Genomic DNA, 55,564 nt, shown 5'->3' on the forward strand with positions numbered 1-55,564 from the left:
GAATGCTCCGGTGGACGCGGTCGTGCTGATCGGCTGCAGCACCAGTCTTGCCGCCCAGGTGGCGATCTTCCGGCAGCGGGGGATCGCGCTGGTGGCGATCGAGGCAGAGCCGATGGACGACGTGCTCGCGATCGACCTCGACAATCGGCAGGGGTCCCGGACCCTCGCGCGCCACCTCTCCGATCTCGGTCACCACCGAGTGGCGCTGGTGACGCTGCCGCTCGATGCCGGCCGGTCACGGGGGCCGCTCACCGAGACGGCGATCGGCGCGAGTACCGGATACACCGCGCTCGAACGCATTCGCGGCGTGCGGGAGGTGTTTCCGGGGGCTCCGGGAATGATGGCCGCCGCCAGCAGCATCGACGAGGGTCTCGCGGCCGGGCTCGCGGTGCTCTCCGAGCCGGGTAGCCGACCGACCGCGGTGATAGCGCAGAGCGACCTGCTCGCGGTGGGCGTGATCCGTGCCGCCGAGCAGCTCGGGCTGCGCGTGCCGCAGGACCTCAGTATCGTCGGCTTCGACGGGGTCAAGCTCGATGGCATCGCGCCCTACGACCTGACGACGATGGTGCAGCCCGCGGTGGAGAAGGGACGCGCGGCGGGCCGCGGAGTGATCGCGCTGTTGAACGGGGAGCATCCGCTGCCGGTGTCTTTCGTCTCCCGCTTTCACCCGGGCACGACGACGGCTCCCCCTCCCGCCGAATGATCTGATTTCACAAGATTCACAAAAGCGTGAATCGCGACTAGGGTCAGCGCATGCCCTCCATCATCGAAGCCGCGAGTCTCAGCAAGAATTTCGGGCGGGTGCAGGCCCTCGACGGTCTCGAGCTCGAGGTGACCGAGGGGGAGGTGCACGGCTTCCTCGGTCCGAACGGCGCGGGGAAGTCCACGACCCTTCGCGTGCTGCTCGGACTGATCCGCGCCAGCGGCGGTGTGACCTCCGTCTTCGGCCTCGACCCCTGGCGCGACTCGGTCGCGGTGCATCGGCGCCTCGCCTATGTTCCCGGCGATGTCGACCTCTGGCCCGGACTCACCGGTGGAGAGGCGATCGATCTGCTCACGTCGCTTCGCGGAGGTGCGGATGAGGCACTGCGTGCCGAACTCGTCGACGAGTTCGAGTTCGACCCGCGAATCACGGCGCGCAACTACTCCAAGGGCAACCGACAGAAGGTCGCGCTGATCGCGGCTTTCGCGCGGCCGGCCGAGCTCTATCTCTTCGACGAACCGACCAGCGGCCTCGACCCCGTGATGGAAGCGGTGTTCCGTCGTCGGGTCGAGCGGGTCGTCGCGGGCGGCGCCACCGTGCTGCTCTCGAGTCACATCCTCAGCGAGGTCGAGCAGCTCTGCGACCGGGTCACGATCATCCGGGCAGGACGCACTGTCGAGACGGGCAGTCTCAGCGACCTGCGTCACCTCACCCGCACGACTTTCAGCGCGGTGACGGCGGCTGATGTCGGGGCTGTCGCAGCGCTGCCCGGAGTCCACGACGCGCGCCGCGAAGGCGAGAAGCTGGTCTTCGAGGTGGACACGGATGCCCTCCCGCCGGTGCTCGCGGCACTCGCAGGCTCCGGAGTGAGTGGCCTGACGGTCGCGCCTCCCTCGCTCGAAGACCTGTTCCTGCGCCACTATGGCGACGATCTCGCCCGCGGATCCGGGCGCCCCGCCTGATGCTTCGCCTCCTTCGCTTCCAGGCCCGCCGTGATCGCCGGCAGCTGTCGATCTGGATCATCAGCACCGGGCTGTTCGCGGCTTTCAGCGCGACGGCGGTGCTGTCCGAATTCGGTGGGATCACCGAGCGCACCGCCCTCATGACCCTTGCCGCGTCGAACCCGGCCCTTCTCGCGATCCGCGGTGTTCCGGATGGCGTAGCCGCCGGGGCGGTCATCACCTTCCAGGTCTTCACCTACCTCGCGATCATGGCGGCGTTGATGAGCACCTTCCTCACCGTGCGGCACAGCCGCGGCGATGAGGAGGCCGGCCGCGCGGAACTCCTCGGGGCGACACCGGTGAGTCGGTCATCCGCTCTCATCGCCACGCTCACGCTCGGTGCCCTGGCAAATGTCGGCATCGCCGTCGCCGTGGGACTCGGATTCGTGGCATCCGGTCTGCCGCTCGCCGGAAGCGTGCTGGTGGGGCTGGCCACCGGCGCCGTCGGTCTCGCGTTCTGCGGTATCGCCGCCGTCGCCGCCCAGCTCGCCCGTTCGTCGCGTGCCGCCAACGCGATCGCGGGCATCTCGATCGCCGTTGCGTTTCTGCTGCGGGCCTTCGGCGACGCTCTCGGCACGAGCACCGGGAGCCCGTTGCGGGTCGCCAGTGCGTGGCCGTCGTGGTTGTCGCCGATCGGCTGGGCGCAGCAGGTGCGGCCCTTTGGAGAGGCCTCGTCGTGGCCGCTGCTGTTGGACGTCTCTGTGGCCGCCCTTTTTGCGGCCCTCGCTCTCGTGCTCGTGCGCCGCCGGGATCTCGGCTCGGGGGTCATCGGTGAACGCCCGGGACGCGCCCGCGCCGCCCGCTCACTGAGGGGGTCATTCGGACTCGCCTGGAGGTTGCAGCGCAGCGCGGTGATCGGCTGGTCCTCCGGTGCCCTGCTCCTCGGGGTGTTCGCGGGAGGCCTGGCGGATCCGGCGGTGGCCGCGGTGGAGTCGAATGCGTCGATCCGGGCTGCGGTGCAGGGGCTGGTGCCCGCCGGAACGTCGGGGCTGCTCGACACCTTCGTGGCCGCGATCATGACCTTCCTTGGAGTGCTGGCCGCCGGAGCGGCGATCCAGGCCGTGCTGCGCGCGCGGTCGGAGGAGACGGACGGCCACACCGAACTCGTGGCATCGGGTGCGGTGCACCGCGGGCGGCTCATCCTCGACCCGGTCGGTGTCGCACTGCTGTCCATCGTGGGGGTGCTGGTGGTCGGCGGGGTCTCGGCCGGCATCGCCTTCGCGGCCTCGGGCCATCCGGACCGCATCGGCAGTTCCCTTGCGGCGGCGCTCGTACAGCTGCCGGCGGCGGCGATGTTCGCCGGGGCCAGCGCCCTCGTGCTGGTGCTCGCGCCGCGGGTCGCCGTCGCGGTCGGCTGGGGCTTGCTCGCCATCGGGTTCGTGCTCGCGGAGTTCGGCGGACTCTTCGGCCTCCCCGAGTGGGTGCGGGGAATCAGCCCATTCGCGCACACCCCCGTGCTGCCCGGGTCGGGGGCACACTGGTGGCCGGCAGTTGTGATGCTCGCAGTCGCTGCCGCGGTCACCCTTGCCGCTGTCGTCCTCACCCGCAGGAGAGACTTGACCCTATGAGCACCGGCCCCGGAATCGACGATTTCGCCGAACAGACGGCCGCGACCCTCGCCGCGGCCGGCTTTCCGCGCATGGCGGCCCGGGTGATGATGATGCTCATGACCGAGGAGTCGGGCAGCGCCACCGCCGAGGAGCTCGTCGAGCGCCTCGGCGCGAGTGCCGCGGCGATCTCCGGGGCCGTGCGTTACCTGCAGAGCCTCTCGATCGTCCGTCGCCACACGGTGCCCGGTACGCGACGCCATCGCTACGAACTGCCCGAGCATGTCTGGTACGCCACGTCGAGCTCCCAGACACCGCTGTACACGCACCTGATCGCGCTCGCCGAGAAGGGCGCCACGGCCCTTCCGCCGGAGTCGAAGGCCCGGGATCGCGCCGTCGAGATGGCCGACTACTTCCGGTTCATGCGGGAGCGACTCCCCCGACTCCTCGAGGAATGGCAGGCGACGCGCCAATGAAACTCACGATCCTCGGCACGTCGGCGCCGTATCCCCGGCCCGACAACCCCTGCTCGGGTTATCTCGTGCAGCAGGGGCGCACCTCGGTCTGGGTGGATGCCGGCACCGGCAGTCTCGCTGAGCTCCAACGGCACATCCCCCTGTGCGATCTCGACGCCATCTGGATCTCGCACGCGCACGCCGATCACACGGCCGACCTGCTGACCGCGTATTACGCGCTGCGGTTCGCCGATCTGCGCCTCCCGCATCCACTCCCCCTGATCGGTCCCCCCGGCCTCATCGACCGGATGGTCGGCTTTCTCGGCCATCGATCGGCCGCGGTGATCCCCGAGGTCTTCGACAGCACAGAGATGCGCGGATGGCACGAGCTCGTCGTTGGCGAGCTCGCGCTCGGCTGGGGCCCGCTCGATCACGGGATGCCTGCCTTCGGGCTGCGGGTGGAGGCTGCCGGATCGGTGCTCGCCTACTCCGGTGACTCCGCGTATTGCGAGGGCCTCGTGGAGCTTGCCGAGGGCGCGGACCTGTTCCTGTGTGAGGCCGGGGCTTCCGTGCATCCGCCCGACGGAGCGGTCCACTGCACTCCGGAGGACGCGGCGCGGCTCGCCACGGCTGCGGGAGCCAAGCGGCTGCTCCTGACTCACGTCGACGCTCCGAATGCCCGGGAGCGGGCGCTCGCCGGGTTCCCTTCGGTCGAGCTCGCACGTCCGGGAATGACGATCGAGGTCTGATCTCTCGGTCTCCCCGCCGCCCCCGCGAGCGCACGGCGAACCCGCTCCCACGCTCGGCACTACGACTTTTCCCCGCCTTCACCGAGCGGCCATTTGCACGGCTTAAGCTGGTGCCCATGACCGTCGCCTCTCCGCTCCCCTCCGGTATCCAACTCGACGAACTCGACCCGGCGGTGCGTCCGCAGGATGACCTGTTCCGGCACGTCAACGGCAAGTGGATCGACCGCACCGAGATCCCCTCCGACAAGGCGCGCTACGGCTCATTCCACGTTCTCGCGGAGGAGGCCGAGAAGGCCGTGCGCGAGATCATCGAAGAGGCGCAAGGCTCCGCCGTCGGCACAGAGGAGCGCAAGTTCGGCGACCTCTACGCGAGCTACATGGATGAAGCACGCATCAACGAAATCGGGGCCGAGCCTCTCACCGCCGACCTCGCCTCCGTCGACGCGATCAGCGACATCCCGAGCTTTCTCGAGACCCTCGGACGCCTCGAACGCCAGGGAGTCAGCGGCTTCTTCCAGCTCTACATCGACAACGACCCGGGCAATCCGGAACGCTACATCGCGCTCTTCGAACAGGGCGGGCTCGGCCTCCCCGACGAGAGCTACTACCGCGAAGAGAAGTTCGCCGACATCCGAACCGCCTATGTCGGTTACCTGGAGAAGATGCTGTCCCTTGCCGGGCTGCAGGACGCGCGCGAACGCGCCGGGCGCGTGCTCGAGCTCGAGACCGCCATCGCCGGGTTCCACTGGGACAACGTGAAGTCCCGCGACTCCGAGAAGACCTACAACCTCAGCACCTGGGCGGCGCTCGTGACCACGGCCTCCGAGGCGACCGACGGCCCGGATCTCAACCGCTGGCTCGACGCACTGGATGCCCCGGCCGGGGTCTTCGACGAGTTGGTGCTTCGACAGCCGTCGTTCCTCGAGGGAGTCGCGTCGTTGCTTGATGCCGGCCACCTCGGGCCCTGGACCGACTGGCTGCGCTGGCAGGTCATCCGCTCCTCCGCGGCTTACCTGTCGGACGAATTCGTCGAGGCCAACTTCGACTTCTACGGGCGCACTCTCACCGGCACTCCCGAGCTCCGAGACCGCTGGAAGCGGGGAGTCTCACTCGTGGAGGGTGCGATGGGCGAGGCGGTCGGCCGCATCTACGTCGAGCGGCACTTCCCCCAGGGCGCTAAAGCCGCGATGGACGTGCTCGTCGGCAACCTGGTTGAGGCCTACCGCCAGAGCATCACTGGACTGGCCTGGATGACGGCCCCCACCCGCGTGCGCGCCATCGAGAAGCTCGACAAGTTCACGCCGAAGATCGGCTATCCCGTGAAGTGGCGCGACTACTCGTCGCTCGAGATCAGCGCCACCGATCTCATCGCGAACGTGCGGGCGACCAGTGAGTTCGAGTTCCAGCGAGAGCTCGGAAAGATCGGAACACCGCTCGATCGCGACGAGTGGTTCATGACCCCGCAGACCATCAACGCCTATTACAACCCCGGGTTCAACGAGATCGTGTTTCCCGCGGCCATCCTGCAGTACCCGTTCTTCGACGAGGCCCGCGATGCAGCGGCCAACTATGGCGCGATCGGAGCGGTGATCGGCCACGAGATCGGTCACGGATTCGACGACCAGGGCTCGAAGTACGACGGCGACGGCCGACTCACCGACTGGTGGACCGCAGCCGACCGGGAGGCCTTCGAGGCGCTCACGGGATCGCTGATCGAGCAGTACAACGAACTCGCCCCCCGCCAGGTGCCCGACCATCACGTGAATGGCGCTCTCACCATCGGCGAGAACATCGGCGACCTCGGCGGCCTGTCTATCGCGTGGAAGGCCTACCTGATCTCCCTCGCGGGCGAGCAGCCCCCGGTGATCGACGGGCTGACCGGCGCCGAGCGGTTCTTCCTCTCCTGGGCGCAGGCGTGGCAGCAGAAGGGGCGGGATGAGGAGGTCATCCGACTGATCTCGATCGACCCGCATTCTCCCAACGAGTTCCGCTGCAACCAGATCGTGCGCAACATCGACGGCTACTACGACACCTTCAGCGTCACCGCGACGGATGAACTCTGGCTCGACCCGGACGAGCGCGTGACCATTTGGTAGTTGGCACCCGGGATCACGAGCGCCGGGAGCGACTGCGCGCACCGCGCGCCGGTCGCCACCGCGGAGTCGGCGGAGCCGAGAGCTTCTCCGGCGGCTTCACCGCGCTCGCCCAGCTGGCCTACGCCGGGGCTACGGTGTCCGCCAGCGTCATCGACCTGCGCAGCGGTCTCACGCTGGTGTCGATCGACGATCGGGTCGCGATGCCCACCGCGAGCGTCGGCAAGATCCTGTTGCTCATCGAGGTCGCGGCACGCATCACCGCCCGCGATGCGGCCGGCTTCGGCATCCTCGACAAGACGCCGGGGGATGCGGTCGGCGATTCCGGCATCTGGCAGCGTCTGCAGGCGCCAGCGCTGCCGGTGACCGACCTCGCGCTGCTCGTCGGCGCCACCAGTGACAACCTCGCGACGAATGTGCTGCTGCGGCAGGTGGGTCTGGACTCCGTGCGGGCCCGCGGAGAGCAACTCGGGCTCTCACGCACGGCGCTCCTCGATCTGGTGCGGGACCACCGCGGTCCGGATGATGCGCCGCAGTTGTCCATCGGATCCGCCGCCGAACTCTCGTGGTTGTTCTCCGCCCTCGCCCGCGGTGAGGTCGTGGACGCGGTCACGAGCAAGCGCGTACTCGGCTGGCTGTCTCACAACGCGGACCTCTCGATGGTCGCGAGCGCGTTCGGGCTCGATCCGCTCTCCCATCGCACGCCCGACTCGGGACTGCAACTGATCAATAAGACCGGCACCGACGGGGGAGTGCGGTCGGAGGCCGGTCTGCTGAGTGGATCCCGCACCGGTGTCGCGTACGCCGTCACGGTGCAATTCAGCGGTGCCGATCTCGCCGCGCGGCTCCGCGTGCTTGAGGCGATGCGCACTTTCGGATTCGATCTGCTGGAGTACGTGTTCTAATACCCCCCGTTCGAGTGGTACTCATACGGGGCACAGTTCGTGTAACGTTCCCTGAAGCATGGTTGTCTGAACCCGAAATCCACGTCGTGCTTAAGTATCAGCAGTCCCCCACCCGAAAATCATCGGTTACCCAGCCGAACTGACGCCCCCGACGTCTGCATGACAGCCTCCGATCGCCCCCGAAGCGTACAGAGGCAACACTGTAATGCTCCCTGCCGAAGGCCGACGTAAATCTCCCCTACCCAGGAGCACGTCATGAAGAGAACCCTTTCCGCAATCACGACGATCGTGATCGCGGTCGGCCTTGCCGTCACCGGAGTGTCCACCGCGAACGCAGACGATGCCGTCCCTCCGGTCACCTCCGACGTGGCGCCGACACCAGGTCCGGCGGCGACGGATGTCCCGGCCCCCACGCCGTCGACGCCCACCCCTACGCCGTCGACGCCCACCCCCACGCCGACGACCCCCACCCCCACGGTGGCCCCGGCACCCAAGACAGCGCTCGTAGCCTCAGCGCCGGCCAAGTCGACAACCCCCAATCCCTCGGCGAGCCCCATCCCGTCGAACGACACCTGCCTTCCGTCCTCCGCGATTCGATACAGCTATGACCCCACCAAGAACAGCGGAATCGTCACCGTCACAGCTCAGCCGTACTCGACTGAGCAACTTTGCGCTCCCCTCTTCATCACCGCGGCGAGCTGGAAATACACCCAGGCGGCGGTGTGGCCTCAGGTGCTGGACTCCTCCAAGACGAGTTACATCACTGTCGACAAGGTAGGCACGTACATGTTCGAGGCTGCGGTCACCTGCGGCCAGGGTGACATTTACGCTCGAACGGGCTCATACATCATTCCGACGTCCACTCTCCCGGGACCCCAGCCGTGGGAAAAGTTCCTCAGTGGGCTGGGACTCCAGACCACCTATCCGGGGAACACGTACATGCAGACGCCGGTCGGCTGCGCCGAGATTCCCACCCTTCCCCTTACGGACCCGAAGCCGGTCACCTTCGTCGACACGTGCGGCACCGAGGCCGACAAGGTGGTGATCCCCGCTCTCACCAGTGACGATCACTTCATCTACTCGACCTCCGACGTCACGTCGAAGGGTGGCGTGCGCACCGTCACCGTCACCGCCACGCCAGACAAGGGTTACGGCTTCAGCTCGGAAGCCGAGACCTCCTGGTCCCACACCTTCAAGACCGATGCGCAGAACAACTGCGTGACGGTCCCCGGTGACCCGGAGGCCGTCGGCCAGACCTGTGCCGTCTCAGCCGATGGAGTGGTCAGCGGATACCTCACGGTCGCTCCGGTCACGGGCGTGGTCTACACGATTCACCCGGTGACGCCGGCCGGGGCGGACATCACGGTGACCGCGCCGAAGACGAACGTGGCTCCGGGTGACTACGTGATCACCGCGGCCGCCGAACCGGGCTACATCCTCTCCGGGGTCACCGAGTGGAAGCGTACGGTCGCGGACAACGCGGTGGACTGCTCCCTGCCGACCGACGCGTTCCTGCCCTCATCCGTGAGCTGGGTAGGCGAGACCTGCTCCGCGGGCGGAACGGTCAGCGGCTACATCGCCATCGACCCGACCGACTTCCTCAGTTACTTCGTCGGCACCACCCAGCTGGTCTCCGCTCGCACGGCCTTCGCCCCGGGAACCTACATCGTGACGGTGGTCGCTCCTGCCGGGGACACGATCGACGGCCCCTCCAGCTACACGGCGACCATCACGAAGTCGGCTACCAGCTGTGGAAACCTCGACCCGCAGAGCCTCACCACGCTGGCCTTCACCGGCTTCGACTCGGGAGCCGGCTACCTCGCGGTGGCCTCCGCATTCCTGATGCTCGGTACGGCACTCGTGTTCAGCGCACGTCGCAAGGCCAAGGCCTAAGCGACCAAGACCACACGCCTCGTACTGACCTCTGGTCGGTGCGAGGCGTGTTCTTTGTTTGGGGAGAACCAGAGTGACAGGGCCGACTGCCCCGGAGGCGATGAAGCCAGCACGGTGCGAACCGCCGAAGGCTCAGGCCTGAAGGGCGCCGCGGGTCTCTTCTGCCAGGGTCGAAGCCGGCGCGGCAGCCGGGGCGGCGGCCGAGGCGGTGATGCCGAAGAGTGCGGTGACTGCGTCGCTGAACGACCGAGCCTCTCCGGCTCGTGCGAGCTCCCTGGCGCGGACCGAGGGCGTGTGCAGAAGCACCCCGGTGAGGTGACGCAGTGCCGCCTCGACCCGTCCATCCTCGTCGCCGCGAGCCCGTGCCCGCGCGATCTCGGTCTCCAGCAGGCCGAAGACGTGAGAGCGGAGCGCTACCACGGAGGGGGTGAGCTGTTGCTCGGTGATCGTCGCAGCGAACTCGGAGGCCGCGCTCGAGACGAGGGCGCGGGCATCCGTCGTCGCCGTGAGCTCCTCGAGGGGCGCATGGAGGCTGATGGTCTCGAGGTCGAGCAGCTCGGTGCCCGCCACGGTCGCGACATCGGGGTGCACGTTGCGTGGCAGTCCGAGGTCGATCACGATGCGACGTGCGTTTCCCGCCGAGGGAGACAGGTGGGCGGCGGAGACGACCGGTGCTTCGGTGGTGGTGCAGGTGATCACGACCTCTGCGGCGGCGAGGGCGGCGACGAGGTCGATGCTCGCCGTGAGCCCGAGCCGCAGCGCGAAGCGGGCCGCGCGGCCGGACGGGGAGTACACCGTCACATCCTCCGCACCACGGTCGCGGAGCGCGGCGACGGTGGTGGCGGCGTACTGGCCGGTACCGACGATCAGCACCCGGGTGGCCGACCAGTCCGCGATGCGACTTGAGGCGAGTTCGAGCCCGAGGCGCACGAGCGATCGGCCCGCACCGCCGATGGCGGTCTGGTTCTTCACCTCGCGCGAGGTGTTGGCCGCCTTCTGGAAGAGGCGTTCCAGTGCGGATGAGGTGGTGCCCGCCGCACGTGCCTGCTCGAGTGCTCGGCGCACCTGGCCGGAGATCTCGTCTTCGCCGACGATCACCGACTCGAGACCGGAGCTGACCGAGAAGAGATGCTCCGCGACGTCGTCGCCGCTCAACACCGTGACCGTCTCGCGCAGTGCCGCGGGGTCTATGCCGCTCGCGGCGCTGATCACCTGTACCGAGTTCTCCACCGCGACCGCAGTTGCAGCGGTAAGCGGCTCATCGATTTCGAGGTAGGCCTCGAAGCGATTGCAGGTGGCGAGCACGACCGCTCCGGAGACGAAATCGCCGTCATTGACCAGGATGCCCGCCGCCTGTGGTGCACCGACCGAGAGCTTTTCGAGAATCTCGAAGCTCGCGTTGCGATGGTTGGCGGTCAGACAGAGAAGCACCTCCACAGCCTACGTCCGGTCGGGATGGTCCGGCGGCGTCAGGCACTCCCAGCCCCCTCGCCCATACTTAATCACGTGAAGCTCCCAGCCATGCATCCCCTGATCGACGGCCGCACGGCTGATTCTCCGCTCATCCGGGCCTACCGCGGGGATCGTCCATCGACCACCCCGGTCTGGTTCATGCGCCAGGCGGGACGCTCGCTGCCCGAGTACCGAGCACTTCGCGTCGGCACCAAGATGCTCGACGCCTGTCTCGATCCAGAGCTGTCGAGCGAGATCACCCTTCAGCCGGTGCGGCGCCACGGAGTGGATGCCGGCATCTTCTTCAGTGACATCGTCGTGCCGCTCAGGCTCGCCGGTGTCGATGTGGACATCGTGCCGGGTCGCGGTCCGGTGCTCGGGGCCCCGCTCCGCACCGCGGCGGATGTCGCGACCCTCCGCCCCCTCGAACCGGACGCCCTCGCCCCCATCACCGAAGGGGTTGCGCGCACGGTCGCGGAGCTCGGTAACACCCCGCTGATCGGATTCGCCGGCGCACCATTCACCCTCGCCGCGTACCTGGTCGAGGGAGGTCCTTCGAAGGACCACCTGCGTGCCCGCACCCTCATGCACGCAGACCCCGCGACCTGGGATGCCCTGCTGAGCTGGGCGGCGGATGTCACCGGGGCCTTCCTCCGCGCGCAGGTGCTCGCCGGCGCCAGCGCGGTGCAGCTGTTCGACTCCTGGGTCGGGTCTCTCTCCGTCGCCGACTATGAGGGCCGCGTCGCCCCGTTCTCGCGGCAGGCGATCGCGCATGTGTCGGATCTCGGCGTGCCCGTCGTGCACTTCGGGGTGGGCACTGGCGAGTTGCTTCGGTCGATGCACGCCATCGGCGTGGACGTGATGGGCGTCGACGATCGGCTGCCGCTCGATACGGCATCCGCCCGACTCGGCTCCGCGGTGCCGCTGCAGGGAAACATCAATCCCGCTCTTCTCGCAGCGCCGTGGCCGGTGCTCGAAGCCCACGTGCTCGACGTGATCCAGCGGGGGAGGGCCGCCAGCGCCCACGTGCTGAACCTCGGGCATGGCGTACCGCCGGAGACAGACCCCGACGTGCTCACGCGCATCGTGAGGCTCGCCCACTCGCCCGCCATCGCCCATGCCTAGCGCGATCATCGTGGGCGGGGGAATCGCCGGCTTGGTGATGGCCCGCGAGCTCGTGCTCGGTGGTCTCGAGGTGACGCTGCTTGAGGCATCAGACCACCTTGGCGGCAAGGTCGCCCGGCACACCGTGGCCGGAATCGAGCTGGATGCCGGTGCGGAGAGCTTCGCGACCCGCCGCGACATCGTCGCCGGGCTGGCACGTCAGCTCGGCCTCGAGGCGGCCATCACCCCGCCGAATCCGCAGGGTGCGTGGCTGCAGACCGTACAGGGGAAGGCCTTCCCCCTGCCCAAGACCGGCATCCTCGGCATCCCGGGGACCGCGCTAGCGGCCGACGTGATCGCCGTCGTCGGCTTCTGGGGGGCCTTCCGTGCGCAGCTCGACGAGCTGCTGTTCGGCTTCGCCGGGTCTAAGGAGCGAAACCTCGGCAGGCTGGTGCGCCGACGGATGGGGCGTCGCGTGCTCGAACGGTTGGTCGCACCGGTGACTCTCGGCATCCATTCCCGGCATCCGGACGACCTGGACGTCGACGTCGTGGCGCCGGGATTGCGCAAGGCGATGCTCGCCACCGGCTCGCTCTCGCACGCGGTGCGCTCGCTGCGGAGTTCCGCACCGGCCGGCACCGCGGTATCGGGATTGGTGGGCGGCATGTTCGGCCTGGTCGAGGTGTTGACCCGGGATCTCGAACGATTCGGCGTCTCGATTCGACTCGACTGCCCGGTTGCCGCGGTCGACGCATCGACGGTGACCCTGGCCGATGGCGACATCCTCGAGGCCGACATCGTGGTGCTCGCGACCCCCCTCGCGTCGCTGGATGCGCCGGCGATCGTGCTCGCTACCCTCGTCGTGGATGTGCCGGAGCTGGATGCCGCCCCCCGGGGGACAGGCATGCTGGTGGCTCGTGACCCCGCAGACTCGCGGCTGCGGGCCAAAGCGATTACCCATGCGACAGCCAAGTGGGACTGGCTCGCCGCTCGCGTGCCGCCCCACCGCCATGTGCTGCGGCTCTCCTATGACGGCGTCGCGGCGGGGCGGGCCAGCGATGCGCAGCTTCGCGACTGCGCTCTCCGCGATGCGGGCGCGCTGCTCGGGGTGGACATCGACGCGGCATCCGTCGTCGCATTCGCCCGGGTCGACTGGAGCGCTCCGGCGCGCAGTGCCGAGGCCGTCGACGGGGTGACGGTAGTGGGTGAGGGGGCAGCCGGCACCGGCCTCGCCGCCGTCGTCGCTCATGCTCGACAAGAGTCTGGACGTTTGCTGGAAGAGGTAGAGGCCTAGCCTCCGGGGGCTACTGTGGAACTGACCCTCAGACATATGCCCATTCGGGCACGCACAGGACGGAGCAAATCATGCGAGGCAAAATTCTGCTCGTCGTCGGACTGGCCGCCGGCTATGTGCTCGGCGCCAAAGCCGGACGCGGTCGCTACGAAGACATCAAACAGGCCACGAGCAAGCTGTGGGGAGACCCGCGGGTGCAGCGCCAGGTGAAGAACGTCGAAGGACGCGCGAAAGAATTCGCCAAGGACAAGGCCCCGGAGGTCGTCGACTTCCTCAGCGACGGGGCCAAGAAGGTCGTGTCGCAGGTCGGCAAGTCCGGATCGTCGAAGTCCCCGGCGTCACGCTCGGCGGCGGCGGCCAAACCGGCATCCGCGAGCGGAAAGTAGTTCGACAGTGAACGACGACACCACGTCGCGAAAGTCGCTCTTCGCCCTGATCGCTGACCTGCCGAGGCTCGTCATCGGACAGGTGAAGAACGAGATCGAGCAGTTCAAGAGCGAGTTGATCGCCAAGCTGAAGCACGCGGGCATCGGCGTCGGCCTCTTCGCCGGTGCTGGATTCGTCGCATTCTTCCTCTTCGCCGTGCTCATCGCCGCGGCCATCCTGGCCTTCGCCACGATCGTTCCTGCGTGGCTCGCTGCGCTCATCGTCGCCGCCATCCTGCTGGTGATCGTGGTCATTCTCGTGCTCGTCGGACTGCGCCAGGTGAAGCAAGGGGTGCCACCCGCACCCACCGAGACGATCAAGAGCGTCAAGAAAGACGTCAACACCCTCAAGGGCCTGGGAAAGCGGGAGAACCGATGAGCGACACCACACCCACCGAATCGCTTGAAACCCGTATCAGGACCAACCGGTCAGAGCTCGAGGAGACCCTCGACGCGATCGAGGACAAACTCAATGTGCCGAAGCAGGTCGGCAAACTGACAGCTAAAGCGCAGTCCTCGTACGAGGAGAACCCCGTACCGTGGATTATCGGAGCGACCGCAGCAGTGGTCGTCATCGGCGGCATCGTGGCCTGGGCGATCTTCGGCAACGACTAGATACTTCTGACGGCGTCGATTCGCTACGACCCGTAGCGAACATTCTCTCGCGCAGGCGCACGGCCGCTTTTTGTTCTCGCAGCGATGCGGGGGAGGATAGACGGCATGAGCACCACCCCGATCCCGAACGGGCATCCCGTCGGAGAGCCTGCGACCACAGAAGACCACACGACGACGGGCTACACCCTCTGGGCGGTCTTCCGCCGGGATGGCACGGTGCCGGCTGGCGACGATGACGCGTCGCTGTCGAGCGCGGTCGCCGCGGTGGAAGCAGCAGGAGTCACCGTGCGCGGGTTCTACGATGTCTCGAGCCTTCGCGCCGACGCCGACCTGATGATCTGGCTGCACGGTGGCACTCCCGAGAGCCTGCAGTGGGCGTTGCGCGAGCTTCGTCGCAGCGCTCTTCTGCGCACCCTGCTGCCCACCTGGAATGCGATGGGCGTGCACGTCGACGCGGAGTTCTCTGCCAGCCACCGGCCCGCGTTCATGCGGGACAAGGAGCCGGAGGCCTGGCTCACGGTCTATCCCTTCGTGCGCTCGTACGAGTGGTACATCCTGCCGGAGGAGGAACGCCGCGGCATGCTGGCGGACCACGGCCGCAAGGGCGGCGCCTATCCACAGGTGCTCGCCAACACCGTGGCATCCTTCGCCCTCGGCGACTACGAGTGGATCCTGGCGCTCGAAGCGCCGCAACTCGTCGACCTCGTCGACCTGATGCGTCACCTCCGCCAGACCGAGGCGCGCCGACACGTGCGCGAAGAGGTGCCGTTCTACACGGGACGTCGCATCGCCGTCTCCGAGATCGCGGAGGTGCTGCGATGACCATCACCAATGGTGAGCTGGCCGGCGAGCTCGTTCGAGGAGCCACGGATGCGGCCAAGCACGGCCCGGAGCACGTGACCGAACCGACCGCCTACGACGCCATCCTGCTCGCGAGCTTCGGGGGTCCAGAGGGCCAGGACGACGTGATCCCCTTCCTGCGCAACGTGACCCGCGGCCGGGGCATCCCCGACGAACGTCTCGAAGAAGTGGCGCACCACTATCGTGCCTTCGACGGCATCAGCCCGATCAACCAACAGAACCGCGAACTCAAGGCCGCGCTCGAGGCAGAGCTCGAGCGTCGCGGCATCGACCTGCCGGTGCTGTGGGGCAACCGCAACTGGGCTCCGTTCATCCGCGATGCGGTCGCCGAGGCGAACGATCGCGGATTCACGAAACTCATCGCCATCGGCACGAGCGCCTACAGCTCGTATTCCAGTTGCCGCCAGTACCGCGAGGACTACGCGGCGGCACTCACCGACACCGGTCTCGACGGCGTGATCCAGATCGACAAGGTGCGCCAGTTCTTCGACCACCCGGGGTTCGTCACCCCCTTCATCGAGGGGCTGCGCACCGGCCTCGCCGAAGTCGCTGCTGCGGGCATCCCGCTCAGCGACACCCATGTGCTGTTCTCCACCCATTCGATTCCGTCGACGGATGCCGCCAAGAGCGGCCCCTCGTTCCGCGGGTTCGGCGAGGGCGGCGCCTATGAGGCGCAGCACAGGGCCGTGGCGGAGGTCGTGATCGCGGCCCAGGATGAGAACGGTCGCGATGCCGCCGTTCCCGATGCGGCCGCTGAGCGGGCTGCTCGGCCGTCGGTGGCCTGGAGCCTCGTGTTCCAGTCCCGCAGTGGACCTCCCACCCAGCCCTGGCTCGAGCCCGACATCAATGACGCTATCCGTGATCTCGCGGCGGTCGGCATCCGCGCGGTGGTGATCGTTCCCCTCGGGTTCGTGAGCGACCACATGGAAGTGAAGTGGGATCTCGACACCGAGGCGATGGAGACCTCGAATGAGCTCGGCGTGCTCGCCATCCGCGTGCCGACCCCGGGTATCCATGCGGCCTACGTCTCCGGGCTCATCGACCTCGTGCTCGAGCGCCGCGACGGCGTCCCCGTGGCGCAGCGGCCCTCCCTCACCGGACTCGGCCCCTGGTACGACGTGTGCCGATCGGGCTGCTGTGAGAACGTGCGCCTCGGATTCAAACCCGCGCTCGCGGGGCAGACTCCGTGAGTGGATCCGGAAGCACCCTGCGCATCGGCACCCGCGGAAGCGCTCTCGCCCTGGCTCAGACCGGAGTGGTCGGAGCCGCCGTGGCCAAGGCATCCGGTCTCGAGGTGGAGATCGTGCCGATCGCCACCGAAGGAGACCATTCCACCGCGTCGCTTGCCAGCCTCGGCGGCACCGGCGTCTTTGCGAGCGCGTTGCGCGAGGCGCTCATCGCCGAGACCTGCGACCTCGTCGTTCACTCCCTCAAGGACCTGCCGACCGAGGCCTATCCCGGACTGCGCATCGGCGCCATCCCGAAGCGGGCGGATGCTCGGGATGCCCTCTGCGCGCGTGACGACCTCACTCTCGAGGCGCTGGCGCCCGGGTCACGAGTCGGCACGGGCTCGCCGCGTCGGGCAGCCCAGCTGCGCGGCTGGCGCCCCGATGTCGAGGTCGTCGACATCCGGGGCAACGTCGATACGCGCCTGCGCACAGTGGCAGAGGGCGAGCTCGATGCGGTCGTGCTCGCGGCCGCCGGCCTCGGGCGCATCGGTCGGCTGGATGCCGTCTCCGAGTACTTCGAGCTCGGCAAGTGGGCGACAGCGCCCGGCCAGGGCGCCCTCGCGATCGAGGTGCGAGACAGCTATTCGAGCAGCTTTGCCGCGATGCTGAAGGCCATCGATCATCCGACCACCCGCCTCGCGGTGCTCGCTGAGCGCGCGGTGCTCGCCCGTCTGGAGGCCGGCTGCGCCGCCCCGATCGGGGCCGCGGCCGTCGTCGACGGCGAAATGCTCTTCCTCACCGCCACGGTGTACGCACCCGATGGCACGAGTTCGGTCACCAGCTCGCACGCCCTGGTGCTCGAGGGCAGCCCTGCCGAGCGTTCCCTCCTCCCGGCGGAGCTCGGGGACCGGGTCGCCGGCGAGCTCCTCGCTCTCGGCGCCGCCGACATTGCTCCGATCGGATCCCTCACGTGAACCCCTACCGCAGCCTCAAACCCCTCTCCGGCTGGCGCGTGCTCGTGCCGCGCGGCGGCAACTGGGGTGACGGTGTCGCCGCCAACCTGCGCACCTACGGTGCGGTGCCGGTGATCGCGCCCATGATCAACTTCGCCAGCGCCGAGAATGCGATGGAGCTCTCCGACGCACTCAAGCGCCTCGAGCAGGGCCGGTTCGACTGGCTGGTGATCACGAGCGCCACGACAGTGGATGTGTTGATCAGCCAGCAGGTGACGATCCCGCCGACCACGCGCATCGCCGCGGTCGGCGAGACGACGGGCGCCGCGCTCACCCTCGCCGGCTACCAGGTGGACTTCGTGCCCGAGAGTGACAACTCGGCCAGGGGGCTCGTGAAGGAGTGGCCAGCATCCGACATCGTCGGGCGGGTGCTCATCCCCCAGTCGGACATCGCCGAGCCGACCCTGGTCGCCGGCCTCGCCACTCTCGGTCTCGAGGTCGAGTACGTCTCGGCCTACCGCACCGTCGGAGTCCCGGTGTCGGAGCATGTGGCGGCGGATGTCGCCTCCGGTCGCATCCGCGCCGTGCTCATCACCTCCGGCAGCGTCGCCCGGCAGGTGCAGTCCCAGCTCGCGCCACTGCCCGAAGACACGGTGGTGGCGGCCATCGGCCCGCGCACGGCATTCGACGCCCGCGCCGCGGGGCTCACCGTGCACGTGATCGCGGAGTTCCGCTCCGCCAGCTCCCTCGTGGAGGGTCTCGCGGAATACGTGATCACCCACGGTTCCGACCACGGCGACGACCAGGGAGCCGTGTCATGACCGGGCCGAGCATCCGTCCCCGCCGCTTGCGGGCCACACCGGCGATGCGCCGGCTGGTGGCGGAGACCCGGGTACACCCGGCAGAGCTCGTGCTGCCCATGTTCGTGCGCGAGGGCATCCGAGAGCCGGTGCCGATCTCCTCGATGCCCGGTGTCGTCAACCATTCTCTCGATTCGCTGCGACGTGCGGCGGTCGAGGCCGCCGAGGCGGGTGTCGGGGGGGTCATGCTGTTCGGCATCCCGGAGCACAAGGATGCCATCGGCTCCGGCGCGACGGCGGATGACGGAATTCTCAACCTCGCCACCCGTGCGGTCGTCGCCGAGGTCGGCGACGCGGTCGTGGTGCAGACGGACCTCTGCCTCGACGAGTTCACCGACCACGGCCACTGCGGGGTGCTCGCGGCGGACGGCAGCGTCGACAACGATGCCTCCCTGTTGCGGTACCGGGACATGGGGGTCGCGCAGGCTGCTGCCGGATCGCAGCTCCTGGGGCTCAGCGGCATGATGGACGGCCAGGTCGCCGCGGTTCGCGACGCCCTCGACAGCAACAGCTTCGCCGGCACCGCCATCCTCGGCTACGCCGCCAAATACGCCTCGGCCTTCTACGGGCCGTTCCGGGAGGCCGTCGATTCCTCGCTCGTCGGCGACCGCCGCACGTACCAGCTCGATGCCGGCAACCGCCGCGAGGGCCTCCGAGAGGTGCTGCTCGATGTCGAAGAGGGCGCCGATATCGTGATGGTGAAGCCCGCCATGAGCTTCCTCGACGTGCTGGCCGACGCCGCTGCCGTGAGCCCGGTGCCCGTGTGGGCGTATCAGGTCTCCGGCGAGTACGCGATGATCGAGGCCGCGGCCGCCAATGGCTGGATCGATCGTCGCCGCGCGGTCGAGGAGTCGGTCGTGAGCATCAAACGCGCCGGAGCCGACGCGATCCTCAGTTACTGGGCCGTCGAACTGGCGGGGTGGCTGCGCTGATGGGACTGTGCTTCTGATGGGACTGTGCTTCTGATGGGACTGTGCTTCTGATGGGCGCGAACGAGACCTACTTCACCCGAGCGAAGCTCTCGATTCCCGGCGGCGTGAATTCGCCGGTGCGGGCCTATGGTTCGGTCGGCGGAACCCCCCGGTTCATGGTGTCGGCCAGGGGCGCTTACATCACGGATGCCGACGGGCGCGAATATGTGGACCTCGTCAGCTCCTGGGGGCCGGCGATTCTCGGCCACGCGCATCCGTCCGTCGTCAAGGCGGTGCAGGATGCCGCGGCTCGGGGGCTGTCGTTCGGCGCGTCCACTCCCGGCGAGACCGAGCTGGCCGAACTCGTGCGCGAGCGTGTGCGCGTTGAGGAGACCAACAGTTCCGGAGCGCTGACCGGGTCGGTTCAGAAGGCGATCGAGAAGATCCGCCTCGTGTCGACCGGCACAGAGGCGACCATGACGGCCATCCGGCTCGCTCGGGGGTTCACCGGGCGTGAGCTGCTCGTCAAGTTCGCCGGCCATTATCACGGGCACTCCGACGCCCTTCTCGCGGAAGCCGGATCCGGTCTCGCGACTCTCACGATGCCCGGCTCGGCCGGTGTCACCGCCGCGACCGCCGCACAGACGATCGTGCTGCCCTACAACGACCTCGACGCCGTGCGCGCGCTCTTCGCGGTGCAGGGCACCAAGATCGCTGCGGTGATCGTGGAGGCGGCATCCGCCAACATGGGGGTCGTGCCGCCGGATCGCGGATTCAACCGCGAGCTCGCGGCCATCGCTCGAGAGAACGGCGCGCTGGTGATCTTCGACGAGGTGCTCACCGGCTTCCGGGTGGGCCCGGCCGGCTGGTGGGGCCTCGAGGCCGCCCGGGTCGTGCCCGACGGCGCGGGCTGGATCCCCGATCTCTTCACCTTCGGCAAGGTCATCGGGGGAGGGATGCCTCTCGCCGCGCTCGGGGGCAGGGCCGACGTGATGGACTTCCTCGCACCACTCGGCCCCGTGTACCAGGCCGGTACTCTCAGCGGCAATCCGGTGGCCGTAGCGGCAGGTATCGCCACGCTTCGAGCCGCGGATGCGTCGGTCTATGCCCGACTGGATGCCGTCGCCGACCAGCTCGCCTCCGCCGTGTCGACCGCTCTCGGCGCCGAGGGCGTCGAGCACTCCGTGCAGCGCGCCGGCAACCTGTTCTCATTCGCGTTCGCTTCCGCTAAGCCACGCAACTACGACGAGGTTCGCGCGCAGCAGTCCTTCCGCTATCCGCCGTTCTTCCACTCGATGCTCGATGCAGGCGTGTCCCTTCCGCCCTCGGTCTTCGAGGCCTGGTTCGTCACGGCCGCGCACGACGAGGCGGCGGTGTCACGCATCCTCGAGGCGCTGCCGGCGGCGGCGAAAGCGGCGGCTGCGGCAGTGCCCGCGTAGTCTCCTTCGGTGGTCGCGGGCCGTCCGCGGGGGTGCTTTCGGTGGGCGCGGGCCGTCTGTGGGGGTGCTTTCGGTGGGCGCGGGCCGTCTGTGGGGGTGCTTTGGTGGTCGCGGGCCGTCCGCGGGGGTGATTCGGTGGGTGCTTCGGTGGTCGTGGGCCGTATGGGGGTGCTTCGGGGGTCGGGTGGGCCGTCTGTGGGGTTGCTTCGGTGGGCGCGGGCCGTCTGTGGGGCTGGTCGATACCGGTGAGGCTGCCGCGCGACATCGAGTCGGGACTAGATGCGACTTCGCCCGGCTTTTACCCGCATCTACTCCCGACTCGATCGACGAGCGCCTTCTGAGGGATTTCGAGTCGGGACAAGATGCGACTTGTTGGCACCTTCACCCGCCATTACTCCCGAGTCGATGGTACGTCGCGGGTAGAGGCGCGACGGCCGGTCTCGACACGGCCGCGGGCGGCCCACTCGACAGGCGGGCGTCCGCCCTCCTACTAGACCAGCGGGCGACCACCCGGCCGCGGGCGGCCCACTCGACCAGCGGGAGAGCTGCGGGCGACCACCCGGCCGCGGGCGGCCTACTCGACAGGCGGGCGTCCGCCCTCCTACTAGACCAGCGGGCAACCACACGGCCGCGGGCGGCCTACTCGACCAGCGGGCGACCACCCGGCCAGGTCAGCCCAGAAGGCCAGACACCAGCAGGAAGAGCAGTCCGATAAACGGCGGCACGCCCTGGATGAGGGCGGACCGGCGGGTCGTCTTGGACGACAGCAGCAGCACCAGGGCGGCGAGCACCATGCTGCCGGCGCCGACGACGATCAGCGTGATCGCCACCGGCAGCGATACGGCGAGCACGGCCACTCCGAGCCCGACCTCCACCGCGAGGAAGAGGTTGTAGAACCCCTGATTGAAGGCCATCGGCTTGATGGTGTCGGCATCCGCCTGGCTGCGGATGCCGAAGATCCTCCAGGTGGCGGGCTTCGTCCAGTTCACGCTCTCCAGGGTGAAGATGTACACGTGCAGGAGGGCGGCGATCGACACGAAGATCGCGCCGATGATGAGGAGCGCAGGGTTCATGGGAGCCAGTGTGCCAGATGAGCGATCGTGACGTACGCCCGATCAGCCGAACAGGATCGCGGCCTCGTCGTAGCGGGACTGTGGCACGGTGTTGAGCTTGCCGAGGGCATCCTCGAAGGCGACGTGCGTGATGGACGTGCCGCTCAGCGAGACCATCCGGCCCCAGCGGGCGTGGATCACGGAGTCGACGGCGGCCATGCCGTACCGCGTCGCGAGCACGCGGTCGTAGGCTGTCGGCGTTCCGCCGCGCTGGATGTGGCCGAGAGTGGTCGCGCGCGTCTCGATGCCCACCCGCGCCTCGATCTCCGGGGCGATGAGCTCCCCGATGCCGCCGAGGCGGGGGCGCCCGAAGGCGTCGAGTCCTCGCTCGGAGTGGGCGTCATCCATCGTGTCGAGGTGGAAGCCCTCCGCGACGACCACCAGAGGTGCACGCCCGCGGTCCACGACGGACTGCACCCACGCCACGATCTGGTCCATCGAGGTCTTCTGTTCGGGGATGAGGATGGCGTGGGCCCCGGCCGCCATCCCGGAGTGCAAAGCGATCCAGCCGACGTGCCGCCCCATCACCTCGGCGACCATGCAGCGCCCGTGCGAGTCGCCGGTGGTGCGGAGGCGGTCCATGGCATCCGTCGCGATTTGCACGGCGGTGTCGAAGCCGAAGGTGTAGTCCGTCGCTGAGAGGTCGTTGTCGACGGTCTTCGGCACGCCGACGATCTTGATGCCGGCATCGGTCAGGCGCTTGGCGGCCGCGAGCGTGCCCTCGCCGCCGATCGCGATCAGGGAGTCGACCCCGAGTCGCTCCATGTTGGCGCGCACGACCTCCGCTCCGCCGTTCTCTTCGAAAGGGTTGGTGCGGGAGGTTCCGAGGATGGTTCCCCCCTGCTTACCGATGCCCTGGATGTCTTTGCGCTCCAGGGGGATGATGTCGCCCTCGACGACACCGCGCCAGCCGTCGCGAAAGCCGACGAACTCCTGTTTGTAGATCTGTGTGCCCTTGAGAACGGCGCCACGGATGACCGCGTTCAGCCCGGGGCAGTCTCCGCCGCTGGTGAGGATTCCAATGCTCATGTGCCCATCATTCCGTAGGTTGGCCGCACGCCGATCACAGCCGTGCGGGACGCGCTCGCTAGAGTCGAGGAAAGCGCAGACCACGGGGGGATGCGTGCCCACGATCCAAGGAGCATCATGTCAGAACTCAACGGGGTTCCGAATCCCCAACCGTCCGACGGGCAGCCTCCGGTGACGCCTCCTCCGCCCGCGGCCCCGGATGCCTACGCCGCATCCACCCCTGCCGCGCCGGCCTACGCCCAGCCGTACCCACAGGCCGGGGTCAACCCCGGTCGCACTCTCGGGATCGTCGGCTTCATCCTCGCCTTCTTCGTGAGTCCCGCCGGCATCATCGTGAGTGCGATCGGCCTGGTGCGCTCCCGCAGAGCAGGCCAGAAGAACGGACTGGCCCTCGCCGGACTCATCCTGTCGATCGTCTTCCTGATTCTCACCATCGTCCTCGTCGTCGCGGTGGTGGGGGCCACGGTCGCCCTCCTCAACCAGTGCGCCGACCTCGGTGGCGGCGTGCAGCAGATCAACGGCGTCAGCGTCACCTGCCCGTCTCGCTAATCGTCACGAAGAACGGCCCCGTCACCTGACGGGGCCGTTCGTCGTGCGACGGATACAGGTCGACGGTTATAGGTCGACGGTCTTGTTCTCTCCGATGTCGGGCTGGCCACCGGTGACGGCGGCCTTCGCAACCTTGAAGAAGATCACGGGCTTCGGGTCGTCGGTGGACCAGTATTCCGCCGCATCCGCGTGCACCTTGATGAGAGCGATGGTGGGATCCTCCTTGCCCTCCGGGAACCAGGCCTCGACCCGCTTGCTCCACAACTCGTCTACCTTGGCGGAATCGTGCACGATCTCGGCCGTGCCGGCGATCGAGACGTAGCCCTTGCCCGATTCCAGCGAGACGTTCACCTGGGGGTTCGCGCCGATCTCCGTCGTCTTGTCGGAGGGGTCCTGGCTGAAGAACCAGAGGTCGCCATCGAACTCGACTTCCTGCACGGCGAGCGGACGGCTCGTCAGCTGGCCGTGGTCGTTGACGGTGGTGAGCAGGGCGATGCGCGAGGCCTTGATGAGCTCGGCGACTGTGGCGATTTCTTCCTGATTAGCGGTCATGCGGCGCACGGTACCCGCGAAAAGCGGGCTTAGCTAGCGACCGTCAGCGGATGCTCGGCGCAGGCCGTCTCCGGGGCGTGCAGCTCGCACACCACCAACTGCACCCGGCAGGCGGGGTCGGAGCAGTTCTGCATGTGCTTCGTGGCTGCGCCGCACCGGTAGCAGCGCCCGATCACCGCGGAATCCGGGCTGAAGTCCATCGACATGCGGTTGTCGAACACGTACAGCGAGCCCTTCCAGAGGCCGGAGTCGCCATAGGCCTCGCCGTATCTCGCGATGCCGCCGTCGAGCTGGAACACGTTCTCGAAGCCGCGGCTGATCATGAGCGAACTGAGCACTTCGCAGCGGATGCCCCCGGTGCAGTAGGTCACGATCGGCTTGTCTTTGAGGTGGTCGTAGGCGCCGCTGTCGAGCTCGGCCACGAACTCGCGGGTGTTGCTCACCTGGGGGACCACGGCATCCTCGAACCTTCCGATCTGCGCCTCGAAGGAGTTGCGCCCGTCGAAGAAGACGACCTCCTCGCGGGCGACGAGTTCGTGCAGCTGCTGGGGACTGAGCCTGGTGCCGCCGCCGATCACTCCCGTTTCGTCGACCCGCAGCTCTCCCGGCGCGCCGAAGCTCACGAGCTCGTCGCGCACGCGCACGCTGAGGCCGGGGAAGTCGTTTCCGGCGCCCTCGCTCCACTTCACGTCGACATTCTTGAAGGCGGGGTACTCACGCGTGGTGCGGAGGTAGGTCTTGACGTCGCTCAGTTCCCCGCCGACCGTGGCGTTGATGCCGTGCTCCGAGACGATGATGCGACCGCCCAGCCCGAGGGGCCGGCAGAGGTCGCGCTGCCAGAGCCGGATCGCATCCGGGTCGGCGAGCGGGGTGAACACATAGAACAGCAGGATCTTGGGAACGGCCACCGATCGAGTCTAATTTCTGCGGCGCTCGGCTCCCGGCGGTGCCCCGTATTCTCGAGGGCATGGAACAGGCGCCGCTTCGCAGCAGCTACAGCCCGCCGCATCCGCTCGATCTCGCCCAGACGCTGCGACCGCTCAGTCGCGGAACGGCGGACCCGACGATGCAGTGGGATGCTTCGGGCGTCTGGCGCACGATGCCGACGCCGCTCGGGGCTGCGACCCTCCACCTCTCCCGTGACCACGGCACCGTGAATGCCACGGCGTGGGGGGATGGCGCGGAGTGGGCGATCGACGCGGTGCCGGAACTGCTCGGTGCCGGGGACGACCCGGGGGGCTTCGATGTGTCGCAGAACCCGTTTCTCCACGATTCGCACCGGCGCAACCCCGGACTTCGGCTGCTCCGCACCGGTCTCGTGCTGGAGATGATGATCGCGGCGATCTTCGAGCAGAAGGTCACCGGCAAGGAGGCCCGCCGCGCCTGGTCTGCGCTCGTGCGCGCCCACGGGGCGAGCGCTCCCGGACCGGCGCCGACCGGCATGCGCGTCTTCCCCTCTGCCCACGCCTGGCGCATGATCCCCTCCTGGGAGTGGCACAGCGCGGGGGTCGACCCGCAACGCTCCCGCACGGCGATCGCCGCGGCATCCGTCGCCGGCGGGCTCGAGCGCACGCTAGACCTCGGTCGGGGCGGTGCCGAGGTCACGAAGCGGCTGCGGAGCGTGCCGGGGGTCGGCATCTGGACGGCGGCGGAGACGACCCAGCGCGCACACGGCGACTCCGACTCGGTGAGCGTCGGCGACTACCACCTGCCTGCGGTGGTCGGGTGGGCCCTGGTCGGCGCGCCCGTCGATGACGACGGCATGCTGGAGCTGCTCGCCCCGTGGGCCGGCCATCGACAGCGTGTGATGCGGCTCATCGAGGCGAGCGGCTTCGCGAAACCCCGCTTCGGACCTCGGATGACCATCCAGGACCACCGTCGCCATTAGCGTTGTCCCGTGCACCTCATCTTTCGGACCTTCCTCGTCTGGCTGCGCCGCAACGGCCCGCGCCTCGACCCGCACGACGTCGGCCGCATGACCTTTCGCGTGCTGCCCACCGATCTCGACGTGCTCGGCCACATGAACAACGGCGTGTACCTGTCGATCATGGATCTCGGGCGCATGGATCTCCTGCAGCGCTCGGGCGTCTGGTCCCGGCTGTTGAGGGCCGGATTCTTTCCGGTGATGGCGGATGAGACGATCAGCTTCCGGCGTTCCCTGATGCCGTGGCAGCGCTTCACGCTCGAAACCCGCATAGTCGGTTACGACGCGAAAGCGGTCTACGTGGAACAGCGCATGGTCGTCGCGGGCGAGATCTACGCGCGCGCGACCACACGCGGGCGCTTCGTGAAGAAGTCCGGCGGCACCGTCACCACGGCAGAGGTCGCTGCCGTGGCTGGCATCGATATCAGTGGTCGTCCGCTGCCGGAGTGGGTGGCGCGCTGGGCCACGGATGTCGCACTCCCGGCCGCGCGCGCCGCGGCTCCGAGCGAGTGGGACTAGTCTCCCGGCCGGGTCGCCTGGTCGTGAGAGGCGGAAAGTCCGCCTAGACGGAGTCGGGCTCCTCGAGCACGTCGGGCTGGTCGGCGGTGTCGGGCACTGCCGTCTCCTCGGGATGGGCGCCGAGCGGACCGCCGCCGAAATCGGCGGCGCGGGCGGCATCAGCGCTCTGGCGCAGAAGCGCATCGGCCTCGGCCTGGGCCGCAGCCGCCTCTGACTCGTCGCCCGCGGCTGCACCGCCCTGGTTCGCGAATTGGTCGAACGTTGCCATGGCGAAACTCCTAGATCCCGCGGCATTCTCGTCCACGCCGCTTCGTACGAGTTTAACGGCCACCGTTGCGGGAGGCAAAGGCCGGGCTAGTGGTTCTCGAGCACGGCCATCGCGGCGTTCTGTCCACCGAGGCCGCTCACGCCACCCCCGCGCTGCGCGCCGGCTCCGCACAGCAGGATCCTCTCGTGTGAGGTGGCCACACCCCAGCGTTCGGCCGCAGTGCCGAGATCGGCCGAGTCTTCGGCGAAAGGCCAGGACAGCGGGGCGTGGAAGATGTTGCCACCGGGCAGCCCGAGGGCCGCCTCGAGGTCGTGGGTGGTCTTCGTCTCGATGCAGGGGCGGCCCGCGGCATCCGTCAGCAGCAGCGACTCGATGGGCTCGGCGAGCACACTGTCGAGGGAGTCGATCACGGCACGTTCGAGAGCCGCACGCATGCTCTCGTTCGTGCTCGGGGTGACCAGTCGGTGCGGAGTATGGAGGCCGAAGACGGTGAGAGTGTGCGCACCGGAGGCCGACAGCTCCGGGGAGAGGATGCTCGGATCGGTGAGCGAATGGCAGTAGATCTCCGCCGGAAGCGGGCTCGGGATGTCGCCGCCGGCCGCCGCCCGGAACGCGCGTTCGAGCTGGTCGTAGCCCTCGTTGGTGTGGAAGGTGCCGCCGAACGCCGCGGCAGGATCGAGCGTCGCATCGCGGAGGCGGGGCAGTCGGCGCAACAACAGGTTGACCTTCACCTGGGCGCCCTCGGCCGGTTCCCCGGGCTCGCCGAGCAGTCGGGACAGCACACTCGGAGCGACGTTGGAGAGCACTGTGTCGGCGTTCACCACGTGCTCGTCATCGCCGAGGCGATAGCGCACCTCCCCATCCGGGGTGATCGAGACCACCTCGGCGCCGGTGACCATGGTCGCACCGGCCGAGCGAGCGGCTTCGGCCAGGGCACCGGTGACCGCGCCCATGCCGCCCACCGGAACGTCCCAGTCCCCCGTGCCGCCTCCGATCACGTGGTAGAGGAAGCAGCGGTTGGCGGCGAGGGTCTCGTCGTTTGCGGGGGCGAAGGTGCCGATGAGGGCGTCCGTCAGCACGACTCCGCGCACGAGGTCGTCGTCGAAGCTGCGTTCGATGACCCGGCCGAGGGGGCGCTCGATGAAGTCGATCCAGTCCGTGTCATCCACCAGGCGTCGCAGTTCGGAGCGGCGAAGCAGCGGCTCGGTCATGGTGGGGAACACGGCTCGAGCGAGGGCGCCGGTTCGGCCGTAGAAGCTCTGCCAGGCATCGAAGTCGGCGCCAAGGGACTCGAACGAGAGCCGTGTGGCCCTGGCGTCGCCGTTGCCTACGAGCAGCCCGCGCCCGGTACCGGGAAGTGGAGTGTATGAACTGTACCGACGCCGCACGAGGCGGATGTCCAGTCCGAGATCCCGGATGATGGCGGATGGCAGCAGGCTGACAAGGTACGAGTAGCGCGACAGCCGGGCGTCGATCCCCTCGAAGGCCTGCGCCGAGACGGCGGCGCCTCCGAGATGACCGAGTTTCTCGAGCACAGTGACCGAACGCCCGGCCTGGGCGAGGTAGGCGGCAGCGACGAGTCCGTTGTGGCCACCGCCGACGACGACGATCTCCTGCATGCTCATCGTTCCGCTCATTCGTCTGCGCTGCAACGGGTGGGGCAGCGGGTGCTCGAGGGGAGGGCTGCAGAAGGATCGGCCATGAAGCCGATCCTACGAGGGCGCCCCGTGGGTGCGACCTCAGAGGAGATCCGAAAGTCACCCCGAACTGGGCTGTATCAACTGATTGATACATCGGGCAGTGTAGTTCTCACCAACAGAGACGGGTGTGCCATGACGCAGAGCAACGGACTGATCGTGATCGCGGTGGTGCTCGGGGCGGCCAGTTCCCTGGGGCTGTACCTCACGTATCGAGTGCGGCCGTTCCAAGGTCGCGCGACAATCGGCGTCGACAGTGTGGGGGATGCCCGACGGGTCACGCGGGCGGCGGTCCTCCGCGTCGGTGTCGTCGTGGGAACGAGCGCCTTCTTGTGCGTGGCACTGATCTGGCTGGCCTTCGCCCTTCCCGCTCTCCTCGCGGTGCCGGCGCTCATCGCACCCGGGATGTCAGTGGCCTTCGGCCTTGTGCTTTCGGCGCTACTCCCCGTTCCTCGGCATCCAGAGATCAGTTCCCGGAGCGCGTCGCTCGAACCACGACGTCTCTGGACCTTCGGGTCACCGGGGATGCTCGCTCTGCTGCTTTTCGTTGCGGCTGCGCTTGTTGCATTGGTCATCGCTGATGCCTCCTCCGCCGGTTCGACCGCGGGCGGCCCGCGCTTCTCTCGTTCGTACTGGACGATCGCGACCGCCCTCGTGGCGATGGCCGTCGTCCTGATCGCCGCCACACTCTTCGCCCTTGCTCGTCTGGCAGGGGCGCCATTCTTCCCGACTCCCGACCTGCTGAACGTGGACCGGCGCCTGCGCCTTCTCACCGCGCGGACGATTACGTCGATCACTTTCGCCGTTCTTCTCGCCTATCTCGGAACTGTCGCCGCCACTATGGGAAGTCGCGTCAGCAACTTGGCGCAGGTATCGATCTCGGATGGCCGACCGGACCGGCTCGCGGCAATCTTCGGGCCTGTTCTGGAGGGTGTCGCTATTGCAGCGATCGCCGTATCGATAGCGAGCCTGATCGCCGCTATCGTGCTGACGCTCGCGATGGGCCGAGGGCGAGCCATGTCTGTGGGTACCGACGATTCTGGCGCGGATGCCGTCGCGACGGTGGCTTCGTGATCGTCGTAGACCAGACGAGCCCTACCGCTCCGTTCGATCAGATCAGGGGGCAGATCGCCGACCTCATCCGATCTGGCGAACTGGCCGCGACCACTCGGCTTCCTTCGATACGGCAACTGGCCGGTGACCTGGGTGTGGCGCCAGGCACGGTCGCGAGGGCCTACGGACAACTCGAGACCGCGGGTCTCATCGTCGTGACCCGCTCGGGAGCCCGGGTTGGTACAGGGCTGCAACTGGACGTGGACTTCCGCAACGCGGCGAGGTCGTTCGTTGACGCTGCACGATCTAGATCACTCACCATCGAAGACGCGCTGGGAACCATTCGGGCGAGTTGGAATCCTTGACTCGCCGCAACCCGATCCGCTAGCGCTGCTCCATCAGCCTTTCCTTCCAGTCGCCGGGCACCCGCTCTGCCGGACCTGGAGTGGACTGAGCGACCGGATGACTCTCGGGGGGAGCAAGTTCCGGGCCCTCGAAGGTCTCCGAAGTCGCGTAGCTGTAGAACCAGTTCTCGCCGGGCTCGAAGGATCGGATGACCACGTGTCCGAAGGCATTCGCGTGCGCGGTGGCGTGACGGCCGAGCGAATCGTCGCAGCATCCGATGTGGCCACAGGTGGCACAGCGTCGCAGATGGAACCACCAGCTCTCGGATGCCTCGCACTCGACGCAGCCGGTCGAGCTCGGTACCGCCGTCGGATCGATAGCGCTCATATCGCTCATGCATTCATTGTGGACCCCCTCCGCCGCGCCCCAAGTAGTCTCGATACATGCTTTCGCCCGCTGCCGATTCGCCCGTGAGCCCCGATCCGCTCGCCGCAGAGGCCGTGGCCACCGTTCGGCGCTGGCTCGCCGAGAGCGCGGATGTCGCCCCCGACCTTTCGGCGGAGCGTCTCGCCGGCGTGCTGAAGGATCCGCGCGGACTCGACTTCACCATCGGATTCGTCGATCGTGTGGTGCGCCCAGAGGACTTGCGGGTCGCCGGCCGCAACCTGGAGAGGCTCTCCCGGGCGATCCCGGCGTTCCTGCCCTGGTACATGCGCGTCGCGATTCAGCTCGGCGGGGGTTTCGCGCCGCTGATCCCCTGGCCGATCGTGCCCATCGCCCGCCGGGTGCTGCGCGGAATGGTGAGTCACCTCATCCTGGATGCGAGCCCGCGGCAGCTCGACCGTAGTATGCGACAGCTGCGCAGGTCGGGCATCCGCCTCAATCTCAACCTCCTCGGGGAAGCGGTGCTCGGTGACGACGAGGCCGATCGCCGCCTCGCCGGCACGAGCGAATTGCTCGCCCGCGACGATGTGGACTACGTCTCCATCAAGGTGTCCTCCGTGTCGAGCCAGCTGTCGATGTGGTCATTCGACGAGACCGTGTCGCGGGTCGTGAAGCGACTCACCCCGCTCTACGAACTCGCCGCAGCGTCTCCCACCACCAAGTTCATCAACCTGGACATGGAGGAGTTCCGCGACCTCGACCTCACGATCGCGGTGTTTCGGCGCATTCTCGAACAGCCGAAGCTCACGACCCTGGAAGCCGGCATCGTGCTTCAGGCGTATCTGCCGGACGCGCTGGAGGCGATGCAGGGCCTCACCGCCTGGGCGATCCAGCGGCGGGCCGCGGGTGGGGCCGGCATCAAGGTGCGGGTCGTCAAGGGCGCGAATCTCGCCATGGAGCGCGTGGATGCCGCTGTGCACGGCTGGCCGCTCGCCACCTGGGGCACGAAGAGAGACACCGACGCCAATTACAAGCGCGTGCTGGACTGGTCCTTTCTGCCGGCGCGCACCGATGCGGTGCGCATCGGGGTTGCCGGACACAACCTGTTCGACATCGCCTGGGCCCGGCTGCTGGCGAAGCAGCGCCGGGTGGAGACCCGGGTGGAGTTCGAGATGCTGCTCGGCATGGCCACCGGACAGGCGGATGCCGTGAGGCGCGACGTCGGTGGATTGCTGCTGTACACCCCCGTCGTGCACCCCGGTGAATTCGATTCGGCGATCTCGTACCTCATCAGGCGTCTGGAGGAGAATGCCTCGAGCGAGAACTTCATGTCCGGCGTGTTCGAACTCGCCGACGACCCCCAGATCTTCGACCGCGAGGCCGCCAGGTTCCTCTCCTCGCTCGAACTGCTGGCGAAGGATCCACAGTCCGGGTCCGCTCCAGGCTCCCATCGAGTGCAGGACCGTCGCGTCCCGGTGCCGATCACGCCCGTCGACACGGCGCCCCGCGTGTTCGCCAATGAGGCCGACACCGACCCGTCGATCGCGGCCAATCGTGCGTGGGGGCGCGAGATCCTGTCCCGCGTCGCATCCTCGACCCTGGGCGAGGCCACCATCGCCGCGGCCCGGATCACCGGCGTGCCCGCGCTCGAGGCTGTGGTCACCGCCACCGCGCGGGCCGGCGAGAGCTGGGGCCAACGGCGGTCGGACACTCGCGCGACAGTGTTGCACAGCGCGGGGGAAGCGCTCGCGGCGGCCCGTGCCGAGCTCATCGAGGTGATGGCGAGCGAGACGGGAAAGACGATCTCCGAGGGCGACGTCGAGGTGAGCGAGGCGGTGGACTTCGCGCACTACTACGCGGAGCGCGCGCGTGAACTCGACAGGGTCGCCGACGCCGAATTCGCGCCGTCCCGGCTGATCGTCGTGACCCCGCCGTGGAATTTCCCGGTCGCCATCCCGGCCGGATCGGTGCTCGCGGCTCTCGCCTCCGGTGCCGGCGTGATCATCAAGCCGGCCCCGCAGGCGCGCCGCAGCGCTGCCGTGATGGTCGAAGCGCTCTGGGCCGGCGGGGTTCCCCGCGATGTGCTCGCACTTGTGGACCTCGACGAGGGCGACCTCGGTCGCGAGCTGGTGTCGCATCCATCGGTGGATCGCGTGATCCTCACCGGCGCATGGGAGACGGCACGGCTGTTCCGCTCCTGGCGCCCCGACCTCCCGCTGCTTGCCGAGACGAGCGGCAAGAACGCGATCATCGTGACCCCGAGCGCCGACCTCGACCTCGCGGTGGCGGATGTCGTGAAGAGCGCCTTCGGCCACGCGGGCCAGAAGTGCTCTGCCTCGTCGCTCGTGATCCTGGTCGGCTCGGTCGCCGCGTCCGAGCGTTTCCGCCGGCAGCTCCTCGACTCGGTGCGCACTCTGCGGGTGGGCTATCCCCAGGAGGCCACTACCGTGATGGGGCCGATCGTCGAGCCGGCTCACGGCAAGCTCCGGGAGGCCCTCACCACCCTCGGTGCGGGCGAGTCCTGGCTGCTGGCGCCGCGTTCGCTGGATGAGAGCGGCACGCTCTGGTCGCCGGGCGTCAAGGACGGGGTGGCTGCCGGATCCGAATTCCACCTCACCGAATACTTCGGTCCGGTGCTCGGGATCATGCGGGCCGACACGCTGGAGCAGGCGATCGCCCTGCAGAACGCACCGGCCTACGGCCTCACCGCGGGCATCCATTCGCTGGATGCCGCGGAGATCGCGCTCTGGATCGACTCTGTGCAGGCGGGCAACCTCTACGTCAACCGCGGTATCACGGGAGCGGTCGTGCGCCGGCAGCCGTTCGGTGGCTGGAAGAGGTCGACGGTGGGAGCAGGCGCCAAGGCCGGCGGACCGAACTACCTGCTCACGCTCGGGGAATGGCGGCCGATGTTCGCCGAGCCGGGTCGCACGGCGATCCTCAAGGGACTCAGTGACAGTGTGTCGCGCGTGATCGAGGCCGCGCAGCAGGGCATGGAGTTTCTCGAGTTCGATCGCGTGCGCGCGGGTGCCACCAGCGACCAGCAGGCCTGGGTGGATGAATACGGCACGGTCAAGGATGTCTCCGGCCTCGGGGTGGAACGAAACGTCTTCCGTTACCGTTCGGTGCCGGTGACGGTGCGCCTGGCGGAAGGGGCATCCGCCGCGCAGCTCGTGCGAACGATCGTCGCGGCGACGCGGGCGGGTGCTTCGCTCTCGATCAGTTCCGCGGTGCCGGTGGCAGCGGCACTCGTGCGCCTCTTCGGCTCTGCGGTGCCGCCGCTCACTGTCGAATCCGTGGTCGTGGAGTCGGATGCCCGCTGGCATGCCCGGCTGCAGGCGGGGGCACGGCCGAGCCGCATCCGTCTGCTCGGCGGCGACCGTCTCACACTCGCCACGGTGCTCGACGGCGATCCGGATGTCGCGATCTATGCCGGCCCGGTCACCACCTCTGGGCGGATCGAGCTATTGCCGTTCCTGCACGAGCAGGCCATCAGCATGACGGCCCATCGCTTCGGCAATCCCGACCCCGCCACCTTCGTGGCGCTGTAGGCATCCGCCTGTAGATACCCCCCGAATTGGCGGTCTGTCCCCCATTGTGCGGACATGTCTTGTCCCCACATACTCGACGTGGGGGTGCACCAGGTGTCGCCCCGCTGCGGCCGGGTACCCGAGCACGGCCGTGGAAACTCGGCCGGGTGCGTACCCGAATTGCGCATCCGGTCGATATGAACCCGAACCCGAACCCAAACCCGAGAGACGATATGCCAACGGCACTGCCCATCTTCCTGGCCCGACCAGCGGTCACCCGATCCGTCGCGATCCTCGTTGCGACCGGTCTCTCCGTCGCCACGCTCCTGGCCGGGGCGGGCATGTCGACGGTGACCACCGCGACAGCGGCCACGAGTTGCCAGAGCACCACGTCGCTGTCCGACGGCGGATTCGAAGTACCGGTGATCGCTCCGACCTCGTACCAGATCATGCCTTCGGCGAACGTTCCCGGGTGGGAGTCGACCGATCCTTCGGGCATCGAGATCTGGTCCACCGGCTTCAATGGCGTGCCGGCCAGCGAGGGCAACCAGTTCGCGGAGATCAACGCGACGCAGCCGGGAACTCTGTACCAGGATGTCGTGACGACCCCCGGCCAGAGCCTGCAGTGGTCGCTCCTCCACCGCGGTCGAAGCGGCACCGACGTGATGGACGTCGTGATCGGCGCCCCCGGCGGCACGCTGGCCTCGCAGGGCAATCTCTCCGACGGCACCGGGGCCTGGGGCCGGCACACCGGCGTCTACGTCGTTCCCGCTGGACAGACATCCACCCGCTTCGGGTTTCGAGCGGTCTCGACCGCGAACGGCAATGCGAGCATCGGCAACTTCCTCGATGACATCACCTTCGGCCTCGGGCCCTGCGTCGACACCACAGCCGGCGTCACGAACGTGACCGTGCCCGGCGGCGATGTTCACGTCGGCGACACCATCGAATACACCGTGACCTCGACGAACAACGGCGGAGGGGCGGCGACCCTCGCCGCCCTGAAAGATGCCCTTCCGGCCGGTGTCGAGCTCGTGCCGGGTTCCCTTCGCGTGATCGGCTCGAACGCCGGGGTCAAGTCGGATGCCGCGGGCGATGACCAGGCCGAATACGACGCGACCACCCGCACCATCATCGGGCGGCTCGGCGCCGGTGCCGGCGCCGCCGTGGGCGGGTCGCTCGCACCGGGCGAGTCCACCTCCCTCGTCTTCCGTGTCGTCGTGCTCTCCGCCGCAGCCTCCACCAGCCTCAGCAACCTCGGCACGCTCACCTACACCGATTCCCTCGCCGGAACCGTCCAGATCTCCGCGGCCCCGGCCGTCGTGACGCCGGTGGGCGCCACGTCCAATCTCGTCGTCACCGAGTCGCTCGATACCGCGGCGCCCGTCGCCGGCTCGTCGCGCCCCACCTACACCGTCACCGTCGCCAACTCTGGACCTCAGGGTGACACCGGGGTCGTCGCAACAGTGACCGTCCCGGCCGAGCTGAGTGACGCTTCGGTCCAGCTCGCGGGCAGCCCCTGCCCGATCGCCGGGGGTGCGGCCCAGTGCGCCATCGGTTCCCTCGCCGCCGGCGCAAGCGCCACGATCACGATCGCCGGCGCGATCGCCGGGTCCATCCCGGCCGGTACCGTCGTCACGGTCTCGGCATCCGCCACCGGCGCCGTCTACGAGTCGTCGACGACGGACAACTCGGCGACGGCCAGCGCCACCACCGTCAGCCTCGGGGATCTCTGGGTGACCGGACGGGCCTCGGCCGCCACGGTGCGCGAGGGTGACGAGGCCTGGTTCTCTCTCGTCGTCGGCAACACCGGACCCTCGGATGCCACGGCGATCGTGCTCACCCTCGACGCTCCCGCCGGTCTCGTCGCCACTCCCACCGCGGGAGTCTTCGACCCGACGACGAACCAGTGGACACTTCCCACCCTCGCCTCTGGCGCAACCCAGACGATGCTCTTTCGCGGCTCGGCCGCAACCCTCGGCCGGCTGGCCACCCGGGGCTTCGTCGCCTCCAGTTCCGTGCAGGATGCCAACCCGGCCAACGACACGGCGGCGGCGTCCATGATCGTGCAGCGCATCGCCCTCCTCGCCCCGCCGGCCAGCGCTGTCTCGGCGAGCGAGGTCTCGGCGAGCGAGGTCGAGGCGCCGTCGTCGGCCTCTTCCGTATCGGGCATCGCGCTCGCCAACACCTCGGTATCGAGCGCCGGCCTCGCGCACACCGGGGCGGACGCCCAGGGCACGCTCTTCGCCGCGCTGATGCTGATGCTGGTCGGCCTCGTGATCGTCGCGGCCCGCCGGGTGCGCAGCCGCCGCTGATCGGGGCGGTCAGGCGGCACATCCCCAGCAGATCCGGGGCTGCGGTCGCGTCATAGTGACGAACTTCGGTGATCTCTTCGGGTGTCCGGACCGTGCCCGATCGTGCCTCGATCAGCGCTCGGCTTTCGGCTCACCCCCGAATCGGAGACGCTCGTGCCCACCGCCGCCGAGGAACAGCCCCCCGCGCGGCCGGATTCCGCGGGCGCCGACGCGCTGCTCCGGCGCATCGCGGCCGGGGAGCAGGCCGCCTTCGCCGAGTTGTTCGACGAGTTCGCGCCGCGGGTCTATCGACGCATCCGAGCGGTGCTGCGAGATCGGTCGCAGTCCGAGGAGGTGATGCAGGAGGTCTTCCTCGAGGTCTGGCAGCAGGCGGCCCGCTTCGAGCCGAGCCGGGGCACGGTCGCGGGATGGATCATCACCCGCGCGCACGCGAGGGCCGTCGATCGGGTGCGATCAGCAGAGGCGGATCGCGCCCGCGACACGAAATTCGGCCTGCGGGACTTCGAGCCGGGTTACGACTCCGTCGCCGAGGCTGTCGAGCTTCGCCTCGACAGCGAGCGGGTGATCCACGCTCTCGGCCAGCTGTCGGAGCTGCAGCGTGAAGCACTCCTGCTCGCCTTCGTCGGCAATCTCACCCACGTCGAGGTCGCTGAGCGCCTCCGGCTGCCGCTCGGCACAGTCAAGTCCCGCATCCACGACGGACTGCGGCAGATGCGTCGGATGCTCGGCGACTCCCGCTGAGCCGGCGGGGTGCTTGCGGGGTGCCGGCGGGGTGCCGACGGTGACTACGCTCGACAGCACGACCATGTCAGATCGGAGCTCCGTGACCAGTTCCCCGCTCGTGCCGCGCTCGACCGTGATCGGCGGCCTCACGGTGACGGTCGATCCCGGCTCACCGGTGCCGCCCTACGAGCAATTGCGAGTACAGGTGATCGATGCGGTGGCCGCGCGAGCTATGGTCGCGGGAGCCAAGCTCCCGACCGTTCGCGGTCTCGCCGACGCGCTCGGAATCGCTCCGAATACGGTGGCTCGCAGCTACCGCGAGCTCGAACGGGATGCGGTGATCGAGACGCGCGGGCGCGCCGGCAGTTATATCGCCGCCTCCGGTGACGCGACCCAGCGCCAGGCCCAGGATGCTGCGGCGGTCTTCGCCGCGCGCATCCGCCAGTTGCGGGTCGATCCCGCCGACGCGCTCGAGCTCGTGCGGGCCGCGCTGGCGGTCGACTAGCGCCACCGCGCACCTGTCGACTCCGGCAGGAGACTCAGATCGACGCGACTGCCCCGGAGTCGACGCGGTAGTTGGCCCCGTTGACGAAACTCGCCTGCTCCGAGCAGAGGAACGCCACAACGGCGGCGACCTCCTGCGGTTCGCCCCGACGCTTGAGCGCCATGTAGGGGCGCTCCTCGTCGAGGAAGCTCACGATCGCCTCGTCGACACTCGATCCGATCTTCTTCGCGCGCTTCTCCATCATCGCGTCGGTCATCGGCGTGTGGATGAAGGCGGGCGAGACGCAGTTCACGAGCAGGCCTTCCTGTGCATAGGTGCGCGACAAGCCCTTCATCAGGGCGAGCACTCCGGCCTTGGCCGAGCAGTAGGGGATCTCGTCGTCGTAGGGCTGCACGCCATCCTCGGACGCCATCAGCACGATGCGACCCCAGCCGCCCTTCCGCAGGCTGGGCAGGAATGCGCTCACCAGCCGCACGGGACCCATCAGGTCGACCTCGATGGTGGTGGTCCACCCTGCGTCGTCGATCTCGTGGAAATAGCCCTGCGCGCCGGTGATCCCCGAGGACTGCACGAGGATGTCGATGTCACCCACCGCGTCGAGCACCTTGTCTCGCATCTTCGCGATCGACTCCACCCTGGTGATGTCGGCGGCGAAGGCGAAGAGTCGCCCCTCGAGGGCTCCGAGGCTCGCCGCCGCGGCATCCAGGCTCTTCTGGTCGAGGTCGGTCAGCACGACGCGCACTCCCTCGCCGAGCAGGATGCGTGCGGTCTCCCATCCGATGCCCGAGTCGGCGCCGCTGATGAGGGCCGTGCGGCCGCTGATTCCGAGGTCCATGAAAGCTCCTTTTTTATCCGTTCCTCAGAGGACCGTAGGCTGGCATCATGACGGTCGTGAGGGGGTTGCCCCGGGTTTTCCGGGATGCTAGCGCGATTCTCGCCGAGAGCATCGTCTGGGACCCGGCCGGCTTCGTGCTGTGGTGTGACATCACCGCCGGGCTTCTCTACCGCTGCCCCTTCGAGGGACTCGACGACACCGTGATCGAGTTGCCCCCACCGCTCGCGTCGTTCGCGCCGGCGGCGAACGGCAGCGGCTATGTGGCTTCGCTCGGCGATCGCGTCGTGCGGGTGGATGCCGCCGGCGGCATCCGTGATCTCGCCCACATCGAACACGCGCACGATGGCCTGCGACTCAACGAGGGCAAGTGCGATCCCTACGGGCGCTGGATCACCGGGTCGATGAACCTCGCGAACGGGGAGCCGGATGGCGCGCTCTATTCCGTGACGGAAGAGGGGGCGCTCCGGGTGCTGCGCGGTGGGTTCGGAGTGGCCAACGGCTTCGAGTGGAGCCTGGACGACTCAGAGATGTTCTTCACCGATACCGCCGTCAAGACGATCTACCGTGCCCCCTACAGCGAGACCGGCGAGCTCGGTGAAACCACGGTCTTCCACTCGGGCGAATCGCACGATGGGCTCACCATCGACGCCGAGGGATTCCTCTGGGGCGCCATCTACGGAGGCGGTCGAGTGGTGCGGTACACGCCGGAGGGGATCGAGGACGCCGTGGTGGAACTGCCGGCCCCGAACATCACCTCCGTCGGCTTCGGCGGCCCCGGGATGTCGACGCTGTTCGTCGCTTCCGCGCGCGAGAACCTCACCGAGGAGCAGCTGGAGGCGCATCCGCTCTCCGGCGCGATCTTCGCGATCGACACCGCGACCCACGGACGCCCCGCACGCCGGTTCGGCGCGTGACCGGATTCTCGCTCGAGCGGGACGGTGACGGACCCGCCACCCGCATCGACGGCTAGGCCGACCTGTGCTGGTCGAGTAGGCCGCCAGCGGCCGTGTCGAGACCCGGGTTGCGCGCGCAGGGTCTCGACACGCTCGCTGGCGCGCGCTACTCGACCAGCGTGGCTATCCCTCGCGGGTGCGGTGGATCAGTTTCGACAGCACGATGGCGCTGCGGGTGTGGTCCACGTTGGGTGCGACCCGCACGCGCTCGAGGGCGAGCTCGAGCGAGGGGATGTCGCGGGACCGCATGTGCACGATGGCATCCGCACTCCCGGTGACCGTTCCGGCATCCACGACCTCCGGCACGCCCGACAGGATGCGTCGCAGCTCCTCCGGCGCGACAGTCCCGCGGCAGAAGAGTTCGACATAGGCCTCCGTGCCGAGGCCGTCGACGGCGGGGTCGACCTGGATGGTGAATCCGCGGATCACCTTGTCGGCGACGAGCCGGTCGACGCGGCGTTTCACCGCAGAAGCGGAGAGTCCGATGACTTCGCCGATATCGCCGTATCCCGCGCGGGCATTCTGGCGAAGAAGGTCGATGATTCCATAGTCGAGACTGTCCATGGTCATACCCTATGGCGCTTTATTGTGCGGTCCGCGCCAACTTCGGCGATTTTGTGCGCCCTACGCTGCCAAAGATCGGAAGTGTGCGTGTGAGACTGGAACGACCCCACACCCCGATCTCCAAAGGAGCCCTCGTGTCGGCCACTCTGCCTGCAACGAATGTTGCCACCGTCCGCACCCCGTCCAAGCGCACCGTCCTCATGTGCCGCCCCGAATTCTTCACGGTCGTCTACCGCATCAACCCCTGGATGGACCCACAGCTGCCCACCGACACCTCCCTCGCGGTGCGCCAGTGGGAGACGCTCTACCAGACCTACGTCGACCTCGGTTTCGAGGTGCACCTGATCGACCCCATCGAGGGGCTTCCCGACATGGTCTACGCGGCAAACGGCGGCTTCGTGCTCGACAACATCGCCTACGGCGCGAGCTTCACCTATCCCGAGCGCCAGCCCGAGGGTCCCGCCTACATGGACTGGTTCCGTGAGAACGGATTCGACGTGAAGGTGCCGGAGAACATCAACGAGGGGGAGGGTGATTTCCTTCTCGTCGGCGATGTGATCCTCGCCGGCACCGGCTTCCGCAGCGCATCGAACAGCCACCAGGAGCTCGCCGAGCTCTACGGTCGGCAGGTCATCACCCTCGAACTCGTGAACCCGAGTTTCTACCACCTCGACACCGCGATCGCGGTGCTCGACCCCCAGCCGGGATACGAAAACCCCAACATCGCCTACCTGCCGAGTGCGTTCAACGAAGAGGGCCTCGCGGTTCTCCGTGAGCGCTTCCCCGACGCGATCCTGGTGAACGAGGAGGACGCCGCCGTGCTCGGCCTCAACTCCTTCGGCGACGGCTACAACATGGTCATCGCCTCCCGTGCCACCGATTTCGAGCGGCAGCTTCGCGAGCGTGGGTACAACCCGATCGGTGTCGACCTCTCCGAGCTCCTGCTCGGCGGCGGCGGCGTCAAGTGCTGCACCCTCGAACTGCGCAAATGACCTCGTCCGCGGCCGAATTCATCGCCGCCGAAGACTCCCACATCGCCCACACCTACCATCCGCTGCCGGTGGTCGTCGCAACCGCCGAGGGTGCCTGGGTGACGGATGTCGAGGGCCGACGGTACCTCGATTGCCTCGCGGCGTATTCCGCGGTGAACTTCGGCCACAGGCATCCGGCGCTCATCGCGGCGGCGAAGGCGCAGCTCGACCGCGTCACGCTCACCAGCCGGGCCTTCCACAACGACCAGCTCGGTCCCTTCGTCGGTGCGCTCGCCGCACTCGCGAAGAAGGACCTCGTGATCCCCATGAACACCGGGGCCGAGGCGGTGGAATCCGGGCTCAAAGCGGCGCGAGCCTGGGGCTACCGGGTGAAGGGCGTCGCGCCCGACCGGGCGAACATCATCGTGGCCGACGGCAACTTCCACGGCCGCACCATCACGATCATCAGCTTCTCGGATGACGCCACGGCCACCACCGACTTCGGGCCGTTCACGCCGGGCTTCCGGTCCGTGCCCTACGGGGATGCCGCGGCGATGGAGGCCGCGATCGACGGCAACACCGTCGCCGTGCTCCTCGAGCCGATCCAGGGCGAGGCTGGCATCCTCATCCCGCCGGCCGACTATCTGCCGGCCGTGCGCGACATCACCACCCGTCACAACGTGCTCTTCATCGCGGACGAGATCCAGTCGGGGCTCGGCCGCACCGGCGCCACCTTCCAGTGCGACAACCTCGGGGTCACGCCCGACCTCTACCTGCTCGGCAAGGCGCTCGGCGGTGGGATCGTGCCGGTCTCCGCGGTGGTCGGCAACTCCGACATCCTCGGCGTGCTCGGCGCGGGGGAACACGGTTCGACCTTCGGCGGAAATCCGCTCGCCGCGGCCGTCGGCTCGGCGGTCGTCGCCCTGCTCGAGACCGGGGAATACCAGGAGCGCGCCCGCGTGATGGGAGCCCGCCTCGCGGCGGGACTCGAGCGGTTGATCGGCTTCGGAGTCGTGTCCGTGCGATCCGCCGGGCTGTGGGCCGGCGTCGATATCGACCCGGCGCTGGCCACCGGACGGCAGGTCTGCGAGCTGCTGATGTCGCGGGGAGTGCTCGCGAAGGACACCCACGGCTCGACCGTCCGTTTCGCTCCTCCGCTCGTGATCACCGCGGAGGACGTGGATTTCGCCGTGGACCAGCTCGAGGCCGTTCTGCTGGAGCTGCGCGCCTAGGCTCCCACCTTCGGTTGCCGCAGCTTCGGTTGCATAACTCCTGCAACTCGGGATGGGGCCGGGGCTTCGGCCCGAACTTCCGGGGGACTTGTCCCCGTCGGCCGCCCAGTGCAGGAGTTACGGAATCGGGACTGGTCTCTGTCGGATCGGAAATCGTAGCTCCTAAGCTGTGGCCATGACTTCGGCTCCGCGCATCCGGATCCGCACCCGCATGTCCGGGCGCGACATCGACGAGGAGAACCGCGTCTCGAGCTCTCTCGAGTTGCTCTTCGACCTGACCTTCGTTGTCGCGGTCGCCCAGATCGCCCTGCAGCTGGCGCGCACCATCAGCGCGGGAACCGCTCTCACCGACGGGCTTGGCCCCTATCTCATGGTGTTCTTCGCCATCTGGTGGGCCTGGCTCAACTTCACCTGGTTCGCCTCCGCATATGACACGGACGATTTGCCCTACCGGCTCACCACCATGGTGCAGATGGCCGGTGTCCTCGTGCTGGCCGCGGGGGTGCAGAGCGCGTTCGACAAACAGCAGTACTTCGGCATCACCCTCGGGTACTTCATCATGCGGGTGGGGCTCGTGGGACAGTGGGTGCGCGCCGGCATCGAGAATCCGGATGGTCGCCGCACCGCGTTCCGCTATGCCGGTGCCATCACCCTCGTGCAGTTCGGTTGGATCGCCCGGCTGCTGATGCCCCCCGAGCTCGGAGCGCTGACGTTCATTCTGCTCGCTCTCGCCGATGTGAGCGTTCCCCTGTGGGCCGAGCGCACCGGTCTCACACCGTGGCACCCGCATCACATCGCCGAACGCTACGGCCTCTTCACGATCATCCTGCTCGGGGAGTCGGTGTCGGCCGTGACCATCGCCGTGCAGAAGGCGCTGGATCTCTCGGGGGTGAGTGTTTCGCTCGTCGTCGTCGCCCTCGGCGGCCTCGTTCTGCTCTTCGGACTCTGGTGGCTCTACTTTCTCGAACCCGCCGGCGAGGGGCTCGCCAGCCACCGCTCGAGGTCGTTCCTCTGGGGCTACGGACACTACCTCCTATTCGCGGCGATCGCGGCGATCGGGGCAGCCCTCGAGGTCGCGGTCGAGGCGGGCACGAGCGAGGCGGGCACGAGCGAGGCCGGCACGCACGGAGCCGGCACGCCCGCGGCCATTTCTCCGCTGGTCGTCGGCTACGCGCTTGCGATTCCCGTCGCGCTGTTCTTCGTGCTGCTGTTCCTGCTCCACGCCGTGATCGCGGAGCGCGCGGCGACACGTCCCTTCGGCTTCGCGGTGGCGGCGGCGATAGTGCTGCTGGTCCCGCTCGGGGCGCCCTCCTTCGGGGTGCCGCCCACCATCGTGCTCATCGCGCTGGTGACATCCGCGCTCACCGCGACGAGTATCGTCGACAATGTACGCCGAGCGGCCAGGGGGGCCCAGTGATGAATTACTTTCCCGCTTCGACCGCGACACCCCTGAGGGGCGGCCCGACCCTGCGCTGGGGAGTACTCGCGCCCGGTCGCATCGCCGCCGACTTCGTGCAGACCCTTCACTCCAACTCCGACCAGCGGATGCACGCGGTCGCGTCGCGCTCGTTCGAACGGGCAGCGGCCTTCGGCGCCCGGTTCGGCATCGATCGGGTCTACGACAGCTACGAGCAGCTGGTGGCTGATCCCGGCATCGACATCGTCTACGTGGCTGCTCCGCACAGCGAGCACCGTTCGCTCGCTCTGCTCGCGATCGCCGCCGGAAAGCACGTGCTCGTCGAGAAGCCGATCGCCCTCACCGCGGCGGAAGCGCGCGAGGTCGCCGATGCCGCGCGCGCCGCCGGCGTCTTCGCCATGGAGGCGATGTGGGCGCGGTTCCTGCCCCAGACCACGGTGATCTCGGCCCTGCTCGCCGACGGGATGCTCGGCGAGATCGGACTCGTCGCTGCCGACTACGGCTCCATCTTCGACTTCGATCCGAAGAGCCGCGCCTTCGATCCGGCGCTCGGCGGCGGCGCACTGCTCGACCTCGGCGTCTATCCCATCTGGTTCGCTCACTTCGTACTCGGCCGCCCCAGCAGGGTGGTGGCGAGCGGATCGATCACCTCGACCGGGGTGGACGGCCAGGCCGCCATCCTGTTCAGCACGGCGGATGGCGCGGAAGCCCAGCTGAGCACGAGCATGACCGTCTCCACTCCCGTGCGTGCCACGGTGAGCGGCTCCCTCGCGAGCGTCGACATCGACGCGCCCTTCGTCGCGCCCGGAGGTTTCACCCTCTACCGGGACGGCACCGACGAACCGCTGCGGTGGGACGACCCCACCACCCTGCGCTGGCGTGACGGACTGGTGTGGCAGGCGACCGCGGCGGCGCAGCATGTCGCTGACGGGCTCACCGAGTCCCCGCTGCATCCGCTCGACACCTCGATCGCGGTGCTCGAGACGATCGACGAGGCGCGGCGCCAGCTCGGGTTGCTCGCGTAGCTGGCGGTCGCCTCAGCCGGCGATCGGCGACTTCCGCGGGCCGGCCTTGGGCGGCGAGGTCCGGGGCTTGGTGGCCGAGGACTTCGCGGCCGGCCGCGGAGCCGTCGCGGCCGGGATGCTGAGGGCGCGCGGCGCGAGACGCTCGAGTTGCGTGACGTGGGTGGGCGTCAGCTCGGCGAGGGAGGTGACCCCGAGGAGGCGCATCGTGCGCGCGATCTGATCGCCGAGGATCTCGATCATGCGATCGACGCCCTCGCGTCCGCCGGCCATGAGGCCGTAGAGGTACGCGCGGCCCACCAGCGTGAAGTCCGCGCCGAGGGCGATGGCCGCGACGATGTCGGCGCCCGACATGATGCCCGTGTCGAGGTGGACCTCGAGGTCCTTGCCGACCTCGCGGGCGACATCCGGAAGCAGGTGGAACGGGATCGGCGCGCGGTCGAGCTGGCGACCCCCGTGGTTGGACAGGATGATGCCGTCGACGCCCATGGTCGCGAGGCGCTGTGCGTCGTCGAGGTTCTGCACTCCCTTGACCACGACCTTGCCCGGCCACTGGTCCTTGATCCAGGCCAGGTCGTCGAAGGTGACGGTGGGGTCGAACATGGTGTCGAGCAGCTCCCCGACGGTGCCCGACCAGCGGTCGAGGGAGGCGAAGGCCAGCGGCTCGGTCGTGAGGAAGTTGATCCACCACTCCGGGCGCGGGATCGCGTTGACGACGGTTCCGAGGGTCAGCTGCGGCGGGATCGAGAAGCCGTTCCGCTTGTCGCGGAGGCGCGCGCCGGCGACCGGCACATCCACGGTCACCAGCAGGGTGTCGAACCCGGCCTTCGCCGCCCGGTCGACGAGCGCCATCGAGCGGTCGCGATCCTTCCACATGTAGAGCTGGAACCAGTTGCGTCCGGTCGGGTTGGCGGCCTTGACGTCTTCGATCGCGGTGGTGCCCATCGTAGACAGGGAGAAGGGGATGCCCGCGGCGGCGGCCGCACCGGCCCCGGCGATCTCCCCCTCCGACTGCATCATGCGGGTGAAGCCGGTGGGGGCGATGCCGAACGGAAGGGCGACCGGCCCGCCGAGCACCGTCGATGAGGTGTCGACGACCGACACATCCCGCAGGATCGACGGGTTGAACTGGATGTCCTCGAAGGCCTGGCGCGCCCGGGCGAGCGAGATCTCCGCCTCGGCGGCGCCCTCGGTGTAGTCGAAGGCCGCCTTGGGGGTGCGCTTCTGCGCGATCGCCCGGAGGTCGTGGATGGTCAGCGCCTTCTCCAGCCGCCGCTTCTTCGCGTTGAATTCCGGGGTGGCGAAGTGCATGAGAGGCGCGAGGTCGCGCACCTGGGGAAAGTGTCGTTCGAGTTTCATAGTCCGGTCCTTGTGTCGACAACGATGTTCAGCGGTTCCTGGTGCTCGCGAAGCCGGCGAATCTGCTCGCGCACGAGTGGATCGACGCGGCTCGGCATGCTCGAGATATTGCCCCCGATGTGCGGGGTGATGATCACGCCGGGCAGCGTCCACAGCGAGTGGTCCGCGGGGAGCGGCTCCGGCTCGACGACGTCGATTGCCGCGCGGATCGCGCCCGTCCGAGCCCGCTCGGTGAGGGCATCCGTGTCGACGATCGCACCACGGGAGATGTTGACGAGCAGCGCGCCGGCCTTCATGCGGTCGAGGAAGGCCGCATCGACCATGTTCGTCGTCTCCACGGTGAGCGGTACGGCGATCACGACGATATCGGCTGCGGGGAGCAGCTCGGGGAGTGCCCCGAGGGGGTGGATGGCGCCGAGTGCGTCAGTGCGCCCGGTGCGCGCCACACGCGTGATCTCGACATCGAAGGGGGCAAGGCGCTTCTCGATCGCGGCACCGACCCCACCGACGCCGATGATCAGCACGGCGCGTCCGAGCAGGCCCGGGTACCAGTCGCGTTTCCAGAGGCCGGCCGGCTGCGCGCGGGCGATGACGTCCAGCCCGCGCTGGCTTTCGAGGATGAGACCGACAGCGAGCTCGGCCGTCGGGCCCTCGTGCACCCCGACGGCATTGGCGTAGCGGATGCCCGGCGGCAACACCTCCGCGACGCCGTTGTAGCCGAGGGCCTGGCTCTGCACCACCGACACCCGCGACGCCGCGAGTCGCGGCAAGGCCTCCGCAGAGACGGAGTACGGAAGCACCAGCAGGTCGATCGAGCGGTCGAGCGGGGAGTCATCCGTCGTCCAGACCTCGAGGGCCACGTCCTCGCCAGCGGGCGTGAGGCGCTCGAGCATCGTGGCATCGGGCACCGCGACGAAGACCGTCATTCGGAGGCCTCCCTGTCGTACTTCTGGAGGAGCCGATCACGCGCTCCCTCGATGTGTTCGCGAGTGAGGCGGCTCGCCAGCGCGCCATCCCCTGCCGCGACCGCATCGAGGATGCCCTGGTGCTGGAGGGCGACATCAGATGGCCGGATGAGCTGATGGGACTGCACCTGACCGATGCACAGCTCGATCTCGCCCATCAACAGGCCGTGCATCTTCGCAAGCCTGGGGCTGTGCTGCGCCAGGACGAGCTGACGGTGGAAATCGAGGTCTGTTCGGGCGAGGGCGGCGCGATCGTCGGTGCGCACGTGCTCGAGCAGCTCTCGTTGTACAGCGAGCGCGGCGAGGGGAACCACAGAGTCGCCCGCAAGGTGCTGCACGGCCGCCTCTTCGAGAATGGCGCGGTTGGAGTAGAGATCCTGGATGTCGTCACGGCTGAGCTCCGGAACCTGCGCGGCGTGGTGCGCCCGCCTCATCAAGAGTCCTTCGCTGACGAGTCGTTCGAGGGCGGCTTTCGCCGTTGGGCGCGCCACGGAGTAGCGTTCGGCCACGGCGGTCTCGGTGAGGAGGGTGCCCGGGCGATCGATCACGGTGACGATGCTCTCGCGCAGTGCGTCGTACACCGCTTCGGGCAGGGACGTGGTCTTGAGGGCGATGCTCCGAGGGGAGCGGTCGGGAGACTGCATTGTCAGACAAGTGTACGAGGTACTGTCGCCGGGAGCAAGGGCAGCCGCTCGGGTGCGGTTATGGGTGGGTCACCCGGAGTCGCCCGCGCAGGAACGGCAGCCACGGCGCCGAATAGGTGACCGCGGAGGGGCCACCACCTTCGAGGGTGATCTCGGCGTCTCCGAACCGCCAGAGCCGGTTGAAGAGGAACACCCCGACCACGGTCGTGCCCTCGGTGGGCACCATCCAGGTTCCCGTGCCCCACTGTGCCGGATTGCCGCGACCGTCGAACACGACCGTCGGCTTGGGAACCCAGCCGAACCAGGGCCGCTTCAGGGTGAGTTCGAAACGGCGGGTCTCGGCGGTCCCGAACGCTGAAGAGCCGGGCACATCCATATCGCCAGCCTACGGCTGGGACTGTGACGGAGCGGCTACACCGGTCGTAGCCGCAGGTTTTGCAGGCCGCCATCGACGGCTAGGGAGGTCCCGGTCGTCGAACCGCAGCGAGGGCTCGCGAGACGGGCCACGGCGTCTGCCACCTCAGCGGGCTCGACCAGCCGGGTGTGAGGCCTGTATCGGTGCTGCGATGAGGGTGCTCAGACGAACAACTGTCGCTGACGGCCGAGGCCGTCGATCTCGATCTCGCAGACGTCGCCCGCCTTCAGGTAGGGAAACCGCCCGGAGAGGGCGACACCCTCGGGTGTTCCGGTGAGCACGAGGTCCCCCGGTTCGAGGGTGAGGAACTGGCTCAGGTGCCAGATGATGTGGTCGACGTCGAAGATCAGGTCTGCAGTCGACGAATCCTGACGCGGTTCGCCGTTCACCCAGCTTCGCAGCCGCAGAGCGCGATAGTCGACCTCATCAGGCGTCACGAGCCAGGGACCTGTCGGGTTGAATCCCGGAGCCGATTTGCCTTTCGACCACTGGCCGCCGGACAGTTCGAGCTGAAATTCGCGCTCTGAGAGGTCGTTGGCCACGACGAAGCCGGCGATGTGGTCGATGCTGTCGGCGGGCGAGTCGAGGTAGGACGCGCGCTTCGAGATCACAACCCCCAGCTCGACCTCCCAGTCGGTCTTCACGCTCTTGCGCGGGATCGTGATGTCATCGTTGGGCCCGACGACGGTGTTCGGCGTCTTAAGGAACATGATCGGGATGGTGGGAGGGAGCGATCCGCTCTCGGCTGCATGAGCCGCGTAATTCATACCGATGCAGACGACGGCACTCGGTCGAACGATGGGCGATCCGATGCGCTCGCTGACGATGTCGGTCACCGGGAGGAGTCCTGCGTCGAAGGCTTCGCGCACGCGCTCAACACCGCCCGTCTCAAGGAATTGCCCGGTGATATCGGCGGTGACGCTGCTGATGTCGTAGTAGGACTGGCCGATGAGCACGAAAGGCCGCTCGTGGCCGACCGCTCCGATCCGGGCGAATTTCACGGGCGACCTTCTTCGGGCTGCAGCACTGACGTCTCGAACATTCGACGATCCTAACGTCGTGGGGCTCAGCGCGCGGGGCCGTAGCGCTTCGGCGAGAAGGCGGATGCCACCAGCGACCGGAGCGCCTCGAGCGACCCGGTCACGAAACCCTGTGCCCGCGCCTGAATCAGCACATTCCCGATCGCCGTCGCCTCGACGGGACCGGCGAGCACAGGAAGTCCGCTCAGGTCGGCCGTCGCCTGGCAGAGCAGCTCGTTCTGAGATCCGCCCCCGACGATGTGGATGACGTCGACACGAATCCCGGACAGCTCGGCAGCCGTCCGCACGGCATCCGAGAACGCGGAGGCAAGCGACTGGATGATGCAGCGCACGAACTCCGCACGGGACTGCGGCACCGGGCGGCCGTGCTCGGTGAGCCACTCCGCAATGCGCTCCAGCATGTCACCCGGAGTCAGGAAACGCGGGTCGTTGGCGTCGAACACGGCAACTTCGCCCGACACAGCGGCAGCCTGCGCGAGGAGTGCAGCGAGATCGATCGTCTCACCCGAGCGTTCCCAGGTGCGAACCGACTCCGAGAGCAACCAGAGGCCCATGACGTTGTGGAGGTACCGCACACGGCCGTCGACGCCGCCCTCGTTGGTGAAGTTGGCGAGGCGAGAGGCCTCACTGAGCACCGGGTGTTCGAGCTCGACACCGACGAGCCCCCAGGTGCCGCAGCTGATGTAGGCGAAGTTCGGGGTAGTGGCCGGGATCGCGACGACGGCCGACGCAGTGTCGTGGGAACCGACGGCGATGATGCCGAGGCTCTGCCGCATCCCGAGCTCGGTCGCGATCGACGGGAGGAGTTCGCCGACGCTCGATCCGGGGGAGATCAGCGGCGGGAACAGCCTCGCAGGCAGGTCGAGCCGCGAGATGAGGGTGTCGTTCCACTCGCCTGTCGTGATGTCGACGAGCCCGGTCGTCGAGGCGTTGGTGCGCTCAGCGAAGCTCTCACCCGTGAGCCAGAAATTGATCAGGTCCGGGATGAGCAGCAGCGAGTCTGCAAAACCGAGCAGGCCGGGTGCGCGCTCGGCTTCGAGCTGGTACAGGGTGTTGAACGGCAGGAACTGCAGGCCGTTCGCTGCATACAGCTCCTTCGCCGAGACCACAGAGTGCGTGGTCTCGACGGCGCGCGCGGTGCGCCCGTCTCGGTAGTGGAATGGTTCGCCGAGCATCCGTCCGCCTCGCAGCAATGCGTAGTCGACGGCCCAGGAGTCGACCCCGGCGCTCGCGAGCCCGGGTTCCTCCCGCGCCGCGGCGCCGAGCCCGGCCGTCACGTTGCGGAAGAGTCCGAGGATGTTCCAGTGCAGGCCATACGGGGTCGCCACCGGGGCGTTCGGAAAGCGCGCGACCGGCCGCAGGCTCAGCTCGTTGTGGCCGACGTAGCCGAGCATCACGCGCCCGCTTGTGGCACCGAGGTCGACCGCCGCGACGGCCTCCGTCATCTGAGGAATGCCGCGGCGACACCGGCGTCGACGGGGATGTGGAGGCCGGTGGTGTGGCTGAGGTCGCTGGTGCAGAGCACGAACACGGCGTTGGCCACGTTCTCGGGAAGCACCTCGCGCTTCAGCAGGGTGCGCTGGGCGTAGTACTTGCCGAGGTCCTGCTCGTCGACGCCGTAGACCGCGGCGCGCTTCGCGCCCCAGCCGCCGGCGAAGATGCCCGATCCCCGCACGACGCCATCCGGGTTGATGCCGTTCACCTTCACGCCGTATTCGCCGAGTTCGGCCGCGAGCAGCCGCACCTGGTGCGCCTGGTCGGCCTTCGTGGCCGAGTAGGCGATGTTGTTGGGACCGGCGAACACCGAGTTCTTCGAGGAGATGTAGATGATGTCCCCGCCGAGCTTCTGGTCGATGAGCACCTTCGCGGCGGCGCGGGAGACGAGGAAGGAGCCCTTGGCCATCACGTCGTGTTGCAGGTCCCAGTCGGCGACGGTGGTCTCGAGCAGGCTCTTCGAGAGCGAGAGGCCCGCGTTGTTCACGACGAGGTCGAGCCCGCCGAACGCGAGCACCGCGGCGTCGACGGCGGCCTGCACCTGCAGCTCGTCGGTGACGTTCGACTGCACGCCGATCGCGACATCAGTGTTACCGATCTCGGCCGCGGCGGCCTTCGCCTTCTCGAGGTCGAGGTCGGCGATCACGACGCAGGCTCCCTCGGCGGCGAGACGCGTGGCGATGGCCTTGCCGATGCCGGATGCCGCGCCGGTGACGAGCGCGACGCGCGTCGCGAGCGGCTTGGCCCTCGGCATCCGCTGCAGCTTGGCCTCCTCCAGCGCCCAGTATTCGATGCGGAACTTCTCCGCCTCGTCGATCGGAGCGTAAGTCGAGATCGCCTCGGCTCCGCGCATCACGTTGATCGCATTGATATAGAACTCGCTGGCCACCCGGGCGGTCTGTTTGTTCGCGCCATAGCTGAACATGCCGACGCCGGGGACGAGCACGACGAGCGGGTCCGCCCCGCGGATCGCGGGACTTGCCGCAGTCGCATTGCGGTCGTAGTAGGCCTGGTAGTCGGCCCGGTACTCGTTGTGGAGTTCGTGCAGGCGCGCGAGCTGGGCGTCGAGGGACGCGGTCGGCGGCAGGTCGAGCAGCATCGGCTTGACCTTGGTGCGCAGGAAATGGTCAGGGCAGCTGGTGCCGAGGGCGACGAGGCGAGGCGACTCGGAGGAGGCGAGGAAGTCGAGCACGACCGGGGCGTCGGTGAAGTGACCGACCTGGGCGCGGTCGGTGGAGGCGAGCCCGCGCAGTGTTGGGGCGAGCGCCGCCGCGCGGGAAAGACGCTGGTCAGAGGGCAATGCGCCGTAACCCTCCATGATGGTTCCCAGAGGATCTGCGCGTCCGTTCTCACGGATGAACGTCTCGGCGGTGTCGATGATCCAGAGCGAGTTGGCCTCGGCCTCCGCCGAGGTGTCGCCCCACGCGGTGATGCCGTGGCCGCCGAGGATGCACCCGATGGCCGCCGGATTGGCCTCTTTGATGGCGGCGATGTCGAGCCCGAGCTGCCAGCCCGGCCGGCGCCACGGCACCCAGACGACCTTCTCGCCGAACGCCTTCGCGGTGAGTTCCTCGCCGTCCGCGGAGGTCGCGAAGGCGATGCCGGAGTCGGGGTGGAGATGGTCCACGTGGGCCGCATCCACCAGTGCGTGCATGGCGGTGTCGATCGAAGGCGCGGCGCCCCCCTTGCCGTGCAGTGTGTAGTCGAAGGCGGCGACCATCTCGTCTTCGCGGTCGACGCCGGGGTAGACGCTCGTGAGCGCGCGCAGGCGGTCGAGGCGCAGCACCGCGAGGCCGGGCTCGGTGAGGGTGCCGAGGTCGCCGCCGGAGCCCTTCACCCAGAGCAGCTCGACGGGCTCACCCGTCGCGGGGTCGACATCCGTTCCCTTCGCGGAGGTGTTTCCGCCCGCGTAGTTCGTGACCCGCGGGTCGGAGCCGAGGCGGTTGCTCCGGGCGATGAGCTCTGCGGCAGCGGGGTTGGTCATGTCGTGATCCTTCGGTCTGCGGTGAACTGGTCTGCGGTGAATCGGCGGTGGCGGGGGATCCGCGACGCCTTCCGGCTGCCGCGGGTCAACTCGGGGGTTACGCGCCCCAGGAGGCCTGCTGGCCGCCCACGCGGTCTGCGGCGATCTTCGCCTGGTACCCGGATGCCGCGTAGGCGGCCATCGGGTCGCCGGCAAGCCCGCGGCTCTCGCGCCAGGCGGCGAGGTCGGCCCGCACGTCGGTGTAGAAGGCGTCCATGAGGATGCCGTTGGCGCCGAGCACATCGCCCGCGTCCTGCGCTGCAGTGAGCGCGACGGTGTCGACGAGGAGTGCCCGGGCCGTCATCTCCTGCACATTCAGCACGGAGCGGATCTGCCCGGGGATCTTGTCCTCGACGTTGTGGCACTGGTCGAGCATGAACGCGACGTCCGAGTCCGGTCCGAAGCCGCCGCCGCGGATGACCTCGTAGAGGATGCGGAACAGCTGGAACGGGTCCGCCGCCCCGACGATGAGGTCGTCATCGGCATAGAACCGCGAGTTGAAGTCGAACGAGCCGAGCTTGCCGAGGCGCAGGAGCTGCATGACGATGAACTCGATGTTCGTGCCGGGCGCGTGGTGTCCGGTGTCGAGGCAGACCAGCGCGCGATCCCCGAGAGCGGCGACCTGGGCGTAGGAGGTGCCCCAGTCCGGCACATCCGTGTGATAAAAAGCGGGCTCGAAGAACTTGTATTCGAGCACCATCCGCTGCGAATCGCCGATGCGGGCGTAGATGGCGGCGAGCGATTCCGCCAGGCGGTCCTGCCGGGCACGCAGGTCCTGCTGGCCCGGGTAGTTGGTGCCGTCGGCGAGCCAGATCTTGAGGTCACGCGAGCCCGTGGCATCCATGATGTCGATGCACTCGAAGTGGTGGTCGATGGCCTTCTGGCGGATCTTCGGGTCTGAGTGGGTCAGGGAACCGAACCTGTAGTCGTCGTCCTGGAAGGTGTTGGAGTTCACGGTGCCGAGGGCGACTCCGTGGTCGTTCGCGAAGGCGCCGAGGGCCGCGTAGTCATCCACCCGGTCCCACGGGATATGCAGTGCCACCGAGGGGGAGAGCGCGGTGTACCGGTTGACCTGCGCGGCGTCGGCGATCTTCTCCTGCGGCGTGCGCGGCGTGCCGGGGGTGCCGAAGACCTTGAACCGGGTGCCGGAGTTGCCGAATGCCCAGGAGGGCAGCTCGATGGCCTGCTGCGCGAGCAGCGGTTCGATCTCGGAGAAGGTTGTCATGATCGGTTCCCGTTCTGGTTGACGCCGTTCGTGCGAAGACTGGTGAGCTGGTCGTCGAGGTTGAAGACCTCGTCGAGGTAGAGGAATGCCTGGTCGGCAGGAACGTCGAGGTCGACGAAGTGCTCGGCCATCGCGGCTTGCCAGCGAGCATTCACCGGCTGGGCCGCCATGCCGTCGAGGTTCGCCCGCAGGTCTTCGGTCTCGAAATAACCGATCACGAGGCCGTCGTCGCGGAGGAAGATCGAGTAATTGCGCCACCCGGTGTCGTGAAGCGCGTGGAGCATGTCCGCCCAGACCGCGGCATGAGCCGCCCGGTAGGCATCGATGTGACCCGGCTTGACCTGCAGCTGGAAGCAGACGCGTCTCATCGCCAGCTCGGCAGACTCGCCATGTCGACATGGCGGTGTTCGATGCCGAGCAGTGAGGCGGCGGCGCGGATGTCTCCGGCGCGATGCCCCACGCAGAGCGCCCAGTGGTGCCCGATGCCGGTCTGCGACCACTCGTCGACCCACTCGCCGGGATCGCCTCCGAAGTCGACGCGGGAGGTGGTGTTGCCGATCGCGAGCAGGGGACCGGGCACGACGGTGCCCTCGCTGGTGATGAAGGTGAAGCTGCCGTCGCGGTCCTGGCCGATTCCGAAGGTCGTGACCGGCCCTTGCCTCACGTCGAACTCGACCGAGACGCCGTAGCCGCGCTTGCCGTGGTAGATCCCGAGACCGCGGAGCAGCGGGTCCCGCTCGGAGACCGCGAGGTGGGCCGGACCGTCATGACCCATCTCGACCACGTTGTCGAAGAAATTGAGTGCCTGGATCTCGGTGAATGATCCGCCTGCCCCGATGGAGTGGGCGGCGAGCATCGCGAGGCTGGTGCGCAGCTCGTATTCTCCGACGAAGGGGATGCCGCGGGCGGTCAGCAGGGAAGCGCCGAGGATCATGCCCGCGCCGAGCCGCTCGTGCTGCTCGCCCTGGAGGCCACGGTGGTAGTACGCGGCGGAGTCGAGCTCGAAATCGTCGACGAGACGGTCGAGACCGACCGAGACCTTGGCGCCCCACGCGAAGTCCTCCTCCTTCACCGAGGGGTCGAGCGTGAACAGGGACTTCGCGAGCTCCATGCGGTCCCGCGCCTCGGCATCCGTCACCTCGGCCACCCGCACGCGCAGGTCGTCGAACTCGAGCACCTCCACGTGGGAGCCGAACTGGGTGGAGACGAGGGTCAGGTCGGTGGAGACATCCAGCATGCCGGGGTAGAGGTGGCCCATCAGGCCATGGCGGGCGTTACGCAGTGTTGCGCGCACACCGGCGGCATGCACCCACTGGTCGATGCGTGCCCAGGCCGACTCCTGCTTCAGGTGGCCGGACACGGAACGGAAGGGGATGTCGGCCCGTCGGAACACGTTCGCCACCTCCGGCACGGGGCACTGGCCGCAGTAGGCGAGCCACTTGCCGGTGTCGAAGTTGGCGTGGTCCATCGCCTCGGTGGGCTGGAGGTCGATCACGAGCACGGGCGTCTTGGCCCGCTGGGCGATCGGCAGCACCATCGAGGAGGTGAGATAGGTGGTGAGGAAGATGACGATGAGGTCGCAGTCGGCGATGCGCAGCTTCTCCGCGGCGACGTTCGCCTCCTGGGCATCCGAGATGAATCCCACATCGATGACCTCGGCGTCGAGATCGCTGAAACGGGACGTCACGTAGGCCGAGGACTGCTTCAGCTGCGGAAGCAGATCCGGAAACTGGGGCCAGTAGGCGGCGAGACCGCCGGCGACGAGGCCGATGCGGGTCTGGCGGCGCTTCTTCGGCGAGAGGGCCGGAGCATTGGCGAGTGATGACATCTGCAGGACTTTCCGAAGCTGAGAGGACGCTCTCCCGGGCCGCGCTGGCCCGGGAGAGCGAAGGGTTTAGAAGTTGTACTGGTCGATATTGTTGGCGTCGAACTCCGTCGGCGGGCCGACGATGACGGTGTTGTCGGCGCCAACCTTCAGGGTGCCGAGGTCACCGGCATCGAAGGAGTCGCCTTCCTTGCCGGTGATCGTGCCGGCGACGAGGGCCTTGGCGGCGTAGACGGCAGCGGTGCCGATCTTTGCCGGGTCCCAGAGCGCGAAGGCCTTGACGGTGCCGTCCTTCACGTATTCGCGCATCTGGTTCGGAAGACCGAGCCCGACGAGCGCGACCTTGCCCTTGTAGGACGAGGTCGAGAGGTATCGAGCCGTCGCCGCGATGCCGACCGTCGTGGGCGAGATGATGCCCTTGAGGTTCGGGTAGGTGGACAGTAGACCCTGCGCAACCTGGAAAGAGGTCGTGTCGTCGTCGTTGCCGTAGACGGTCGCGACCAGGTTGATCTTCGCGTACTTCGGGTTCGACTTGAGCTCGGCCTTCATGAACTCGATCCACGCATTCTGGTTGGTCGCGTTTGCGGTCGCCGAGAGGATGGCGATGTCACCCTCGTAGTTGATCTGCTCGGCGACCTGCTTCACC

54 protein-coding genes and 1 pseudogene (2 of these 55 only partly in view) are annotated in these 55,564 nt (G+C 68.2%); 33 read left to right on the forward strand and 22 right to left on the reverse strand.

Going from position 1 to position 55,564, the window contains the following annotated elements; translation table 11 throughout:
- From ABIB54_RS00590 to ABIB54_RS00625, 8 genes are all read left to right on the forward strand, one after another.
- A protein-coding gene (locus tag ABIB54_RS00590) for a LacI family DNA-binding transcriptional regulator (RefSeq protein WP_354573588.1) crosses the window boundary here: on the forward strand, nucleotides 1-703 show its 3' portion. It extends 365 nt beyond the left edge of the window; 703 of the gene's 1,068 nt are visible here — the last part of the coding sequence; the start codon falls outside the window, past its left edge; the stop codon is at nucleotides 701-703.
- Nucleotides 704-753: 50 nt separating this feature from the next.
- The gene (locus ABIB54_RS00595) at nucleotides 754-1,665 is read left to right on the forward strand and encodes an ABC transporter ATP-binding protein (RefSeq protein ID WP_354573589.1); all 912 of its coding nucleotides are present in this window, start codon (nucleotides 754-756) and stop codon (nucleotides 1,663-1,665) included.
- Nucleotides 1,665-3,272: an ABC transporter permease gene (locus ABIB54_RS00600; protein ID WP_354573590.1), complete on the forward strand. Its 1,608-nt coding sequence runs from the start codon at nucleotides 1,665-1,667 to the stop codon at nucleotides 3,270-3,272. Before ABIB54_RS00595 ends, ABIB54_RS00600 begins: the two co-directional genes overlap by 1 nt.
- A complete protein-coding gene (locus ABIB54_RS00605) occupies nucleotides 3,269-3,727 on the forward strand; it encodes a GbsR/MarR family transcriptional regulator (RefSeq protein ID WP_354573591.1) in 459 nt (152 codons plus the stop codon). Before ABIB54_RS00600 ends, ABIB54_RS00605 begins: the two co-directional genes overlap by 4 nt.
- Nucleotides 3,724-4,455, forward strand: a complete 732-nt coding sequence (locus ABIB54_RS00610; protein ID WP_354573592.1) for an MBL fold metallo-hydrolase — start codon at nucleotides 3,724-3,726, stop codon at nucleotides 4,453-4,455. The genes ABIB54_RS00605 and ABIB54_RS00610 overlap by 4 nt, the downstream gene beginning before the upstream one ends.
- A gap of 116 nt (nucleotides 4,456-4,571) precedes the next feature.
- Complete coding sequence (locus ABIB54_RS00615) at nucleotides 4,572-6,551, forward strand: M13 family metallopeptidase (RefSeq protein ID WP_354573593.1); 1,980 nt, start codon at nucleotides 4,572-4,574, stop codon at nucleotides 6,549-6,551.
- Nucleotides 6,545-7,453 carry a serine hydrolase gene (locus tag ABIB54_RS00620; protein WP_354573594.1) on the forward strand — a complete coding sequence of 303 codons (909 nt, stop codon included), beginning with the start codon at nucleotides 6,545-6,547 and terminating at the stop codon, nucleotides 7,451-7,453. Before ABIB54_RS00615 ends, ABIB54_RS00620 begins: the two co-directional genes overlap by 7 nt.
- A 255-nt stretch (nucleotides 7,454-7,708) precedes the next feature.
- Complete coding sequence (locus tag ABIB54_RS00625) at nucleotides 7,709-9,346, forward strand: hypothetical protein (protein WP_354573595.1); 1,638 nt, start codon at nucleotides 7,709-7,711, stop codon at nucleotides 9,344-9,346.
- A gap of 132 nt (nucleotides 9,347-9,478) precedes the next feature.
- On the opposite strand, the gene ABIB54_RS00630 is transcribed toward ABIB54_RS00625, so the two are convergent.
- The gene (locus ABIB54_RS00630) at nucleotides 9,479-10,777 is read right to left on the reverse strand and encodes a glutamyl-tRNA reductase (RefSeq protein ID WP_354573596.1); all 1,299 of its coding nucleotides are present in this window, start codon (nucleotides 10,775-10,777) and stop codon (nucleotides 9,479-9,481) included.
- A gap of 90 nt (nucleotides 10,778-10,867) precedes the next feature.
- On the opposite strand from ABIB54_RS00630, the gene hemE reads away from it, so the two are divergent.
- The 11 genes from hemE (at nucleotide 10,868) to hemL (ending at nucleotide 20,429) form a co-directional block, all read left to right on the forward strand.
- On the forward strand, nucleotides 10,868-11,923 hold the full coding sequence (hemE, locus tag ABIB54_RS00635; RefSeq protein ID WP_502917055.1) for a uroporphyrinogen decarboxylase: 1,056 nt from the start codon (nucleotides 10,868-10,870) through the stop codon (nucleotides 11,921-11,923).
- Complete coding sequence (locus ABIB54_RS00640) at nucleotides 11,916-13,196, forward strand: protoporphyrinogen/coproporphyrinogen oxidase (RefSeq protein ID WP_354573598.1); 1,281 nt, start codon at nucleotides 11,916-11,918, stop codon at nucleotides 13,194-13,196. The genes hemE and ABIB54_RS00640 overlap by 8 nt, the downstream gene beginning before the upstream one ends.
- A gap of 71 nt (nucleotides 13,197-13,267) precedes the next feature.
- Nucleotides 13,268-13,582, forward strand: coding sequence for a YtxH domain-containing protein (locus ABIB54_RS00645; RefSeq protein WP_354573599.1), 315 nt, complete (start codon nucleotides 13,268-13,270; stop codon nucleotides 13,580-13,582).
- Nucleotides 13,583-13,589: 7 nt separating this feature from the next.
- A complete protein-coding gene (locus ABIB54_RS00650) occupies nucleotides 13,590-14,000 on the forward strand; it encodes a phage holin family protein (RefSeq protein ID WP_354573600.1) in 411 nt (136 codons plus the stop codon).
- Nucleotides 13,997-14,236 carry a DUF3618 domain-containing protein gene (locus ABIB54_RS00655; RefSeq protein WP_354573601.1) on the forward strand — a complete coding sequence of 80 codons (240 nt, stop codon included), beginning with the start codon at nucleotides 13,997-13,999 and terminating at the stop codon, nucleotides 14,234-14,236. The genes ABIB54_RS00650 and ABIB54_RS00655 overlap by 4 nt, the downstream gene beginning before the upstream one ends.
- A gap of 105 nt (nucleotides 14,237-14,341) precedes the next feature.
- Nucleotides 14,342-15,058, forward strand: coding sequence for a hydrogen peroxide-dependent heme synthase (hemQ, locus tag ABIB54_RS00660; RefSeq protein WP_354573602.1), 717 nt, complete (start codon nucleotides 14,342-14,344; stop codon nucleotides 15,056-15,058).
- Nucleotides 15,055-16,287: a ferrochelatase gene (locus ABIB54_RS00665; RefSeq protein WP_354573603.1), complete on the forward strand. Its 1,233-nt coding sequence runs from the start codon at nucleotides 15,055-15,057 to the stop codon at nucleotides 16,285-16,287. The genes hemQ and ABIB54_RS00665 overlap by 4 nt, the downstream gene beginning before the upstream one ends.
- Nucleotides 16,284-17,240, forward strand: coding sequence for a hydroxymethylbilane synthase (hemC, locus tag ABIB54_RS00670; RefSeq protein ID WP_354573604.1), 957 nt, complete (start codon nucleotides 16,284-16,286; stop codon nucleotides 17,238-17,240). The genes ABIB54_RS00665 and hemC overlap by 4 nt, the downstream gene beginning before the upstream one ends.
- The gene (locus tag ABIB54_RS00675; RefSeq protein WP_354573605.1) at nucleotides 17,237-18,040 is read left to right on the forward strand and encodes a uroporphyrinogen-III synthase; all 804 of its coding nucleotides are present in this window, start codon (nucleotides 17,237-17,239) and stop codon (nucleotides 18,038-18,040) included. Before hemC ends, ABIB54_RS00675 begins: the two co-directional genes overlap by 4 nt.
- A complete protein-coding gene (gene hemB, locus ABIB54_RS00680) occupies nucleotides 18,037-19,011 on the forward strand; it encodes a porphobilinogen synthase (RefSeq protein ID WP_354573606.1) in 975 nt (324 codons plus the stop codon). Before ABIB54_RS00675 ends, hemB begins: the two co-directional genes overlap by 4 nt.
- A gap of 50 nt (nucleotides 19,012-19,061) precedes the next feature.
- Entirely contained in the window at nucleotides 19,062-20,429 is a 1,368-nt protein-coding gene (hemL, locus tag ABIB54_RS00685; protein ID WP_354573607.1) for a glutamate-1-semialdehyde 2,1-aminomutase, read from the forward strand.
- A gap of 671 nt (nucleotides 20,430-21,100) precedes the next feature.
- Here the strand turns inward: hemL and ABIB54_RS00690 are convergent.
- Nucleotides 21,101-21,502, reverse strand: a complete 402-nt coding sequence (locus ABIB54_RS00690) for a DUF1304 domain-containing protein (protein WP_354573608.1) — start codon at nucleotides 21,500-21,502, stop codon at nucleotides 21,101-21,103.
- Nucleotides 21,503-21,544: 42 nt separating this feature from the next.
- Nucleotides 21,545-22,570, reverse strand: coding sequence for a 6-phosphofructokinase (locus ABIB54_RS00695; RefSeq protein WP_185202120.1), 1,026 nt, complete (start codon nucleotides 22,568-22,570; stop codon nucleotides 21,545-21,547).
- 117 nt (nucleotides 22,571-22,687) lie between these two features.
- Here ABIB54_RS00695 and ABIB54_RS00700 point away from each other — a divergent pair, with 117 nt between their 5' ends.
- Entirely contained in the window at nucleotides 22,688-23,119 is a 432-nt protein-coding gene (locus ABIB54_RS00700; RefSeq protein WP_354573609.1) for a DUF4190 domain-containing protein, read from the forward strand.
- Between the two features lie 66 nt (nucleotides 23,120-23,185).
- Here ABIB54_RS00700 and ABIB54_RS00705 read toward each other — a convergent pair whose 3' ends face one another.
- Together ABIB54_RS00705 and trhO are read right to left on the reverse strand one after the other, a co-directional pair.
- Nucleotides 23,186-23,671 carry a pyridoxamine 5'-phosphate oxidase family protein gene (locus ABIB54_RS00705; RefSeq protein WP_354573610.1) on the reverse strand — a complete coding sequence of 162 codons (486 nt, stop codon included), beginning with the start codon at nucleotides 23,669-23,671 and terminating at the stop codon, nucleotides 23,186-23,188.
- A gap of 29 nt (nucleotides 23,672-23,700) precedes the next feature.
- The gene (gene trhO, locus ABIB54_RS00710; protein ID WP_354573611.1) at nucleotides 23,701-24,579 is read right to left on the reverse strand and encodes an oxygen-dependent tRNA uridine(34) hydroxylase TrhO; all 879 of its coding nucleotides are present in this window, start codon (nucleotides 24,577-24,579) and stop codon (nucleotides 23,701-23,703) included.
- Between the two features lie 59 nt (nucleotides 24,580-24,638).
- On the opposite strand from trhO, the gene ABIB54_RS00715 reads away from it, so the two are divergent.
- Together ABIB54_RS00715 and ABIB54_RS00720 are read left to right on the forward strand one after the other, a co-directional pair.
- Nucleotides 24,639-25,559, forward strand: coding sequence for a DNA-3-methyladenine glycosylase family protein (locus ABIB54_RS00715; RefSeq protein WP_354573612.1), 921 nt, complete (start codon nucleotides 24,639-24,641; stop codon nucleotides 25,557-25,559).
- Between the two features lie 9 nt (nucleotides 25,560-25,568).
- Nucleotides 25,569-26,114 (forward strand): acyl-CoA thioesterase, encoded by a 546-nt coding sequence (locus tag ABIB54_RS00720; protein WP_354573613.1) that lies wholly within the window; start codon nucleotides 25,569-25,571, stop codon nucleotides 26,112-26,114.
- A gap of 43 nt (nucleotides 26,115-26,157) precedes the next feature.
- Here the strand turns inward: ABIB54_RS00720 and ABIB54_RS00725 are convergent, their stop codons facing one another.
- Together ABIB54_RS00725 and ABIB54_RS00730 are read right to left on the reverse strand one after the other, a co-directional pair.
- Entirely contained in the window at nucleotides 26,158-26,382 is a 225-nt protein-coding gene (locus tag ABIB54_RS00725; RefSeq protein WP_354573614.1) for a hypothetical protein, read from the reverse strand.
- 86 nt (nucleotides 26,383-26,468) lie between these two features.
- Nucleotides 26,469-28,007, reverse strand: a complete 1,539-nt coding sequence (locus ABIB54_RS00730; protein WP_354573615.1) for a phytoene desaturase family protein — start codon at nucleotides 28,005-28,007, stop codon at nucleotides 26,469-26,471.
- Nucleotides 28,008-28,214: 207 nt separating this feature from the next.
- On the opposite strand from ABIB54_RS00730, the gene ABIB54_RS00735 reads away from it, so the two are divergent.
- Both ABIB54_RS00735 and ABIB54_RS00740 read left to right on the forward strand, forming a co-directional pair.
- Nucleotides 28,215-29,153 (forward strand): hypothetical protein, encoded by a 939-nt coding sequence (locus ABIB54_RS00735; RefSeq protein WP_354573616.1) that lies wholly within the window; start codon nucleotides 28,215-28,217, stop codon nucleotides 29,151-29,153.
- Nucleotides 29,150-29,497, forward strand: coding sequence for a GntR family transcriptional regulator (locus ABIB54_RS00740; RefSeq protein ID WP_354573617.1), 348 nt, complete (start codon nucleotides 29,150-29,152; stop codon nucleotides 29,495-29,497). Before ABIB54_RS00735 ends, ABIB54_RS00740 begins: the two co-directional genes overlap by 4 nt.
- A 19-nt stretch (nucleotides 29,498-29,516) precedes the next feature.
- Here the strand turns inward: ABIB54_RS00740 and ABIB54_RS00745 are convergent, their stop codons facing one another.
- Nucleotides 29,517-29,873, reverse strand: a complete 357-nt coding sequence (locus ABIB54_RS00745) for a UBP-type zinc finger domain-containing protein (protein WP_354573618.1) — start codon at nucleotides 29,871-29,873, stop codon at nucleotides 29,517-29,519.
- Between the two features lie 47 nt (nucleotides 29,874-29,920).
- Here ABIB54_RS00745 and ABIB54_RS00750 point away from each other — a divergent pair, with 47 nt between their 5' ends.
- The 4 genes from ABIB54_RS00750 (at nucleotide 29,921) to ABIB54_RS00765 (ending at nucleotide 36,934) form a co-directional block, all read left to right on the forward strand.
- Complete coding sequence (locus tag ABIB54_RS00750; protein WP_354573619.1) at nucleotides 29,921-33,412, forward strand: bifunctional proline dehydrogenase/L-glutamate gamma-semialdehyde dehydrogenase; 3,492 nt, start codon at nucleotides 29,921-29,923, stop codon at nucleotides 33,410-33,412.
- A 212-nt stretch (nucleotides 33,413-33,624) separates the two neighbouring features.
- Complete coding sequence (locus ABIB54_RS00755) at nucleotides 33,625-35,706, forward strand: CARDB domain-containing protein (protein ID WP_354573620.1); 2,082 nt, start codon at nucleotides 33,625-33,627, stop codon at nucleotides 35,704-35,706.
- Nucleotides 35,707-35,808: 102 nt separating this feature from the next.
- The gene (locus ABIB54_RS00760) at nucleotides 35,809-36,447 is read left to right on the forward strand and encodes a sigma-70 family RNA polymerase sigma factor (RefSeq protein WP_354573621.1); all 639 of its coding nucleotides are present in this window, start codon (nucleotides 35,809-35,811) and stop codon (nucleotides 36,445-36,447) included.
- Nucleotides 36,448-36,529: 82 nt separating this feature from the next.
- Entirely contained in the window at nucleotides 36,530-36,934 is a 405-nt protein-coding gene (locus tag ABIB54_RS00765) for a GntR family transcriptional regulator (RefSeq protein ID WP_354573622.1), read from the forward strand.
- A gap of 34 nt (nucleotides 36,935-36,968) precedes the next feature.
- On the opposite strand, the gene ABIB54_RS00770 is transcribed toward ABIB54_RS00765, so the two are convergent.
- The gene (locus ABIB54_RS00770) at nucleotides 36,969-37,769 is read right to left on the reverse strand and encodes an SDR family NAD(P)-dependent oxidoreductase (protein WP_354573623.1); all 801 of its coding nucleotides are present in this window, start codon (nucleotides 37,767-37,769) and stop codon (nucleotides 36,969-36,971) included.
- A 47-nt stretch (nucleotides 37,770-37,816) separates the two neighbouring features.
- Between ABIB54_RS00770 and ABIB54_RS00775 the strand changes: the two genes are divergently transcribed.
- On the forward strand, nucleotides 37,817-38,683 hold the full coding sequence (locus ABIB54_RS00775) for an SMP-30/gluconolactonase/LRE family protein (RefSeq protein WP_354573624.1): 867 nt from the start codon (nucleotides 37,817-37,819) through the stop codon (nucleotides 38,681-38,683).
- A 162-nt stretch (nucleotides 38,684-38,845) separates the two neighbouring features.
- On the opposite strand, the gene ABIB54_RS00780 is transcribed toward ABIB54_RS00775, so the two are convergent.
- Nucleotides 38,846-39,286 (reverse strand): Lrp/AsnC family transcriptional regulator, encoded by a 441-nt coding sequence (locus ABIB54_RS00780; protein WP_185202137.1) that lies wholly within the window; start codon nucleotides 39,284-39,286, stop codon nucleotides 38,846-38,848.
- A gap of 134 nt (nucleotides 39,287-39,420) precedes the next feature.
- On the opposite strand from ABIB54_RS00780, the gene ddaH reads away from it, so the two are divergent.
- From ddaH to ABIB54_RS00800, 4 genes are all read left to right on the forward strand, one after another.
- Complete coding sequence (gene ddaH / locus ABIB54_RS00785; protein WP_502917025.1) at nucleotides 39,421-40,278, forward strand: dimethylargininase; 858 nt, start codon at nucleotides 39,421-39,423, stop codon at nucleotides 40,276-40,278.
- Entirely contained in the window at nucleotides 40,275-41,489 is a 1,215-nt protein-coding gene (gene rocD, locus ABIB54_RS00790; RefSeq protein WP_354573625.1) for an ornithine--oxo-acid transaminase, read from the forward strand. The genes ddaH and rocD overlap by 4 nt, the downstream gene beginning before the upstream one ends.
- 175 nt (nucleotides 41,490-41,664) lie before the next feature.
- Nucleotides 41,665-42,906: a low temperature requirement protein A gene (locus ABIB54_RS00795; RefSeq protein WP_354573626.1), complete on the forward strand. Its 1,242-nt coding sequence runs from the start codon at nucleotides 41,665-41,667 to the stop codon at nucleotides 42,904-42,906.
- The gene (locus tag ABIB54_RS00800; protein ID WP_354573627.1) at nucleotides 42,906-43,931 is read left to right on the forward strand and encodes a Gfo/Idh/MocA family protein; all 1,026 of its coding nucleotides are present in this window, start codon (nucleotides 42,906-42,908) and stop codon (nucleotides 43,929-43,931) included. Before ABIB54_RS00795 ends, ABIB54_RS00800 begins: the two co-directional genes overlap by 1 nt.
- A gap of 12 nt (nucleotides 43,932-43,943) precedes the next feature.
- On the opposite strand, the gene ABIB54_RS00805 is transcribed toward ABIB54_RS00800, so the two are convergent.
- The 12 genes and pseudogenes from ABIB54_RS00805 to rhaS form a co-directional block, all read right to left on the reverse strand.
- A complete protein-coding gene (locus tag ABIB54_RS00805) occupies nucleotides 43,944-45,287 on the reverse strand; it encodes an alpha-hydroxy acid oxidase (RefSeq protein WP_354573628.1) in 1,344 nt (447 codons plus the stop codon).
- Nucleotides 45,284-46,213 carry a 2-hydroxyacid dehydrogenase gene (locus ABIB54_RS00810; RefSeq protein ID WP_354573629.1) on the reverse strand — a complete coding sequence of 310 codons (930 nt, stop codon included), beginning with the start codon at nucleotides 46,211-46,213 and terminating at the stop codon, nucleotides 45,284-45,286. Before ABIB54_RS00810 ends, ABIB54_RS00805 begins: the two co-directional genes overlap by 4 nt.
- The gene (locus ABIB54_RS00815) at nucleotides 46,210-46,896 is read right to left on the reverse strand and encodes a GntR family transcriptional regulator (RefSeq protein WP_354573630.1); all 687 of its coding nucleotides are present in this window, start codon (nucleotides 46,894-46,896) and stop codon (nucleotides 46,210-46,212) included. Before ABIB54_RS00815 ends, ABIB54_RS00810 begins: the two co-directional genes overlap by 4 nt.
- Before the next feature lie 58 nt (nucleotides 46,897-46,954).
- Nucleotides 46,955-47,272, reverse strand: coding sequence for a hypothetical protein (locus tag ABIB54_RS00820; protein ID WP_354573631.1), 318 nt, complete (start codon nucleotides 47,270-47,272; stop codon nucleotides 46,955-46,957).
- Nucleotides 47,273-47,307: 35 nt separating this feature from the next.
- Nucleotides 47,308-47,448, reverse strand: a pseudogene (locus tag ABIB54_RS00825) (SDR family oxidoreductase); the annotation flags it as partial.
- Between the two features lie 24 nt (nucleotides 47,449-47,472).
- Nucleotides 47,473-48,312, reverse strand: coding sequence for a fumarylacetoacetate hydrolase family protein (locus ABIB54_RS00830; protein ID WP_354573632.1), 840 nt, complete (start codon nucleotides 48,310-48,312; stop codon nucleotides 47,473-47,475).
- Nucleotides 48,313-48,377: 65 nt separating this feature from the next.
- Nucleotides 48,378-49,796: a rhamnulokinase gene (locus ABIB54_RS00835; protein WP_354573633.1), complete on the reverse strand. Its 1,419-nt coding sequence runs from the start codon at nucleotides 49,794-49,796 to the stop codon at nucleotides 48,378-48,380.
- Nucleotides 49,793-51,829 (reverse strand): bifunctional aldolase/short-chain dehydrogenase, encoded by a 2,037-nt coding sequence (locus tag ABIB54_RS00840; protein WP_354573634.1) that lies wholly within the window; start codon nucleotides 51,827-51,829, stop codon nucleotides 49,793-49,795. The genes ABIB54_RS00835 and ABIB54_RS00840 overlap by 4 nt, the downstream gene beginning before the upstream one ends.
- A gap of 97 nt (nucleotides 51,830-51,926) precedes the next feature.
- A complete protein-coding gene (gene rhaI, locus ABIB54_RS00845) occupies nucleotides 51,927-53,093 on the reverse strand; it encodes an L-rhamnose isomerase (protein ID WP_354573635.1) in 1,167 nt (388 codons plus the stop codon).
- Entirely contained in the window at nucleotides 53,090-53,461 is a 372-nt protein-coding gene (locus ABIB54_RS00850) for an L-rhamnose mutarotase (protein ID WP_354573636.1), read from the reverse strand. Before ABIB54_RS00850 ends, rhaI begins: the two co-directional genes overlap by 4 nt.
- Nucleotides 53,458-54,921, reverse strand: a complete 1,464-nt coding sequence (locus ABIB54_RS00855) for an L-fucose/L-arabinose isomerase family protein (RefSeq protein ID WP_354573637.1) — start codon at nucleotides 54,919-54,921, stop codon at nucleotides 53,458-53,460. Before ABIB54_RS00855 ends, ABIB54_RS00850 begins: the two co-directional genes overlap by 4 nt.
- Before the next feature lie 66 nt (nucleotides 54,922-54,987).
- On the reverse strand, nucleotides 54,988-55,564 hold the 3' portion of the coding sequence (gene rhaS / locus ABIB54_RS00860) for a rhamnose ABC transporter substrate-binding protein (RefSeq protein ID WP_354573638.1). The gene runs 488 nt beyond the window's last position; 577 of the gene's 1,065 nt are visible here — the last part of the coding sequence; its start codon lies beyond the right edge, outside the window; the stop codon is at nucleotides 54,988-54,990.

Source organism: Frigoribacterium sp. UYMn621, from assembly GCF_040549525.1.
Lineage (GTDB): Bacteria > Actinomycetota > Actinomycetes > Actinomycetales > Microbacteriaceae > Lacisediminihabitans.

What these genes read in the sequence shown, in the direction of transcription:
- ABIB54_RS00745 (WP_354573618.1), bottom strand. Translation starts at nt 29,873, where the DNA reads ATGAGCGATATGAGCGCTATCGATCCGACGGCGGTACCGAGCTCGACC.
- ABIB54_RS00605 (WP_354573591.1), top strand. Translation starts at nt 3,269, where the DNA reads ATGAGCACCGGCCCCGGAATCGACGATTTCGCCGAACAGACGGCCGCG.
- ABIB54_RS00840 (WP_354573634.1), bottom strand. Translation starts at nt 51,829, where the DNA reads ATGACCAACCCCGCTGCCGCAGAGCTCATCGCCCGGAGCAACCGCCTC.
- ABIB54_RS00665 (WP_354573603.1), top strand. Translation starts at nt 15,055, where the DNA reads ATGACCATCACCAATGGTGAGCTGGCCGGCGAGCTCGTTCGAGGAGCC.
- ABIB54_RS00835 (WP_354573633.1), bottom strand. Translation starts at nt 49,796, where the DNA reads ATGACGGAGGCCGTCGCGGCGGTCGACCTCGGTGCCACAAGCGGGCGC.
- ABIB54_RS00600 (WP_354573590.1), top strand. Translation starts at nt 1,665, where the DNA reads ATGCTTCGCCTCCTTCGCTTCCAGGCCCGCCGTGATCGCCGGCAGCTG.
- ABIB54_RS00730 (WP_354573615.1), bottom strand. Translation starts at nt 28,007, where the DNA reads ATGAGCATGCAGGAGATCGTCGTCGTCGGCGGTGGCCACAACGGACTC.
- ABIB54_RS00645 (WP_354573599.1), top strand. Translation starts at nt 13,268, where the DNA reads ATGCGAGGCAAAATTCTGCTCGTCGTCGGACTGGCCGCCGGCTATGTG.
- ABIB54_RS00815 (WP_354573630.1), bottom strand. Translation starts at nt 46,896, where the DNA reads ATGCAGTCTCCCGACCGCTCCCCTCGGAGCATCGCCCTCAAGACCACG.
- hemQ (WP_354573602.1), top strand. Translation starts at nt 14,342, where the DNA reads ATGAGCACCACCCCGATCCCGAACGGGCATCCCGTCGGAGAGCCTGCG.
- ABIB54_RS00850 (WP_354573636.1), bottom strand. Translation starts at nt 53,461, where the DNA reads ATGAGACGCGTCTGCTTCCAGCTGCAGGTCAAGCCGGGTCACATCGAT.
- rhaI (WP_354573635.1), bottom strand. Translation starts at nt 53,093, where the DNA reads ATGACAACCTTCTCCGAGATCGAACCGCTGCTCGCGCAGCAGGCCATC.
- ABIB54_RS00695 (WP_185202120.1), bottom strand. Translation starts at nt 22,570, where the DNA reads ATGAGCATTGGAATCCTCACCAGCGGCGGAGACTGCCCCGGGCTGAAC.
- ABIB54_RS00735 (WP_354573616.1), top strand. Translation starts at nt 28,215, where the DNA reads ATGACGCAGAGCAACGGACTGATCGTGATCGCGGTGGTGCTCGGGGCG.
- ABIB54_RS00625 (WP_354573595.1), top strand. Translation starts at nt 7,709, where the DNA reads ATGAAGAGAACCCTTTCCGCAATCACGACGATCGTGATCGCGGTCGGC.
- hemE (WP_502917055.1), top strand. Translation starts at nt 10,868, where the DNA reads ATGCATCCCCTGATCGACGGCCGCACGGCTGATTCTCCGCTCATCCGG.
- ABIB54_RS00770 (WP_354573623.1), bottom strand. Translation starts at nt 37,769, where the DNA reads ATGGACCTCGGAATCAGCGGCCGCACGGCCCTCATCAGCGGCGCCGAC.
- ABIB54_RS00615 (WP_354573593.1), top strand. Translation starts at nt 4,572, where the DNA reads ATGACCGTCGCCTCTCCGCTCCCCTCCGGTATCCAACTCGACGAACTC.
- ABIB54_RS00595 (WP_354573589.1), top strand. Translation starts at nt 754, where the DNA reads ATGCCCTCCATCATCGAAGCCGCGAGTCTCAGCAAGAATTTCGGGCGG.
- rocD (WP_354573625.1), top strand. Translation starts at nt 40,275, where the DNA reads ATGACCTCGTCCGCGGCCGAATTCATCGCCGCCGAAGACTCCCACATC.
- hemL (WP_354573607.1), top strand. Translation starts at nt 19,062, where the DNA reads ATGGGCGCGAACGAGACCTACTTCACCCGAGCGAAGCTCTCGATTCCC.
- ABIB54_RS00820 (WP_354573631.1), bottom strand. Translation starts at nt 47,272, where the DNA reads ATGGATGTGCCCGGCTCTTCAGCGTTCGGGACCGCCGAGACCCGCCGT.
- ABIB54_RS00610 (WP_354573592.1), top strand. Translation starts at nt 3,724, where the DNA reads ATGAAACTCACGATCCTCGGCACGTCGGCGCCGTATCCCCGGCCCGAC.
- ABIB54_RS00750 (WP_354573619.1), top strand. Translation starts at nt 29,921, where the DNA reads ATGCTTTCGCCCGCTGCCGATTCGCCCGTGAGCCCCGATCCGCTCGCC.
- ABIB54_RS00795 (WP_354573626.1), top strand. Translation starts at nt 41,665, where the DNA reads ATGACTTCGGCTCCGCGCATCCGGATCCGCACCCGCATGTCCGGGCGC.
- ABIB54_RS00810 (WP_354573629.1), bottom strand. Translation starts at nt 46,213, where the DNA reads ATGACGGTCTTCGTCGCGGTGCCCGATGCCACGATGCTCGAGCGCCTC.
- ABIB54_RS00780 (WP_185202137.1), bottom strand. Translation starts at nt 39,286, where the DNA reads ATGGACAGTCTCGACTATGGAATCATCGACCTTCTTCGCCAGAATGCC.
- ABIB54_RS00655 (WP_354573601.1), top strand. Translation starts at nt 13,997, where the DNA reads ATGAGCGACACCACACCCACCGAATCGCTTGAAACCCGTATCAGGACC.
- ABIB54_RS00715 (WP_354573612.1), top strand. Translation starts at nt 24,639, where the DNA reads ATGGAACAGGCGCCGCTTCGCAGCAGCTACAGCCCGCCGCATCCGCTC.
- ABIB54_RS00805 (WP_354573628.1), bottom strand. Translation starts at nt 45,287, where the DNA reads ATGAAACTCGAACGACACTTTCCCCAGGTGCGCGACCTCGCGCCTCTC.
- ABIB54_RS00700 (WP_354573609.1), top strand. Translation starts at nt 22,688, where the DNA reads ATGTCAGAACTCAACGGGGTTCCGAATCCCCAACCGTCCGACGGGCAG.
- ABIB54_RS00800 (WP_354573627.1), top strand. Translation starts at nt 42,906, where the DNA reads ATGAATTACTTTCCCGCTTCGACCGCGACACCCCTGAGGGGCGGCCCG.
- ABIB54_RS00855 (WP_354573637.1), bottom strand. Translation starts at nt 54,921, where the DNA reads ATGTCATCACTCGCCAATGCTCCGGCCCTCTCGCCGAAGAAGCGCCGC.
- ABIB54_RS00755 (WP_354573620.1), top strand. Translation starts at nt 33,625, where the DNA reads ATGCCAACGGCACTGCCCATCTTCCTGGCCCGACCAGCGGTCACCCGA.
- ABIB54_RS00640 (WP_354573598.1), top strand. Translation starts at nt 11,916, where the DNA reads ATGCCTAGCGCGATCATCGTGGGCGGGGGAATCGCCGGCTTGGTGATG.
- ABIB54_RS00705 (WP_354573610.1), bottom strand. Translation starts at nt 23,671, where the DNA reads ATGACCGCTAATCAGGAAGAAATCGCCACAGTCGCCGAGCTCATCAAG.
- ABIB54_RS00725 (WP_354573614.1), bottom strand. Translation starts at nt 26,382, where the DNA reads ATGGCAACGTTCGACCAATTCGCGAACCAGGGCGGTGCAGCCGCGGGC.
- ABIB54_RS00690 (WP_354573608.1), bottom strand. Translation starts at nt 21,502, where the DNA reads ATGAACCCTGCGCTCCTCATCATCGGCGCGATCTTCGTGTCGATCGCC.
- ABIB54_RS00775 (WP_354573624.1), top strand. Translation starts at nt 37,817, where the DNA reads ATGACGGTCGTGAGGGGGTTGCCCCGGGTTTTCCGGGATGCTAGCGCG.
- hemB (WP_354573606.1), top strand. Translation starts at nt 18,037, where the DNA reads ATGACCGGGCCGAGCATCCGTCCCCGCCGCTTGCGGGCCACACCGGCG.